This window comes from Psychrobacter sp. 72-O-c, from assembly GCF_904846605.1.
Lineage (GTDB): Bacteria > Pseudomonadota > Gammaproteobacteria > Pseudomonadales > Moraxellaceae > Psychrobacter.
On record NZ_CAJHBI010000021.1, the window covers coordinates 1 to 57671 of the forward strand.

41 protein-coding genes and 1 pseudogene (1 of these 42 running past the window's edge) are annotated in these 57671 nt (G+C 43.1%); 18 read left to right on the top strand and 24 right to left on the bottom strand.

The features are described from left to right. Nucleotides 1–235: 235 nt before the first annotated feature. A pseudogene (locus JMX97_RS14020) lies at nucleotides 236–421 on the bottom strand (transposase family protein); the annotation flags it as partial. A 377-nt stretch (nucleotides 422–798) separates the two neighbouring features. Next, nucleotides 799–2544, bottom strand: coding sequence for a hypothetical protein (locus JMX97_RS08910; RefSeq protein WP_201557134.1), 1746 nt, complete (start codon nucleotides 2542–2544; stop codon nucleotides 799–801). A 414-nt stretch (nucleotides 2545–2958) separates the two neighbouring features. Here JMX97_RS08910 and JMX97_RS08915 point away from each other — a divergent pair, with 414 nt between their 5' ends. After that, complete coding sequence (locus JMX97_RS08915; RefSeq protein ID WP_201557136.1) at nucleotides 2959–3120, top strand: hypothetical protein; 162 nt, start codon at nucleotides 2959–2961, stop codon at nucleotides 3118–3120. 115 nt (nucleotides 3121–3235) lie between these two features. Here JMX97_RS08915 and fdxA read toward each other — a convergent pair whose 3' ends face one another. Both fdxA and mutS read right to left on the bottom strand, forming a co-directional pair. After that, nucleotides 3236–3559 carry a ferredoxin FdxA gene (fdxA, locus tag JMX97_RS08920; protein ID WP_201557138.1) on the bottom strand — a complete coding sequence of 108 codons (324 nt, stop codon included), beginning with the start codon at nucleotides 3557–3559 and terminating at the stop codon, nucleotides 3236–3238. A gap of 98 nt (nucleotides 3560–3657) precedes the next feature. Continuing rightward, nucleotides 3658–6936 carry a DNA mismatch repair protein MutS gene (gene mutS, locus JMX97_RS08925; RefSeq protein WP_201557140.1) on the bottom strand — a complete coding sequence of 1093 codons (3279 nt, stop codon included), beginning with the start codon at nucleotides 6934–6936 and terminating at the stop codon, nucleotides 3658–3660. A 319-nt stretch (nucleotides 6937–7255) separates the two neighbouring features. On the opposite strand from mutS, the gene secA reads away from it, so the two are divergent. Beyond that, nucleotides 7256–10072 carry a preprotein translocase subunit SecA gene (secA, locus tag JMX97_RS08930; protein WP_201557148.1) on the top strand — a complete coding sequence of 939 codons (2817 nt, stop codon included), beginning with the start codon at nucleotides 7256–7258 and terminating at the stop codon, nucleotides 10070–10072. Nucleotides 10073–10215: 143 nt separating this feature from the next. After that, nucleotides 10216–10746, top strand: coding sequence for a hypothetical protein (locus JMX97_RS08935; RefSeq protein ID WP_201557150.1), 531 nt, complete (start codon nucleotides 10216–10218; stop codon nucleotides 10744–10746). Nucleotides 10747–10901: 155 nt separating this feature from the next. On the opposite strand, the gene JMX97_RS08940 is transcribed toward JMX97_RS08935, so the two are convergent. The 5 genes from JMX97_RS08940 to JMX97_RS08960 form a co-directional block, all read right to left on the bottom strand. Next, nucleotides 10902–11549, bottom strand: coding sequence for a YsnF/AvaK domain-containing protein (locus JMX97_RS08940; protein WP_201557152.1), 648 nt, complete (start codon nucleotides 11547–11549; stop codon nucleotides 10902–10904). A gap of 268 nt (nucleotides 11550–11817) precedes the next feature. After that, nucleotides 11818–12666 carry a DUF2382 domain-containing protein gene (locus JMX97_RS08945; RefSeq protein ID WP_201557154.1) on the bottom strand — a complete coding sequence of 283 codons (849 nt, stop codon included), beginning with the start codon at nucleotides 12664–12666 and terminating at the stop codon, nucleotides 11818–11820. 498 nt (nucleotides 12667–13164) lie between these two features. After that, nucleotides 13165–14346 (bottom strand): thiolase family protein, encoded by a 1182-nt coding sequence (locus JMX97_RS08950; RefSeq protein WP_201557156.1) that lies wholly within the window; start codon nucleotides 14344–14346, stop codon nucleotides 13165–13167. Between the two features lie 301 nt (nucleotides 14347–14647). Then, on the bottom strand, nucleotides 14648–15994 hold the full coding sequence (locus tag JMX97_RS08955; RefSeq protein ID WP_201557158.1) for a homoserine dehydrogenase: 1347 nt from the start codon (nucleotides 15992–15994) through the stop codon (nucleotides 14648–14650). Nucleotides 15995–16172: 178 nt separating this feature from the next. Further along, entirely contained in the window at nucleotides 16173–17072 is a 900-nt protein-coding gene (locus tag JMX97_RS08960) for a DsbC family protein (protein WP_201557160.1), read from the bottom strand. 430 nt (nucleotides 17073–17502) lie between these two features. On the opposite strand from JMX97_RS08960, the gene JMX97_RS08965 reads away from it, so the two are divergent. Next, nucleotides 17503–18444, top strand: coding sequence for a DUF808 domain-containing protein (locus JMX97_RS08965; RefSeq protein WP_201557162.1), 942 nt, complete (start codon nucleotides 17503–17505; stop codon nucleotides 18442–18444). A gap of 118 nt (nucleotides 18445–18562) precedes the next feature. Here the strand turns inward: JMX97_RS08965 and JMX97_RS08970 are convergent, their stop codons facing one another. Continuing rightward, the gene (locus tag JMX97_RS08970) at nucleotides 18563–23059 is read right to left on the bottom strand and encodes an Rne/Rng family ribonuclease (RefSeq protein ID WP_201557164.1); all 4497 of its coding nucleotides are present in this window, start codon (nucleotides 23057–23059) and stop codon (nucleotides 18563–18565) included. Between the two features lie 1056 nt (nucleotides 23060–24115). Here JMX97_RS08970 and JMX97_RS08975 point away from each other — a divergent pair. Then, entirely contained in the window at nucleotides 24116–25129 is a 1014-nt protein-coding gene (locus JMX97_RS08975) for an RluA family pseudouridine synthase (protein WP_201557166.1), read from the top strand. A gap of 86 nt (nucleotides 25130–25215) precedes the next feature. Continuing rightward, the gene (locus tag JMX97_RS08980) at nucleotides 25216–25956 is read left to right on the top strand and encodes an HAD-IA family hydrolase (RefSeq protein WP_201557168.1); all 741 of its coding nucleotides are present in this window, start codon (nucleotides 25216–25218) and stop codon (nucleotides 25954–25956) included. Nucleotides 25957–26063: 107 nt separating this feature from the next. Here JMX97_RS08980 and yihA read toward each other — a convergent pair whose 3' ends face one another. Continuing rightward, nucleotides 26064–26819, bottom strand: a complete 756-nt coding sequence (yihA, locus tag JMX97_RS08985) for a ribosome biogenesis GTP-binding protein YihA/YsxC (RefSeq protein ID WP_201557170.1) — start codon at nucleotides 26817–26819, stop codon at nucleotides 26064–26066. A 533-nt stretch (nucleotides 26820–27352) separates the two neighbouring features. Here yihA and JMX97_RS08990 point away from each other — a divergent pair. The 4 genes from JMX97_RS08990 (at nucleotide 27353) to JMX97_RS09005 (ending at nucleotide 30519) form a co-directional block, all read left to right on the top strand. Then, nucleotides 27353–27685: a c-type cytochrome gene (locus JMX97_RS08990; RefSeq protein WP_201557172.1), complete on the top strand. Its 333-nt coding sequence runs from the start codon at nucleotides 27353–27355 to the stop codon at nucleotides 27683–27685. A gap of 385 nt (nucleotides 27686–28070) precedes the next feature. Continuing rightward, nucleotides 28071–28739 (top strand): c-type cytochrome, encoded by a 669-nt coding sequence (locus tag JMX97_RS08995; RefSeq protein ID WP_201557174.1) that lies wholly within the window; start codon nucleotides 28071–28073, stop codon nucleotides 28737–28739. Between the two features lie 233 nt (nucleotides 28740–28972). Beyond that, the gene (locus tag JMX97_RS09000) at nucleotides 28973–30115 is read left to right on the top strand and encodes a hypothetical protein (RefSeq protein WP_201557176.1); all 1143 of its coding nucleotides are present in this window, start codon (nucleotides 28973–28975) and stop codon (nucleotides 30113–30115) included. Continuing rightward, the gene (locus JMX97_RS09005) at nucleotides 30115–30519 is read left to right on the top strand and encodes an RnfH family protein (protein ID WP_201557178.1); all 405 of its coding nucleotides are present in this window, start codon (nucleotides 30115–30117) and stop codon (nucleotides 30517–30519) included. The genes JMX97_RS09000 and JMX97_RS09005 overlap by 1 nt, the downstream gene beginning before the upstream one ends. A 54-nt stretch (nucleotides 30520–30573) precedes the next feature. Here JMX97_RS09005 and JMX97_RS09010 read toward each other — a convergent pair whose 3' ends face one another. Further along, nucleotides 30574–31038: an outer membrane protein assembly factor BamE gene (locus tag JMX97_RS09010; protein ID WP_413786400.1), complete on the bottom strand. Its 465-nt coding sequence runs from the start codon at nucleotides 31036–31038 to the stop codon at nucleotides 30574–30576. A 326-nt stretch (nucleotides 31039–31364) separates the two neighbouring features. Between JMX97_RS09010 and fur the strand changes: the two genes are divergently transcribed. Further along, nucleotides 31365–31799: a ferric iron uptake transcriptional regulator gene (gene fur, locus JMX97_RS09015; protein ID WP_201557188.1), complete on the top strand. Its 435-nt coding sequence runs from the start codon at nucleotides 31365–31367 to the stop codon at nucleotides 31797–31799. Nucleotides 31800–31986: 187 nt separating this feature from the next. On the opposite strand, the gene JMX97_RS09020 is transcribed toward fur, so the two are convergent. Both JMX97_RS09020 and JMX97_RS09025 read right to left on the bottom strand, forming a co-directional pair. Then, nucleotides 31987–33108 carry a PilT/PilU family type 4a pilus ATPase gene (locus tag JMX97_RS09020; RefSeq protein ID WP_201557190.1) on the bottom strand — a complete coding sequence of 374 codons (1122 nt, stop codon included), beginning with the start codon at nucleotides 33106–33108 and terminating at the stop codon, nucleotides 31987–31989. Nucleotides 33109–33283: 175 nt separating this feature from the next. Next, on the bottom strand, nucleotides 33284–34339 hold the full coding sequence (locus JMX97_RS09025) for a type IV pilus twitching motility protein PilT (RefSeq protein ID WP_201557192.1): 1056 nt from the start codon (nucleotides 34337–34339) through the stop codon (nucleotides 33284–33286). A 434-nt stretch (nucleotides 34340–34773) separates the two neighbouring features. Between JMX97_RS09025 and JMX97_RS09030 the strand changes: the two genes are divergently transcribed. Beyond that, the gene (locus JMX97_RS09030; protein ID WP_201557259.1) at nucleotides 34774–35490 is read left to right on the top strand and encodes a YggS family pyridoxal phosphate-dependent enzyme; all 717 of its coding nucleotides are present in this window, start codon (nucleotides 34774–34776) and stop codon (nucleotides 35488–35490) included. A 42-nt stretch (nucleotides 35491–35532) separates the two neighbouring features. Here the strand turns inward: JMX97_RS09030 and JMX97_RS09035 are convergent, their stop codons facing one another. Beyond that, nucleotides 35533–36807 carry a hemolysin family protein gene (locus JMX97_RS09035; protein WP_201557194.1) on the bottom strand — a complete coding sequence of 425 codons (1275 nt, stop codon included), beginning with the start codon at nucleotides 36805–36807 and terminating at the stop codon, nucleotides 35533–35535. A 227-nt stretch (nucleotides 36808–37034) separates the two neighbouring features. Continuing rightward, entirely contained in the window at nucleotides 37035–38726 is a 1692-nt protein-coding gene (locus tag JMX97_RS09040) for an NAD+ synthase (protein ID WP_201557196.1), read from the bottom strand. A gap of 882 nt (nucleotides 38727–39608) precedes the next feature. Here JMX97_RS09040 and JMX97_RS09045 point away from each other — a divergent pair. From JMX97_RS09045 to epmA, 3 genes are all read left to right on the top strand, one after another. Next, on the top strand, nucleotides 39609–40745 hold the full coding sequence (locus tag JMX97_RS09045; RefSeq protein ID WP_201557198.1) for an AI-2E family transporter: 1137 nt from the start codon (nucleotides 39609–39611) through the stop codon (nucleotides 40743–40745). Between the two features lie 32 nt (nucleotides 40746–40777). Beyond that, the gene (locus JMX97_RS09050) at nucleotides 40778–41944 is read left to right on the top strand and encodes a 4-phosphoerythronate dehydrogenase (RefSeq protein WP_201557200.1); all 1167 of its coding nucleotides are present in this window, start codon (nucleotides 40778–40780) and stop codon (nucleotides 41942–41944) included. 98 nt (nucleotides 41945–42042) lie between these two features. Next, nucleotides 42043–43050 (top strand): EF-P lysine aminoacylase EpmA, encoded by a 1008-nt coding sequence (gene epmA, locus JMX97_RS09055; protein ID WP_227671543.1) that lies wholly within the window; start codon nucleotides 42043–42045, stop codon nucleotides 43048–43050. Between the two features lie 201 nt (nucleotides 43051–43251). On the opposite strand, the gene JMX97_RS09060 is transcribed toward epmA, so the two are convergent. From JMX97_RS09060 to JMX97_RS09085, 6 genes are all read right to left on the bottom strand, one after another. Beyond that, nucleotides 43252–43890 carry an NAD(P)H-binding protein gene (locus JMX97_RS09060; RefSeq protein WP_201557202.1) on the bottom strand — a complete coding sequence of 213 codons (639 nt, stop codon included), beginning with the start codon at nucleotides 43888–43890 and terminating at the stop codon, nucleotides 43252–43254. A 512-nt stretch (nucleotides 43891–44402) separates the two neighbouring features. Next, the gene (locus JMX97_RS09065) at nucleotides 44403–44855 is read right to left on the bottom strand and encodes a YaiI/YqxD family protein (protein ID WP_201557204.1); all 453 of its coding nucleotides are present in this window, start codon (nucleotides 44853–44855) and stop codon (nucleotides 44403–44405) included. After that, nucleotides 44855–46246, bottom strand: a complete 1392-nt coding sequence (locus tag JMX97_RS09070) for a 5-(carboxyamino)imidazole ribonucleotide synthase (protein ID WP_201557206.1) — start codon at nucleotides 46244–46246, stop codon at nucleotides 44855–44857. Before JMX97_RS09070 ends, JMX97_RS09065 begins: the two co-directional genes overlap by 1 nt. Before the next feature lie 341 nt (nucleotides 46247–46587). Continuing rightward, nucleotides 46588–47148 carry a 5-(carboxyamino)imidazole ribonucleotide mutase gene (gene purE / locus JMX97_RS09075; RefSeq protein ID WP_201557222.1) on the bottom strand — a complete coding sequence of 187 codons (561 nt, stop codon included), beginning with the start codon at nucleotides 47146–47148 and terminating at the stop codon, nucleotides 46588–46590. Between the two features lie 126 nt (nucleotides 47149–47274). Next, nucleotides 47275–48231: a metallophosphoesterase gene (locus JMX97_RS09080; RefSeq protein ID WP_201557230.1), complete on the bottom strand. Its 957-nt coding sequence runs from the start codon at nucleotides 48229–48231 to the stop codon at nucleotides 47275–47277. A gap of 43 nt (nucleotides 48232–48274) precedes the next feature. Then, nucleotides 48275–48883, bottom strand: a complete 609-nt coding sequence (locus JMX97_RS09085) for a rhomboid family intramembrane serine protease (RefSeq protein ID WP_201557240.1) — start codon at nucleotides 48881–48883, stop codon at nucleotides 48275–48277. Nucleotides 48884–49320: 437 nt separating this feature from the next. Here JMX97_RS09085 and JMX97_RS09090 point away from each other — a divergent pair, with 437 nt between their 5' ends. Both JMX97_RS09090 and JMX97_RS09095 read left to right on the top strand, forming a co-directional pair. Beyond that, a complete protein-coding gene (locus JMX97_RS09090) occupies nucleotides 49321–50895 on the top strand; it encodes a hypothetical protein (RefSeq protein ID WP_201557242.1) in 1575 nt (524 codons plus the stop codon). 669 nt (nucleotides 50896–51564) lie between these two features. Beyond that, a complete protein-coding gene (locus JMX97_RS09095; protein WP_227675426.1) occupies nucleotides 51565–52923 on the top strand; it encodes an OmpA family protein in 1359 nt (452 codons plus the stop codon). A 91-nt stretch (nucleotides 52924–53014) separates the two neighbouring features. Here JMX97_RS09095 and nagZ read toward each other — a convergent pair whose 3' ends face one another. Beyond that, nucleotides 53015–54100, bottom strand: coding sequence for a beta-N-acetylhexosaminidase (nagZ, locus tag JMX97_RS09100; protein ID WP_201557244.1), 1086 nt, complete (start codon nucleotides 54098–54100; stop codon nucleotides 53015–53017). A gap of 707 nt (nucleotides 54101–54807) precedes the next feature. On the opposite strand from nagZ, the gene JMX97_RS09105 reads away from it, so the two are divergent. Next, the gene (locus JMX97_RS09105) at nucleotides 54808–57021 is read left to right on the top strand and encodes a carboxy terminal-processing peptidase (protein ID WP_201557246.1); all 2214 of its coding nucleotides are present in this window, start codon (nucleotides 54808–54810) and stop codon (nucleotides 57019–57021) included. Between the two features lie 525 nt (nucleotides 57022–57546). Here JMX97_RS09105 and JMX97_RS09110 read toward each other — a convergent pair. Then, nucleotides 57547–57671, bottom strand: partial view of an FKBP-type peptidyl-prolyl cis-trans isomerase gene (locus tag JMX97_RS09110; protein ID WP_201557248.1) — the end only. It continues 361 nt past the right edge of the window; 125 of the gene's 486 nt are visible here — the last part of the coding sequence; its start codon lies beyond the right edge, outside the window; it ends in the stop codon at nucleotides 57547–57549.

Genomic DNA, 57671 nt, shown 5'->3' on the forward strand with positions numbered 1-57671 from the left:
GTTTATTTGACTCACCATTAGATATTGGCAATAATCTAGTCGGGTTACTCTGGGCTTTTTCATGACTTTATGCTACTACGTTATTCTCTAGATTAGCAATATCTGTTAGTTTCTGCGTAAGTCCTAATTATGATAAATAGACTTCTTGCAAAAGTCATCGCTTAAGCTCGAAATCAATCACACCTGCAAATAGCTTCATTCTCAAATCAGAACGCTGACGACGATTGCGATATCGTTAGGCTACGATTTTAAACAACTTAATCAAACCTATTTTGTGCTCAACCAAAATACAGAGTTTAGCTAAATACTGATTCACTTGTTTGCAATAGTATAATAACTCACCACCTTTGGGCTTTTTAAAGGGAGGGAAAGTCTGCTTATGAAGTTTGGCTATACCTTGATATCCGCTGTCTGCTAAGTAGCTGGTATTTTCAGGTAACCAATCAGCACAAGTTTATTTGTAAGGGCTAAAAAAGCGTTCGGTATTCACGCCAATAAGTCAGTGTAAGCAATATCTGATCCTCCAATCTAAACTCGCTTGGACGACCTGATTTAGTCTTTGCTGCATCGTTTTACTCAAGTAGTTTATTTATGTCAGGCATGACGATCATCTGATTGTGAGTGATACATTCGTTCTAAATCATGACGCTACTTTTGCAAGAGGTCCAATACATGAGCCTGCAGATATGTTGATTGACGATAAATCTTAGATTGTACCAACAGTCAGGTTTGGGACTTTCCCAAACCTGGAGCCCATCGAAAAAACAGCTTAAGAGAGAACTTAAATAGTTATCGAGGTCAGCTTTTATATTCTATATGCCATAGTTGATTCGCTTCAAAAATATTATGGTTTACCACCTGTCTTATGGATTCGATATCAAATTCTCTTTTGTCTTCAGATAGTCGTAATACCCTTGGTAGACGGCTGATGCCTAGTTGTCCATCTGCTAATGCATAATGCCTATAGTTTTTATTTATAATTTCATCACATTCGAATTCTATGTATACCATACCTTTGTTTTGAGATTTAGCCATGCGCACAATCGATCTAAAAACTTCTTTTTTAAGGAGTAACTTCTCTTTAGCGATTTCCTCCAGCGTGTAATTAGGCTCTCTTCCCAATGCAATTTTTTTCCAAAAGCTTCCTTGTTCTTTGATTGTAAAGTAATTATCGAGATTGTTTTTTAGGTCTTCAAGTTCTCTTATAGATATTTTAGTCTCATTTAATTTTTCTTTAACCATGAAGAGCGGCATACCCATAACTTCTGAACGCTCCTCTATGCTTGACTTCTGAGAGAGAATAAAATCGTGGGATTTTGTCAGTAACTTTCTTAGTGCCATTAATTTAATTAACAAAATTTCACTACTGTTAGAATACATGACTAAAGGTTGTAATCTAAAATCCTGAACACTCTCTATCATTTGCTTAAATAATTTATCCAAATGATAGGATAGATAGTCTTGATCATCTTTGTTATGAAGTATGGTTTGAATTCTGGGTATTTTTTGAAGTATTAATACCGAAACTTGCTTTTCGTAAGTTATCATTCGTTCTTTTATAATAGCTTCTGTAGAGCCACCAACTTGTTCTAGACGTTCTTTTAGTAAGGGTTTTAAATATCTCTTACGCATATTTTGGATTTCATTAATGAAACTCAGAAGTGTATCGGGTGTCCCTCGATCAAGCGTGTAAAACCGACTCATAGCATGAGAAGCATGGGATAGATATTGTGAATCATGCATATCCTCTTTTTTGAGAACAACATGTGTCAAATAGATATATTTTTCATCATTAATTCCACTGCTATCTTCATGAAGAAACCGTCGAAAAGAATAGGGGTTCTTGCCAAGTTGATCTGTACCTCCAATTAAAAACCAGTATTTCTGTCCTTCCACAACAAAAAATCTTCTATCTTCTCCCTCATTTCTGATAAAAGGGGGTAGATAAGTAAATTCTTGAAAACTTACGTCTGATGAATCCCACTTCCGGAAGTCTTGACCTTGTATTTTCTGCTTGATAAAGACCTCTTTTAGGTATGATTTAACCATGTGAGAGTCCAGCTTGCGGAATCCAGGGGCAACTTTTAATTTAACAGTGTCTATCCATTGTGCTAAGTCATATAAAAAAGCTATTTGTATTCTTTTACGATTTTTACGCTCATATAGCATATTTCGCATGTCTAAGTTATCTAAGCAACCAAATATTGCTTCAATTTCATCAGCAAGTTGTATAGCATCATAATACTCAAAGCGTGAATCAATGATTTTGGACATGTCTGATGCTATGGCAATTAGATCATTATTATGAGTTTGAATATCTTCCCTAGTTTTTTTTAAAGTAGTAGGACGTTTGTATATTAATCCTTTGTTAATATCAAAGTAGATACCTCGAGGTTCTAGTATGTTTTTGTGCACACTATCTTGACTCTCTTTATCTAACTCTGGAAGGATATTTTGTATTACTTCACGCCAATCTTGACTTAGGCTGGGATCCAGAGATTTTAATTTATAAAGCTGATATTCAGAAAGGTCATGAATATTCATTATGTTTATTCCTTCAGAAATCTTTTATCTCGTGGATGGTATACTAATACTGATGCTAATAGTAGACAAAAGTAATATAATTAAAGAAGAGGGAAGGACATTGCTCTTAGACCTCTTGCAAAAGTCATGGATTAAGTTCGAAATTAACCACACCTGCAAATAGCTTCATTCTCAAATCATAACACTGACGACGATTGCGATAGCGCTGGGCAACGATTTCAAAGAGCTTAATCAAACCTATTTTGTGCTCAACCAAAATACGGAGCTTAGTTAAATTGTGAGTGATACATTCATTCTAAATCATGACGCTACTTTTGCAAAAGGTCTATTGGAAATGCTGAGAGTAGCGCCTATCTGTCAGAAGTTAAAGGTTATAGTAATACTTATATACTCAACGATCAAAATGACAGATCCTTGCCAAAAGTACCCAATATCAGCGCTTGTCAGTCCATCACAGATGCTACTGATTGGACGTTAACAACCCAACAGAAAATACTTGCTGTTGCCAAAGCTCCTTCTAATGCTCGTATTGAATATGATAGTCCGAATGATGCCCCTTGCCAAGTGCTGTCTTAACTTTTGTATAGAATTTTTAAGTATGTAGATAAAAAAACCACCTATCAGCATATCGCCGTTAGGTGGTTTTTTATTATCTCTTAGATTAATTTCTTAAGTGGTTTTAATTATTTAACTACTTCTCAAGATACTGAATCTTACCCTCAACACCATCCCACTTTTCAGAATCCGGCAAGCTTTCTTTCATCTCAGTGATGTTTGGCCACTTTTGCGCCAGCTCTTCATTCAGCTGAGTGAATATCTCCTGTCCCTTAGGCACTTCATCTTCAGAAAATATCGCATTGGCAGGGCATTCGGGCTCGCATAGCGCGCAGTCGATGCACTCGTCAGGATCGATGACTAAGAAGTTTGGCCCTTCATAAAAGCAGTCCACAGGGCAGACTTCCACACAGTCGGTGTGTTTGCAAAGGATGCAGTTATCTGTAACGACAAAGGTCATGGCGATGGCTACCTGTTATTGGTTCGGCGTATGAATAAATAAAATAGATTGAAAATAAGGCGTATTTTAGCGCTTTTACGTCCATTTAACAAACCTCTTTAACGATTAATGAGTTGCTTAAGGTTGTAGAGTAAATCATGGGCTTGCTTGGGCGATAAGCTGTCAGGATCAATCTCGTTAAGTTTATCATACAAGCTAAGCATTTGTTTTTGTTGTAGATTATCAACCCGTTCATTTGCTTGGGTGCTGTCATTAATAGTTGTTTCGCGTGCATCGTTGGTATAAGCGTGCTGGCGTTCATCCGTTGTTGACTTAGCTAAGTCATTTTTGTCATCAGTCTTGTCATTCTTAATAGCTACTTTATCCGTTGCCTTATCACTATCTAGCTGATCAATCAGATAGCGTTTGGCATCATTAAGCACTTGGGTGGGGATACCGGCCATTTTTGCCACATGGAGTCCAAAGCTAGAGCTTGCTGCGCCTTCGCGAATTTGATGGAGTAGTAATAGTTGCCCATCGATATCACTAGCTGCCACGTGTACGTTACGGATGCCGTTATCGTTGTTATTGTTATTGTTATTGTTATTGTTGTTGCCATCATTTTTACCCTGACGATTATTATCAAGATTCTGGGTCAGTTGCGTCAGCTCAAAGTAATGGGTGGCAAATAAGGTCAGGCAGCCGATTTCTAATAACCGATTGACACAAGCATGGGCAATAGCTAATCCGTCAGTGGTAGAAGTGCCGCGTCCAACCTCATCCATCAGCACCAATGATTTATCGGTTGCCTGATTAAGAATATTGGCGGTCTCAATCATCTCCACCATAAAAGTCGATTTGCCACCGGCTAAATCATCCGCTGAGCCAATACGAGTAAAAATACGGTCAATATCACCTATATGCGCACGTGCTGCTGGCACAAAGCTACCGCAATGAGCGAGTAGCACGATTAGCGCGGTTTGGCGCATATAGGTCGACTTGCCACCCATGTTAGGGCCGGTAATCATCAGTAATCGTTCAGGATGGTTGCTGCTACCGATTTGGCAGTCATTGGCAACAAACTGGCTGGCGTGTTCAGGATTGCTATTATTTGTTGGATTTAGAGCGGCTTCAACGACGACGTGGCGACCTGCGCTAATATCGATGCTGGTTTGGCTATGAGACTGGCTTTGCAATGGACTCTGCAATTGGTTTTGCGATTGGTTTTGAAAGTCAAATTGAGTTTGCTGGGCGTTATGGTCTTCATTGGTGTCTGCATTATTTAAGATATTTATATTTATATTTTCATTTGATAAGTCACTGTTTTCTAAATTATTGCTCATGACCGGACGCTGCCATTGATAAGTAATGGCGAGCTGGGCCCAATTGCTAAGGACATCTATCTGCGCGATAGCGGCGCTCAGTTGTTGTAGCTCAGCTAAGTGAGTGCTCAAATAAGTGAGCAATTCTTGATACAGTTGCTTTTCACGAGCCAGCGCTAAGGTTTGCGCGCTCAGATATTCGGTTTCGACGTCTTTTAACTCATCAGTGATAAAGCGTTCGCTACTCTTAAGCGTTTGCCGTCGGATAAAATGGTTGGGCGCATTCTTGGCCTGCATCTTAGGTAACTCAAAATAAAAACCACTTACTTTATTAAAGCCCACTTTTAGACTTGGCAATTGATGTGCTTGCCGCGTACGCTCTACCATCTCATCCAGCGTTGCTTGGATATTGTCATGCAAATGGGTGAGGCGATCTAAATCATCGTCATAACCTGCTGCTAACATACCACCATCACGAATATGGGCGGGTGGTTCCAGAATAATAGCGCGTTCAATCAAGTCAGCCACTGCTTGTACGCTCGGTAACTGCGCGGGTAGTTGCTGCATTAGCATTGGTAATAAGCCAGCATGTTCAGGCTGAATACCGGATTCGGTAAGTAAGGTAGTGAGGTGTGCGCTACTGGCAATTCCATCGGCAAGCTTGCGTAAGTCGCGCGGCTTAGCGCTCATCAGACCGATACGACTGCTGATACGTTCAATATCACCGATAGTATGTAGGGTCTCGCGCAGATTTGTTACTAAGACAGCCCTTTTCTGATCCGTAGTATTGTCCGCTACTAATAAACTCGCTATCGCATCTAAGCGTTGATTGATACGCGTATGTTGACGTAATGGCCGCTTCATTTGCTGCACTAATAGCCGCCGCCCCATCGGGGTCTTACAATGGTTCAGCACCGATATCAACGAGGTACCGTTAACGCTGACCGGCGTGAACAGCTCAAGGTTCTGCTGACTGTTGGCATCAATGATCAGATAGTCGTCACTATTTTCGACAATAAGCTGATTTACTTGCGGTACTTGGCGTTGCTGAGTTTGGCGCGCATAGTGAATAAGCGCTGCACAGCTAGATTGAGCCAGTGGTGCATCGGCAATACCTAAGCCATCAAGGCGCTGCACCCCAAACTGTTGGCATAGCGTTGCGGTCGCATGGTCACGGTGAAAGTCGGTTGCTGCTACTTCGATAATCGGACAGTCGAGACGACTTCTTAGCCACAGTAGCCATTCCTCACCGCTGTGGTCATTAAGGGCTTCGCTGACGATACATTCACTAGGCGCAAAGCGTGCCAATATGGTCAGCATTTGCGCTTGCAGCTCATCCATATTATCAGAACTGACATTGCTATCGGCACTGATATCGGTACTTAGCGTTTGGGTGATCAAGGTCCCTGCTGCTAAGTCCATTTGACTAATTGCAGCCTGTAATGGTTGATTGCTGTTGGCTTTAGGAATTGAAATATCAATAGCAACCACAGTGGGTGTATGATTGGGCGCGATGAGTGCATCATCGGTAATGGTACCTGCGGTAAGAGTTTTGACGACTTCGCGGCGCATGATAGTGGTAGGTTTGGCTTTGCTTCCTTTAGCCTTGTTATCATTATTAGCATTACTATTTTTCTTACTTTTCTCGCCCATGACTGGCGTATTAGTACTGCCATCAGCAGATTCATCAATTTGCTCACAGACCACGACCGTTTGCCCAGCGGCAATCAGTCGCGCCATATAGCTGTCTGCCGCATGAAACGGTACGCCTGCCATCGCAATGGTATTACCCGCTTTGTCCGTACCACGGCGAGTAAGAGTAATGTCTAATAGTTGCGCGGCACGCTTAGCATCATCGAAAAACAACTCATAAAAGTCGCCCATCCGATATAGCAGTAACGCCTGCGGATAGTTGGCCTTCATAGTCAGATATTGCACCATCATCGGGGTGTGGTCAGCCAAATAATAGATGGCATCGCCTATAGTCAGTTTTTCAGATTCGGTATTGGCTGACGCATTGATTGACGAGCTATTATTGGATAAAGAGTTATTCTGAACAGAAGGTTTAGCAGTCATGCAAGGTCTCTTATTTTACTTGGCTTAATAGGGGTCTTAAAATTAATTTGGCTTGGATAAAGATTTGGTCTATATAGTCATCAAATTGATAAGATAATTATATAAAAATAATGACAGAATAAGCTCTATTTTAACATGTCTAATCACGTTTTGACGTCGGCAAATATCTGCCTTTTACCCTTGTATCCATCAGCGTCATAACCATATATAATGACGACACACTTAATTGGGTGATACTTAGTCGAGTGATAAAAAGGCGGTAGGCTGGCCTTTAATGACTTTGTGCTGATTATCGAATATTTCCATAGGTTAAAAAATTATGTTATCAAAGATTGTAGGCAGTGTAGTTGGCACCAAAAATGATCGAGAACTCAAGCGCATGCGCAAGGTGGTCACTAAGATCAACGCACAAGAGGCTGGCGTACAAGCCCTGTCTGATGAGCAGTTGCAACAAAAAACGGTAGAGTTTAAAGAGCGTTTCCTAAAAGGCGAGAGCTTAGATGCGCTGTTGCCTGAAGCGTTTGCCGTCTGCCGCGAGGCATCGCTACGTATCACAGGTATGCGTCATTATGACGTGCAGCTAATCGGTGGTATCACTTTGCACGAAGGAAAAATCGCTGAAATGAAGACCGGTGAGGGTAAAACCTTAATGGCGACCTTGGCTATTTATCTGAATGGTATTAGCGGTAAAGGCGTTCATCTGGTGACCGTCAACGATTATTTGGCCGCCCGTGATGCGGATTTGAACCGTCCGCTATTTAACTTTTTAGGCCTGACGGTTGGGGTTATTTACTCGCAGCAGCCGCCGCAAGAAAAAGTCGACGCGTATCAGGCTGATATTACTTACGGTACCAACAACGAATATGGCTTTGATTATCTGCGCGATAATATGGTCTTTAGCTTAGCTGAGAAAAAGCAGCGCCCGCTAAACTTTTGTATTATTGATGAGATTGACTCCATCCTTATTGATGAAGCACGAACGCCATTGATTATCTCAGGGCAAGCCGAAGATTCGTCACGGATGTATGCGCTGATTAATACTATTATTCCCGTGCTGATTCGCTCAAAAGATGAAGAAGCCAATAAGAATAACGAAGAAGAAGACTTTTGGATCGATGAAAAAAACCGCCAAATTGAGATTAGTGAAAAAGGTTATGAGAAAATCGAGCGCTTTTTAATCGAAGTCGGTGAGCTGGGTGAGAACGAAAGTTTATATAGCCCCAGTCGTCTGCCATTATTGGCACACGTACAAGCGGCCATTCGTGCCCATCATGTGTTTGTCAAAAACGTTCACTATATTGTCGATGAAGGTGAAGTGGTTATCGTTGATGAAAACACCGGACGTACTATGCCTGGTCGCCGCTGGTCAGAAGGGCTACATCAAGCGGTAGAAGCCAAAGAAAACGCTGAGATTCAAGCAGAGAATCAAACCCTAGCGACCACAACTTTTCAGAACTTCTTCCGTCTTTACAATAAGCTATCAGGCATGACCGGTACGGCGGATACTGAAGCAGCAGAATTTAAATCTACTTATGATTTAGATGTCATCGTGATTCCGACCCATGAGCCGATTGCTCGGGTTGATATGGATGATCAGATATTCTTAACCAAGCTAGGTAAGTATAAAGGTATCATCCGCGAGATTAAAGAGATTCAGGCTAAAGGCGCGCCAGTACTGGTCGGTACGGCAACCATTGAAGCCAGCGAAGAGTTGTCTTATTTGCTGGATCAAGAAGGCGTTAAGCATAACGTTCTAAATGCTAAGCAGCATGAACGCGAAGCAGAAATCATCGCCCAGGCTGGTAGCCCAAAATCGGTTACTATCGCAACTAACATGGCAGGCCGGGGTACAGATATTATCCTTGGTGGTAACTGGCAGTCATTTATTGAAGATCCGGAATCGGTCGGTCCGGAAGAAATGCAGCATTTACGAGCCCAATGGAAAGTGAAGCATGACCAAGTGGTTGATGCGGGTGGACTACATATTGTGGGTTCTGAGCGTCACGAATCCCGCCGTATTGATAACCAGTTACGGGGTCGTGCTGGACGTCAAGGCGATCCAGGTATGTCACGCTTCTTCTTATCGCTAGAAGATGACTTGATGCGTATCTTCGCTGGTGACCGCGTGGTCAATATGATGCGCGCTATGGGTCTCACAGAAGATGAAGCCATTGAGCATAAAATGGTCTCAAAATCGATCGAAAACGCTCAAGGTAAAGTTGAGAGCCGCGACTTTGATGCCCGTAAAAACCTGCTAAAATATGATGACGTGGCCAATGATCAACGTAAAGTTATTTATGGTCAGCGTGATGATTTGCTAGATGATATGGATTTGCTAGAGGCCATTAAAGTCATGCATCATGAAGTCTATAACGCCATGATTAGTCAGTTTATCCCGCCAGGTTCTGTCGATGATCAGTGGAATGTTGATGGACTGGAAGATGAGCTCGAAAATGAATTTAAAGTAGCGATGCCAATCAATGATTGGCTCGATGAAGACCGTCGTCTAGATGAAGAAGGACTGCGCGCTAAAGTTATTGAGACCGCGCTTGAACATTATCATGGACGACGTGAGCAAATGGGGGAGCAAAATGCTGCTCAGCTTGAACGTCACTTTATGCTACAAAGTCTCGATAAGCACTGGAAAGATCACTTAACGCAAATGGATCAACTGCGTAAAGGCATTCACTTGCGCGGCTATGCTCAAAAGAACCCTGAGCAAGAATACAAGCGCGAGTCGTTTGAGCTGTTCCAAATGATGCTCGGGGCGATTAAGTCAGAGACTGTCCAAGACTTATCACGTGTCCATATTCCGACCAAAGAAGAGTTAGAAGCGTTGGAAGCGCAGCAACGCTCGGATGCTGCACAGATGCAAATGCAATTTGAGCACAATGACGTTGACAACCTAGCTGGTGAATCGCAACCAGAACCGCGCAATCAAAACTCAAGCGCTCAAAGTCAGGCTGCACGCGCTAATGGCCAAATGCGGGTCAATGTTGCTGGCGGCGTGGCAGCAGCGGGCTTGAATGGGGCTGATGCTGAACCCAATCCTTATGCCAGTATGAATATTAGCCGTAACGCCCCTTGTCCTTGTGGTTCTGCGCTTAAATATAAGCAGTGCCACGGCAAAATCTAACGGTTAGCCCTTCGTAAGATATAAAAAAGTCCCTTTCTATTTGTAGAGAGGGACTTTTTTTGTAGTCCTTGCTTACAAATTCAACATAGGCGTAAATATGTGGACACGCTATAGTATTTAGCATCTTAACATAGGAGAAGAATATGAAACTAGGACCATTAAAACAACTACGAGCTTCTGTCTTAGTCACCGGTCTACTGGCCAGTGCCATTAGTCTTAGCGCTTGCCAACAGCAGCAAGAGCCGGAGCCAAGTCTAGAGGACAGCATTAGTGCAGAACAGTCCGTTCCTATGTCAGCTGAACCTGCTGAGCCTAATGATATAGCAGTGACTACCGAAGATGCCTCGTTGAATGAAGTGCAAGACGATACCGTTGCTACGGTAAATACCGGCGTGACCCAGTTAACGTATTTGTGCGCACCTGAGCTGAAGATTGAAGCGACTTATAAAGACGAAGCCAACCAAGTTGTTTTGGCCACTGGCCAAGGAACTTTGACTTTGACCAAAACCAATGAAGGCAGTAATCCTGAAGTGTTCGAAGCAGCAACCGCGCTTGATGGCGGTGAAGGCTTTGCCCAGTGGCGTGTTGCTCATGAAGACCGTGCAACTGGCGTGATGCGTATGGCGGGTGCCGACGAAACTAACGTCAACACTTACGAGTGTAACAAGACCTAATAGGGCGAATTACATATCTTATAAAGGCAGCTTTTTATAGTTCTTACTTTATGATTTATATAGTACCGTCCAATTTTTATTAACAGTCACAAAAAAAGCAACGTTCGCGTTGCTTTTTTTTGCATCTATTTTTAATACCGTTGTTTTAAACCTATTTATTTTTCATCAGTGCGTCCGGCTTCATGGTCTAAAAAACCTTCTTCTGTTACATCAAGCTCTTCGTGTTTGAGCTCGACTGTAATACTATCAGTGTGAGTATGCGTGGTTTTGTTGACTTCGACTTCTTGGACCACATAAGTATCTTTGGTAATGGTAGCCACTTGCCGCGACAATATAATCTCAACTGGCTCATCGCCAATCTCAACTTGTTTACCATTAATCGTAACGACTGCCTTACTGTCTAATGAGGGCTCAACGTGGCGCAATATGTCCTTATCATCATAATTACCCGATAATAAATCCTGACTCTCAGTATCATGATAGTCAGTTCGAACGGTGATATATTCTTCTACCAGCTCAATAGGTACTTCAATCGTCTTGGTACGGGAGTGCTTAGTAACAGTCACTTTACCAACATCCAAGCGCTCTTTATTAACAACGGGGCGTTCTTCTAATAGCTCTAGGCGGCCGATATTACCGACGTTACCTTGTTTATCGAGTGATGTATCTCTAGCTGCCACATCCTCAGGTGCAGGTAGTTTATTCTCACTACTAAGGTCAGAAATTTTGGCAGCTTTAGTGTTAGCAATATCAGTAGGAGACAGGGAAGGGTCGGCATTATTGTTATTATAATCAGTAGTCATGATTTTATTCCTTATTATTAAGAGTGAAGATTATTAAGAGTGAAGAAGCTAAAAAAGGCTATTTAAAAAAGGCTATTTAAAAAAGGGTGCTTAAAAAAGCAGGACAGATCAGAGGTTTAATAGCATATTTCACATTCATGTCCATGCTGACATAAAAAAAGACCAGAGACGGGCTCTGGCCTTAATTTACTGAGCCGAGAGACTCAGCAGCTTGTTACTATCACCTTCATACTTATCTATTTGCATAAGTTAGTGACAGATTAGCTTATTACATACCACGAGCGCGGCGTACATCATCGGCAGTGATATCATCACGGTCTACACGTTCGCCTTTACTGTCAACAACGTTACCGTCACGGTCAATATCTAACTCTTCGCGCTGGATAGTTTCAACGATAGTTTCAGTATGACGTTCAGTAGTCTTACCAACGTTTACCTCTTCCTTAACATAGGTCTCTTTAGCAACACGCGCACGTTCAGCTTCTAGCTCAACTTCGATAGTCTCATTACCATCGACGTCACCGATATGGCGATCTGTTGGACGGTCTACATTGGTACGTTCGATATGAGCGTGCTCTTCTTCTAAATCTACATCTACGTTACGCTCCTCTGTTACTACATGTTTACCGACTTTCACTAAACCGGCTACGATACGGTCTTTATTAACAGTTAGACGTTCTTCTAACAGCTCAAGCTTGTTAGGTGCATCATAGTGAGTGTCTGCGATTTCCGTACGTTCTTCAGTAGGTACAGAATCAGCAACAAATGCTTTGCGATCATTTTCGTGTTGCTCTTTATAGCTGTACTGATAGTCATGGTCGTATACTTCCATAGCATCTACTTGTGCTTCGGTTAAGCTATCGAAGAACACGTCATCACCAACGATACGAGCCAAACCTGCGGGTACTAGCACTTCTTTTGAGCTGAACCAACCGCCTGCATCTACGATTAAATAACGGATACGGCCAGTAGTGTCTTCTACCAAAGCACCATCAATCTTACCGATTTTTTCTTCGTTGACGCCGTAAGCAGTTTTACCTGTTGGGTCATAATAGTCGTCACCGATTAGGTCACGATGGGTAGCTTGGATGTCTTGTAAACGAATTAGTTGGCTCATTGTTGTCTTCCTTTTGTATGAGTAAATGGTTAAAAGTGAAACTCAAAACAATAGCGCTAAACACTAACGCTAATTGTAAACATGTCGTTGATTGCCTGGTTTTAAAAGCTCGATGTTGAAAGCTTGTTCAACACTTAGCAGTAGTTTGGTATTCTGATATTTCTTACTATTACAGTTAGGAAAAATATAATTGTTAGGATATTTAATAACTATAATTAGCCGCTGCTGCATCAACTTGTAATTATCGTAACACCTGATTTTTGAATGAGATATATAAGGGAGGTAGCAAAGTGTGCATCTGACGTAAATGCGTGTAATGGACTGTAAGTAGCCCAACATCGTCTGGGTATAAGTTAACGCTTTCTTACGTTCATAAATGTTTCTTACACATTTTTAATCTACAGACACAAAAAAACCGCATTGTATGCTGACAATGCGGTTATGTTTACTTCTGATGAAGAAAGACTTATGTATTAAGCCTTACATTAAGTAAAAGTACTAAGTCAGCTCAATAGCCACTGCAACGGCTTCACCGCCACCGATACATAAGGTTGCGATGCCTTTTTTGCCGCCAGTACGTTTTAGCGAGTTAATCAAGGTTACTAAAATACGTGCGCCTGAGCAACCTACTGGATGACCAAGGGCACAAGCGCCGCCTTCGATATTAACTTTTGCGTGATCAATTTTTAGTTCGTCCATGGCAATCATAGTGACCATCGCAAAGGCTTCATTAATCTCCCACAGATCCACATCTTCAACTGACCAGCCAGCATTGGCTAAGACTTTTTCAATGGCACCAACTGGAGCGATAGTAAATTCGCTTGGATGACGTGAGTTTGAAGCGGTCGCAATGATGCGTGCTTGGTACTCTAAACCTTCAGATTTTGCTTGGGATTCTTTCATCATAACGACGGCAGCAGCGCCATCTGAGATTGAGCTGGCATTGGCCGCTGTGATAGTACCGTCTTTGGCAAAGGCTGGACGTAAGGTTGGAATACGTTCAGCATTAGCAAGACCCGGCTCTTCATCAGTCTCAACTGTTTTTTCGCCTTTACGGGTGCTAAAAGTAACTGGCTCAATCTCATTTTCGAAATGGCCGTCTTTGATAGCGGTTAGAGCACGGTTGAGCGACTCAATAGCGAAGTCATCCATTTGTTCGCGAGTATAACCTCTCTCGTTTGCTAAATCTTGAGCAAACTGGCCCATCAACTTGCCGGTTTCGGCATCTTCTAGACCGTCTAGGAACATATGGTCTTTGACTTCTTTATGACCCATACGATAACCCTCGCGTGCACCTGGCATGAGATAGGGCGCATTGGTCATAGATTCCATACCACCAGCAACTGCGACATTGAAGCTACCGGCTTTGATACCATCATGTGCTTGCATGACTGCTTTGAGTCCTGAGCCGCATAGCTTATTGATAGTAACCGCGCCAGTGGCATCTGGCAAACCTGCTTTACGCATGGCTTGGCGTGCAGGACCTTGACCGAGTCCAGCGGTCAGAATACAACCCATAATCACTTCATCAACGTTATCCGCGCTGACACCAGAGCGTGCTACCGCAGCTTTAATAGCAGCTGCGCCTAAGTCTGTGGCGCTAACATCTTTTAGAGCGCCTTGAAAGCCACCCATTGGCGTACGCGCACCATTAATAATTACAATCGCATCATTTGACATCGTTATTCTTCCTTGTTTGCATGTTTTAAATTAAAAGCTCAGCGCTTATTAAGCTAAATTGATATAAATTTAAGCTGACACCTTGTCGCTCTAGCTAGTAATGAGCACTAAATAGTCGTAAGGCTAAGTAGTAACACTAAATAATAGTGAAAGCTAATAGTATTGAAGGCTAATAGTATTGAAGACTAAGTATTATAATGCGCACGGGTTAATCAAAAATCAAGTCGCCCACCTTACAAATCGCTCAACTTAGTATTTAACAAGACAGTTATCAATTGAGCGCGCTGGTTAAGCTAAGTGGTTAAGCCAGCTCATCCAAACGAATACGAACCACTTTATCGGTAATAGTCTCTAGCTTTTCAATTTTTTCAATCGCTAGGTTCATTTGGCTTTCAACTACCGGTAACGTTAGAATAATTACGGGTACTTGTCCCAATTTATGGGCAGGCTTTTGTAAAATCGCATCAATATTGATGCCCGCATCACTCAAAATACGAGTGATGTCTGCTAATACACCAGGATTGTCATAAGCATGAACGCGCAAATAATAGCCCGTTATCATCTGTTCTGCGCGTAGTATCGGCGTGTCAGAGAGCTGTTCAGGAACAAAAGCCAGATGCGGCACATGGTGGCCATTATTGCCCGGATTATTAGGGTCGTTAGTATTCAAAACCCGTACCAAATCCATGACATCAGCCATTACCGCAGAAGCCGTTGCGCCTGCACCTGCGCCATCACCATAATAGAGTGTTTGTCCAAGTGGGTGCGAGTTAACCAATACCGCGTTTTTTACACCGTTGACGTTCGCCAGCAAGGCATCTTGCGGAATCAAGGTAGGGTGTACGCGTAGCTCAATACCAGCGCTTTCATCATTACCTTCATTAGCATCGCGACGCACCGCAAAGCCAACGTGCTTGATACGGTAGCCAAGCTCTTCAGCATAACTAACATCTTGCAAGGTGATGTTCCTGATACCTTCGCAGTAGACTTTATCGAACTGTAAAGGAATACCAAAAGCAATAGAAGCGAGTAGCGCCAGCTTGTGCGCTGCATCAATCCCTTCAACATCAAAGGTAGGGTCCGCTTCTGCGTAACCAAGCTCCTGAGCCTCGAGGAGCACATCTGCAAACGGACGACCTTTATCACGCATTTCAGTCATAATGAAGTTGCCAGTACCGTTAATGATACCTGCTAACCAGTCAACTCTATTAGCAGCAAGCGCTTCACGCATGACTTTTATAATAGGAATGCCGCCAGCAACGGCTGCTTCATAAGCGACGTGAACGTTGTTTGCTTCGGCTAATGCAAAAATCTCATTACCATGTTCAGCCAGTAACGCTTTGTTAGCCGTGACCACATGTTTGCCATGTTTGATGGCATGCATGATGAGCTCTTTGGCGAGGGTAGTGCCACCAATCAATTCGATGACAATATCAGCGTTATCGCTGGCAGCGGTGGCCATTAGATCACTGTTTTGGATAATATTGGGATCGATATCGTCGCGCTGACGGCGCGTGCCGACTTCGGTGATGACAATATCGCGTCCGCTGCGCCGTTTGAGTTCGTCTAAGTTATCGTTTATTAGATTGACCACGCCAGTACCGACGGTACCTAGGCCAAGTATCGCTAGTTTGATGGATTTACTCACAGTATCCTCAAGAGATTAAATGGGTGGATAAAAAAATAGATAAAAAATGTGCTGCTGATCTTGCATAGCGCTTTATCGTATCATACCGACATGCGCTTGTTGCGTCTACTCAATGTCGCCAACGTCGGTAATGTAAACCATGCCGCCTGCAGACAATTGGTTCGCGTTACGGCTACTGTTAGTCAGCGCCTACGGCTTGTGCCAATTGCGCTGCTGGCAGATAACCACCGACTTGCTGTCCGGACTCAGTAAAGATAGCAGGCGTACCGCGCACACCTAGGCTGGCACCCAAGGCCATTTGTTCTTGAACGGGGTTACTACAGCTAGGCGCTTGCACGTTAGCGCCTATTTTGGCTTGATCCATCGCCGCGTTGCGATCTTCACTACACCAGATGGCTTCCATCTTAGGAATGGTCTCTTGGCTACGTGGCCATGCCAAATAGCGCACTTCAATACCGCGCGCATTGATATCATCCATCTCTGCATGTAGTTTACGGCAATAGCCACAATCGGCATCCGTAAAGGCGTAAACCACTGATTTGGTCACGCCTTTTGCAGGGTAGATAACCATGTCTTTTTTATCGACCGCTTTTAAGGCCTCTTGTGCGGTATTGGCGACCAATGCGCCACTGATATCGACTGGTTCACCTTGTCCAACAGCAATGATTTGCCCTTGAATAATATGCTTGCCCGACTTATCGGTAAAAAACGACGGTAAACCTTCAGCAGTCACCCAATAAATACCGTCCATGTCCGTTGGTACAGCAGAAATGATACTTTCTTCAATACCCGATATTTTCAAATTGGCTTGCAGTGCTTTAACTACCGCGGCATCGCTACCCGCTGAGGCAGTATTTGTAGCAGTACTAGAGCTAGTTTTGGCTTGGGCGCTATTAACGATGCTGGTATTATTGGTAGCATCAGCGGCATTGTTAGAACAGCCAGCGGCAACCACCACTAGCAATGCACTCATCATGACATGAGACAGCTTATTGCGAGCAAACTTGTTTTTAGCAGGCTTATTCTTAGAAAGCTTAGCGGTAGACGTTCTAAGGCTAAAAAATGGAGATAAGGGCATATGACGTTTCCTATAGGCAGGCGCGCCTAATCATGAGTTCGTTATAAAAAAGTGCGTTATAAAGCGTTTGATATAATGTTTGACATAGTAAGTGTGAATATATGGCGTAATAAAAGTGGTGAATTTCTATAATTTATTGATAATAAAAGACAAATGCCAATAGGCACTATATTAACATATTTTTGTAAATAGCAGCCAAAGGCTGTTCTCTAACTATTTTAAATATATCAGCTGCAAATAAACATTAACCCATGAAGAGTAAGATACATTTGTACTATTTAATATCATCCTTGGTCTAGGTAATCTACTGCTGATAACACTATTACTATGACACTTTATACAAAGTATTCTGTCGACCCTTTTTTATCGACCCTTTATAGAAATTATTTTAGATTTATTCATTTAAGCGAATTTTCGCTAAGGAGACCCCATGGCAGGTGCCAGTTTATTACTATTGCTTGATGACATTAGCCTATTGATGGATGATGTATCTGTCATGACTAAGGTGGCGGCTAAAAAAACAGCGGGTTTGGTAGGCGATGACTTAGCACTCAACGCCGAGCAAGTGACTGGTGTCAAGCCAAGCCGTGAGCTACCTGTCATTTGGGCAGTCGCCAAAGGCTCTTTTATTAATAAACTGATTTTAGTACCCGCTGCTTTATTAATAAGTACCGTCTATCCACCGTTAGTTACGTTATTGTTAATGTGCGGCGGGCTGTTTTTGGCCTATGAAGGGGCAGAGAAGGTCATTCATAAGTTTTGGCCTACCTTATTGCCGCATGATGAAGAGCAAAAGGCGCGCCGGCAAGCCAACGCCGATGAAACGGTCGATTTGGTCGCCTTTGAAAAGCAAAAAATAAAAGGGGCGATTCGTACCGATTTTATCTTATCAGCTGAAATCTTAGTCATCTCTTTAGGCGCAATAACAGCAGTCGGGGCCGGTATCTTAGAAAAAGCGGTGGTACTATCGATTGTTGCTATTGTTGTGACCGTCGGTATTTATGGCCTAGTTGCAGGTATTGTAAAAATTGATGATGCAGGACTACATTTGATCGAGAAGCCAAATGCTAGTGCTGGTACGCGTAAGCTTGGTAAATTCATGCTGGCTGCTGCCCCAAAACTAATGAAGTTTTTATCGATTGCCGGTACGCTGGCGATGTTCTTAGTCGGTGGTGGTATCTTGGTACATGGTATTGGATTCTTAGAGCATGGCGTAGAAGATTTAGCACATCTAACAGGGGTTTTTGAGAGTGCGACCACTATGTTGTTAAATGGCTTGGTTGGTCTAATTGTCGGCGCAATAGTAGTCGCTATTGTGACTGTAATCAGTAAAGTACGAAATAAAGACCAAGATGCTTCTTCTGCGCATTAAACCAGCAGGCCATTAGTCATTAGGCCGTTAAAAAAGTTCAATTAAGCATAAAAAAAAGCCCCAAAGTTGCTGACAACTTTGGGGCTTTTGCTTGTAGGCTGCTTTTAGTTTTTGGCCATTAGCTTTCGCTATCTGAATTACCCGGCTCTGTCTTTTCAGCTTGCGTGGGTTTTTTATGATCAGTCTTAGGCTTACGACTGCGCGCCTTAGGTACTTTAGGCGTGGTCAAATTAAACATGCCAGTTTGTGGCGATAGTTGCTCGGCCACATTTTCGATCATGTTCTTGTAACTGGCGATGGTCGTTTTTGACTTGCTCGCTTGACTGTCCTCTTTTGCAGAGTCCTCTACCATAGATTCAGCAGCTTGAGAGAAATCATCTTGCTCAACGTCAATCTGCTCGCCAGTCTGTTCAACCGTCACTTCTTGATCTTGATCGGCCTGTAGCATGTGCTCGCTCTCAGCACTGATACTATCGGCCTGTACTTCACTGGCTAACGCGGTTGCTTCAACATTATGGGCATCGACTTCATTAACCGTTTCAGTAGCATCTTGAGGCTGAACATGGTCTTGACTGTGCTGCTCAACCTGCTCGCTAGGTACATTATCACTAGGCGAATTCTCATTAGGGACGCTTAATGTTGCCTGCTCCTGCTCCTGTTCTTGTTCTGATTCATTATAGTCAGAATGCTGACCTCGTGGATCATTGCTAGCACGTTTGTTAATCGCACGCGGTTCAACGGCGGTTTTACCTTGCGCCGCTGCAAACTGGCTGACCGCTTGAGTCATGGTCTCAAAGCGTGCCAAATAATCCGCCGCTAGAGGCTGATAACCGTAGTTACTAAAAGTGAAGGTGCTGACATCAAAGCGGTTTGCATTAACGTCGTCCCTATTCTCTTCACTATCTGTAGTACCGGCAACTCCAGCATTTTGCGTTTGCTGAGTATGAATAGCAATGGCGTCAATAAAGCTGCGAATCACACCGTCATCTGCCAAGCGAGCTGTAGCCTCTGGTAGGATAGTATGAATAAACTCACCAACCGTACCACGTATAGTCGGTACGTTCGTCACTGCTTGCTCACTTGCTGGTACGACTGGTGCCACCGTTGATTGAGCCTGCTGACGACGGACAATGCGCGGGTCATTACTGGCTTGACCAAACTTATTGGCAGTCACATAGTGTTCAGCAAATAACGCATCATGAGTAAGCTCGAGCGCAACATTACTACTAGAGTTACTATCAGCGCTATTGTTCAAGGCGCTGTCGTTAGCAGCCGCAGCCACATTCTCATTACTCGTTTGCTGAGTTTCAAGAACCGTTTGTACGGTATCTGACTCAGCCTCAGCTGCTACTGGCTTTTGGCTGTCAGTACTAGGCTTAGATGTTGGCTGCTCATCTACAGACGGTTTACGGTCATTAGTCTGGCGGTCGTTGTTCTGATCGCCGTTGACTTTATCGTCTTTAGGAGCATCAGACTGTGCCTGTTCCTCACTAGTATTGGCCTGATTAGCACTAACTTCAGTAGTATGAGTCTCAGTAGCACCAGCCTCATCAACATTAGGCCTAGTGGTATCTGCTTGCGTGCTGCTTACAGATTTACTATCCGTATCCTCTGTCTGTTTATCAGCGCTTTGTTCATCAGTACTTTGTTCATCAGTACTTTGTTCATCAGTGCTTTGTTTACTAGTACTTTGCTGAGCAGCGTTATCGTTTTTACTATTTTTAGAAGTATCTTCTTTAGTAACGTCACGTTCAGCGCTTGGTTGATCAGTAGACTGGCGTGTCGCTTGCTCAGGCTTACTATCATCTAAAGATAGATGTACCACTTCTGGTGATTTTGCCTTAGCTGTGGTTTCGTTGACTTGTAATACCACTTCATTGGGGTCTTGATTGCGGCGAGCGCTTGGTTGGCTATTTTGCTTGGTGTTAGCATTGCCGTCCGCGGTTAAGGTCTCGCCACGTTCAAGCTTGCCGCGTGAGCTACGCTGACTGTGCGGCTTACGTTTAGCACGAGTTTGCTCATCGCTTGAGGTGCTGTCTTGCTGAGCCGTGTCATTGCGACTACTATTATTACGTTCAGTGGCACTACGTTCAGTAGTATTACGCTCGCTATCGTTACGTTCGTTATTATTGCGTCCATTATCTTGACGATTGTTACGGTTACGATCGCTACTGCGTCTATTGTCATGCTGACGTTTGTCTTGGCTATCAGACTGTTTGTCTTCACTACTATTAGTGTCATTACTGTTAGCAGCACGGCTATCTAGACTACTGTCTGTAGTGCTGCTATCACTATCGACCGTCTCATTACGCTGATCTTTTCTTTGATGCGGTTTTGAAGACCTTGACTTACGTGGCTTGCGTCTTCTTCTATCGTCCGCATTGCTATTGTCATCATCATCGCTATTCGTACTGGCATTGGTACTGCTGTCAGTATTGCGACGGGGTTGCTGACGATTGGTATTGCTATCTAATTGTTGACCCGACTGTTGATTGTCATTTGGCTGGCTAGTTTGTGGCGCTGATGAACTCTGGGCGCTATTCAAGGCATTGTTATCGACTTGTCCAAACGAGCCTAAGCTTTGCCCGCCATTGTTTACTAGCGCTTCGATGGCCTCAGCCGCATCGCGACTACTGACGCTGTTCGACGTTTGTGCTTGCGGAGCTTGAGCGAACAAGTTGGACAACCAAGCGACTGCTTGCGGTTGAGCCGCAGTGACTTCGCCCGTAGACTGAGCAGCTACAGGAGCAGAAGGAGCATTTTTAGCATGGCTGCTTGAAGCATTGCTATTTTGCGCTGCACGAGTAGTAGAGGCTGGTTCGTTAGTACTATGATTACCACTATTATTACTGCTATTACTACGTTGGTCGTTGCTATTATTGGCGGTGGTGCTTCGTTGACTGGTATTTTGGCTATTAGCGCTTTGGCTATTGTGGTTCTGATCGCTATTTTTCTGCGGCGCACGGCTGCTCTGTTGACTGCTTTGCTGACTACTTGAACGGCTATTTTCAGTATCCGATACTTGACGCGGCTGGCGAGTTGGCTGCTGTTCAGGACGTTCTTTTTCAGCGGTTTGCCAGTCAACATTATAGCCAAGATCGCTGTGTTCTTGTTGCTGAGTGTCGGTAATGCGCTCATAGCTTGTTGGGGCAAAACCATCACGGTTAAAATGTAATTTAAAGTTAGGTGATTCTAAATGCGCATGCGGCAAGATAGTAATGCGGGTACCACTGTCTTGTTCAAGATAAACCAAGCTGTCGCGTTTTTCATTTAATAAGAACGCTGCAATATCAGTCGGTACTTCTGCTTGGACTTCACCTTGGCGCTCTTTTAAGGCGATTTGTTCGATTTGACGCATAATCGATAGCGATAATGAACGCAAATCACGAATCATGCCGTTGCCATGGCAGCGCGGACAAATATAACCAGTCGACTCTTCTAATGACGGGCGTAGACGCTGACGGCTCATTTCCATCAAACCAAACTTAGAGATATCACCAAACTGGACACGAGCACGATCATATTTAGTCGCATCGATTAGACGCTTTTCAACTTCTTTTTGGTGCTTATTGTCATTCATGTCAATAAAGTCAATAACAATCAAACCGCCCATATCACGTAGACGTAATTGGCGGGCAATTTCATCAGCCGCTTCTAAGTTGGTATGGTAGGCGGTCTCGGCAACGTCTGAGCCTTTCGTCGACTTAGCAGAGTTAATATCGATTGAGACTAGCGCTTCGGTTTGGTCGATGACGATTGAGCCACCTGATGGCAAACGAACTTCGCGCTGATAAGCGGTTTCGATTTGTTTTTCAATATTAAAACGGGAAAACATGGGTTCATAGTCGGTATATTTACGCAGTTTTTCCGCTTGTTTGGGCATCACCGCATCGATAAAGCCAGCCGCTTCTATATAAGCGTTTTCGTTATCGATCCAAATCTCAGCAATATCGTCACGCAGATAATCGCGTACGGCGCGCGTGACGACGCCCGCTTCTTGATGAACCAAACGCGGTGAAGGATATTTTTGATTCTGTTCTTGAATCGCCTGCCAGATATTAAGCAGATGGTTAAGGTCGTGCTGTAATTCGTCTTGGTTCTTACCGATACCGGCAGTACGAATGATGACACTCATGCCTTTAGGTAAATCAAGATTGCCCAGCATGCGCTTCATATCTTCGCGCAACTTACCTGAGATTTGACGTGAGATACCGCCGCCACGAGGGTTATTAGGCATTAATACCAAATAACGGCCGGCTAACGATACGTAAGTTGATAAGGCAGCGCCTTTATTACCGCGCTCTTCTTTTTCAACTTGGACGATAAGCTCATCGCCTTCTTTAATTAGTTTTTTGATGTTTTCGTCGCGTGGATTGCCGCTGAGATATTCAGCAGAAATTTCACGAATAGGAAGGAAGCCTTGACGTTGTGAGCCATACTCGACAAACACCGCTTCAAGCGAGGGCTCAACACGGGTGACGTGGCCTTTATAAATATTGGACTTTTTTTGCTCGCGAGTACGATTTTCTAAGTCGAAATCGTACAGATGATTGCCATTACATAAGGCAACACGAATTTCTTCGTTTTGGGTGGCGTTGATTAAAATGCGTTTCATATTAGTATCCTATGAGTACGCATGACAACGACGAGAGTGTTTTTATGGTGGCAGGAGCAAGTACAGCTAATTTAAGATCAGCTGCAGATATTAAGGGACATTTAAAAAATAATAAATAAATAAGCTAGAATTGTTAACCACTAGCGGCTGGTTTTTATAGCCGCTAGTGGTTAACTTCAACCTAAAACTGTCAACCGGAATTCGTTATCAAGAACCAGAATAAATGAGACAGGTTGTAAGTCTGTCATCATTCACTTTATAGCTTCATAAAAGAAGTTATGGCTATCAAGTATCAATATTTAAGCACTGATATGCTAGTACGTTAGCGTTGTGCCAAGCTGTCAGTTGAATGTATGTCAGCTTCTTGCTATCTATATAAGTTGTAAGCCTATATCTAAGGCCTGGCATACTTCTTCTCTAAGGTTTATATTTTAGATCAAATTCTTTTATTTATGAGTTTATCTTTCAAATATTATCAATATCAGCGTGAGCTTTCGTTAAGATGTTGCTGCGCTGTCATTCAGCGGGGCGTACTTGGCAAACAGAATAGTGACCGGATCATCAGCACGGTATCGTTGTGTCTTTTGTTGGTGTCGCTTAAAGATCATTATCTATTTGACCGCCAATAATCAGGCAGCGGTACCTTCTTTACGTCAAGCTACTATCACTTGTTCTACTGCGCGTGCCAGTTAACCTTGCAAGAAAAATTGCAAATCAAATCGTGGTCATGCATTAAATGAGTAAATTGTGTGCTGTTATCGCTCAATAAATTGGATTTTTTGCCAATATTATCAATGCAGTTATATATGGTATTAATACCACTAATTGGGCGCGATGCTATAGATTATCAAGCACTTCACCCTAAAAATTAGATCAAACGTCCAACGGTATCGCGGTATATAGCGTGCACCTCGTTATTAACCAGTAATAAAGATGGCGATTGGCTGTTTACAACAATAACGATTATTGCCGTAACCTATGCTCAATTGGCGTTCAACATGTTAAACTATAGCAAATCTTTGTGTAAATACCTAACTAAAAATGACAAACTCTAAAATGACTGACGACGCACAGACCCATGAAGCCCCTGGCATCTTTAACAGCAAAACCCGTCCGCAAAGCGCCGATGATGAGATTAGCAACTTCGAAAAGGTAAATTACCTCGAAGTGACGCGCCATCAGCACGATCAGCGCTTGGATAACTTCTTGCTTAACCGTCTAAAAGGCTTGCCGAAACCCCACATCTATAAGATGATTCGCTCGGATGAGGTTCGCGTTAATAATAAGCGCTGTAAACCGCATGATAGAGTACATCGCGAAGACGTTGTGCGTATCGCGCCGGTACAGCTTGCGACCCGTGAAAAACCAATTATCAGTACTGAATTTGCCAACAGCTTACTGGCTCGTGTGGTCTATGAAGACGAAGGTATGCTGGTGCTGAATAAGCCATCAGGTATCGCGGTACATGGCGGTAGCGGGTTGAATTTTGGCGTGATTGAAGCCATGCGTGAAGTGACCGGTAAAAAGTACCTAGAGCTAATTCATCGCATCGATAAAGACACTTCAGGGCTGCTGATGATCTCTAAGAAACGCTCAGCGCTCAAAGCGTTGCAGCAACACTTAATAGATAAAACCATCCAAAAGCATTATTTATGCCTAGTAAAAGGGCAACCTGCGATCAACACGCAGCGTATTGATGCGCCCTTGCTACGTTACACCGTTGCTAGCGGTGAGCGCCGCGTCAAAGTGGATACCCAAGACCCACAATCTAAAGAAAGCCAAACGGATATTATCGTACATGGCCGTTTTATGATTAATAATTTGCCGGTAAGTCTGCTGGAAGCCAAACCACTAACAGGTCGAACTCATCAAATCCGTGTGCATTTAGCGCATATCGGTCATGCTATCTTGGGTGATGATAAATATAATGTGCATGACAAAACAGGCGTAAACCGTCTTTGCCTACATGCATGGCGCTTAGACATTCCGGGTTATGAGCCGATTATCGCGCCGTTACCAGACGATATCGCTGCCTTATTAACAGAAGATGTTGAGTTGCCGTCAGTATAGCCAGCTGTGTTGAACCCATCCGATTTACTCAGTAACGGCTACTGTTTAGATGCTAATCTTTAAACTTTAGTCGTTAAGGTCAATCTATGAGTCAGTCAAACGTTAATCACGCTACTCAGTCTACATCGCTCCATCTTCATACTCAGACTGACGGGGCTGACAAGACTTTGACTACACATGACTTAGCGACCAAAACGTTGATTATCTTTGATTGGGATGGCACGCTGATGGACTCAATCGGTTTAATCGTCGAGTCTATGCACGTGGCTGGCGAGGCGCACGGTTTTCATACTACTGATCAAGCGGTAAAAGATATTATCGGTCTGAGTCTGCTTACAGGGATCGAAATTTTATATCCTGAAGCAACGGATGTGCAAAAACTGGCCATCCAGCAAAGCTATGCTGATTATTACATTCCTAACAGCCACCGTACGCCGTTCTTTAGCCCTATAGAAAATATGTTGCAAACCTTGCAACAACAAGGCAAACAGTTGGCCGTAGCAACCGGTAAAAAACGTCGGGGCCTTGATCGAGTATTAGAGGCATCTGGCAGTCACGATTATTTTGAGATCACGCGCTGCGCGGATGAGTCTGGTTCTAAACCTGATCCGCAGATGCTTACCGATATCTTAAATTATACACAACAGCAAATATCCGATGCCGTATTTATCGGTGACAGTATTTATGATATTCAAATGGCAAATAAGCTAGGCATGACCAGCATTGCGGTCAATTATGGCACGGCAGCTAGTAATGAGCTCGCCGCGCAGCAGCCAACTTATCAAGTGGATACCCCGCAAGTTTTGGCTGAGCTGTTATGTGAATAGTTCGTTATGCAGATAGGGTAAAACATCACAAGTAAAATACAATAACAAAAAAAAGGGATTTATCGTTAATAGCGATAAATCCCTTTTTTGTTTATTACCAGTTAGGTTTATTTTGCGTCTTTCGGCTCATCTTCTGTTTGAGCAATACCGTCTTGTTCAGTGAGAGCTTGTTCATCGAAAGATGTTTTATCAAATTTCTCATCGTCAAGTTTGTACTCGTACCAATTTCCCATCACTCCCGCTAATTCATCAAGGCCTTCTTTCCTAAGCGCTGAAAACAGCTGAATAGTACAGTCTAACCCTAATTTTTTCAGGGCTTGGCGGGTATTAAGTAGGGCGTTTTTAGAAGCGCCATATTTGAGCTTGTCTGCTTTAGTCAGCAAAATATGGACAGGTAATTCGCCTGCTTTTGCCCAAAACAGCATTTGCTCATCGAAAAACTTTAGGGGATGACGAATATCGGTCATCAACACCAAACCTGCTAGGCTTGAGCGTGATACTAGATATTCCTCTAGCTCCACTTGCCATTCTTTTTTCATCTCAAGCGGCACGGCAGCGTAACCATAGCCCGGCAAATCAACCAACCGCCTATCGGTATCGCCAATGTTAAAAAAGTTAATCATCTGCGTGCGACCGGGCGTTTTAGAAGAACGAGCCAATTGCCGCTGATTGGTCAGCGCATTAATGGCTGAGGATTTACCGGCGTTTGAGCGACCTGCAAAGGCCACTTCTAGCCCTGCATCAGGGGGACAAAGACGAAAAGTAGGCGCTGAGGTCATAAACTCAGTTTGCTGTATGCGCTGACGGGCTTTGGTATTGAAAGCCGCATGCTCGGCGGCAACATCTTTAAACGGGGTACTCATAAATGACTCGTTAACATTCAAAAATTAAAAATAAAGTGGGATACAGTAGTCAAAGGTTTTAGATATAGTCAGAACTTAATAAAACGGGTACACACATAGTTTAGTATAACTGGCAGAAATTTTTCTAGCTTGCTGTGTGACTGCGTCACTCCAGAGGCTGCGAAAATTTCTACCAGTTATTCTGTACATATTTTAAAGCGGCTTAACTATAGTTAGGTATTAAAGCATAGCTTTTAGTGGATATAGTATGAGAGACTGTTATTCGTATACAACTAGTTGTATGTAGTAACAAAAACGGTCGTTTTGAGTTACTGATCTTTATATACTATTACCCAACTGATCTACTGAAATACCTGCTACAAGCATCATATTGGTGACAGCATAACACTAAAATGTGTAGGCGCTTAGCAAAAGTTATCGGCATAATTAGCACCATTTACTAAAGTTAAACCTGATTTATCTATATTAAGTCGACATATATTGTTACAATATTTACTTGAACAGTCGGTTAAACGGATTAAAAGAGGTGTCTCATGTATGAAATCACCACGCTTTTCTCTAAAATAAGTCGTACTTTAGTTAGAGGTATCACTGCGCTTGCCATTAGTACTGTAATGATAAGCACTGCTGCCGCTGATATTCCGACCACCTATAATAACTCATGTGCTGCCTGTCACGATAGTGGCGCGCTAGGTGCCATCAAAAAAGGCGATAGCACCGGATGGCAACAGATTATAAAACAAAAAGGTATGCCAGCATTAGTCAAATCTGTTAAAGGCGGTATGATTCAAATGCCAGCGGGCGGGCTATGTGACAATTGTAGCGATGATGATTATCGCAAACTGATTGATTATATGAGCAAATAATGGCTCAAGTGGACAATATAAAGCGCAGGTTTAACCACCTTTATGCGCTTTTTGCTTTTTTAATCTGTACGCTGCTGCAGTGTAGATAGAAAAACCGCTAGATGCTACGATTAAGTAGGCAAATACTATAAAGTCTTGCTATAATAATTGAAAATAAACCCTGATATTATTAAGTGCTTTCGGGCTGTTTGTGATAAAGACCTCAAGATGTATGGGTTACCTTGCTAAATAATAGATTGGCGCAGGGCTTGTACCAAATGTCTTATTAGTATAATTACTCTAAGTGGCTATGATTATTATAAGTTACTATTACTCTGAGTTACTATTACTTTAAGTTACAATCACTCTAAACTATACTTACATCGAGTTAGTAGGATTTGTATCAATGAAAAAGTTAATCGCTGCCGCCAGCTTATGCGTTGCAAGTTTCAGCGTACAAGCTGCTATCACTGTTCCTGAATATGACATTAGTGCCGGTAAACAAATCGCAGAAACGCAATGTGCCGCCTGTCACGGTGTTGATGGAGTGAGCGTTGTTCCTACCCAGCCCAATCTGGGCGGTCAAAACATTAAGTATTTATATAAACAACTGGTCAACTTTAAGGCAGGCTACCGAAAAAACGGTATTATGCAGTCGCAAGTGGCTAACTTGTCACAGCAAGACTTAGCCAATGTGGCAGGTTATTATTCTAGCCAAGCACCTTGGGGTGTTGGTTTTGGTAATCCTGCAACCACGCAAGAAGCCTCTAAGATATTCTTAGGTGGTGACAAGTCACGCGATGTGATTGGTTGCGCAGGCTGTCATGGTCCAGATGCGGCGGGTAACGCTTGGGCTGCATTTCCGCGATTAGGCGGTCAGCATGCTCAATATATTGCTACTCAGTTGAAACTGTTCCGTGCTGCTGGCCGTAACGATGACATCGATAGTGAAGATCAGAAAAGGGTCAATGACGCCGGCAAAGAAGGCGAAATGGGTATGATGCAAACAGTAGCTTCTAGGCTATCAGATCGCGACATACGTATTTTATCCGATTATGTGAGCGCTATTCATTAATTGATAATTATCTAGTAATTACTAAATTAACTATGGTCTAAAAGCTTTTGATTTTAGAGCAAGTATTATTTAGTCATTAAACCCCGATTTCGGGGTTTTTTTATAGCTGTATCTCCTTATAGTATAGATAGGTATATGAGTTTTAGCCGATAGGTCTGCTATGAATCGCTATTACTATCTTCTGCCACTTCTATTATTTACATTATTCATTTTTGGTTGTTTGGATTGAAATTATGATGATCCGCTATGCTTCGTATTTTGTCGCTGCACTACTGCCATTATTGCTATTTAGGTGGTTTGCACCTGCCTCAATTGGTGAAATTGATTTTTGGTTACTCTGGCTATTAGCTATGGTTTTGGTGTCGTTACCAGTCGTTTATGCTGAGATAGCATTGGCCTATCGTAGTGTGGATGCGCCTATGGCAGGAATGCAAAAGCTAACACGTGAGGCCGATGCCAGTCCATTATGGCGCAGTTTTGGTTGGTTGGCTGCGCTAGTAGCGATTGTTATTGCCGCGCTAGTGATATCAGGCGCCAGTAGCGGAATACTAGCTGCTTTGACTGAGCTTAATAGTGCTCCTACCGTGCCAAGCTTTGCCGTTGCGGGTGGCTTGATGGTCATTGTTTTATTGTTAAGCTTGCTGGGTATTGCGCCGTTGCCGATTGGCTTAGGGTTGATGCTCTTAGGGTTGGTACTGGGGGTCGCAAACGGTCTGCCAGACATTAACTTTGCCGTGACTAATATCAGCTTGAGTGAATGGGCGCGTGCGGTCGCCTTAGCTCTAGTCAGTGTTGGCGCGGGTACGGGGCTGTATTGGTTTGGTCAGAATTTGGTGACCAAGCAGACAACAACAGCGGTAGAAGAGGACCACTATAATACCTCGAAATCTCGTGCACCAAAGGGACCTAGTGTCTATCGGGCTACTAAACTGGTGTTACCCATTTGGCTATTACAATTGGTTATTGGCGTTATTGCCTTATTCATTAGTGGTTTGAGTCTGCCCCCGATTGGCCAGTTACTATATTGGGTTGGGGTATTATTTGTCGCCAGCTATTTGTTACATTATAGCACCCAGCAGTTAGCGCATAAATTTGGTTTAGTGGTCAGCTTGTTGATGACTTTAGCGATAGGTTTGGTATTGGTGATAGCGATACCAACTACTTGGCTGGTTGGGCTTTTGGTAGTTGTCAGCAGCATAGCGGTATTGTTATTATCTGTCTTTGCTGGCTGGCGGATGAAAATCAGCCATTTGCGTAAGTCTTTAAACTTCGGCAATGAAGCGTTCTATAATTTATGGCGGATAGCGATTCGTTTGATTGTACCAATAGCGCTAATCTTGGCATTGATAGGTTGGATAATTCAGTGGTTAAGCTAATGTCTAGTAGTACTGATAACGATGCTGATACTAATAATAATACTGATATTAACGGCCTCATTGAGCCGCAATTTCAGCAATCAAATTTGATAACAGTATATTTAGCTTATGCTGAGGATGCGCAGCGCCAACATTATCTGACCCTACAAGTTAGTAAGGGCGCGACATTATATGAGACGTTGGCGCAAGCGGGTTGGTTGGAACAATTTGCAGAGTTAGCAATATGGTGTGAGCAAGTAGCAAACATTATTACGCCCGCTGCTAAGCTGTGGCATGTAGGCATCTATGCGCAGAAGCAGCCACTCAGCTATCAGTTGCAGCCTTTTGATCGTATTGAGGTTTATCGTAGCTTAAACGCTGATCCGATGTCTCAGCGCAAAAGCAAAGTATCCGCTAAACAGTAAAATTGGTAATCAGTATTTAAGCTTACTTTATCTGAAGAGCCATAGTTTTTGCAACTATGAAGCAGGTAGAGACTCAAGGCCTTCTATGCGAGTGACCACCCCATTAGCATCAAAGTAAACGATTAAATGTTGGCTGGCGTTTTTGACATCGGCGATACCTTTACGTTGACCTTCTGTCCCTGCTTGGTAATCGTAGATATAATCCCAACGATTAGGCTCAAGGGTATCTCTAATCGCAGGGCTACCCAAGATATAAAGTACTTGGTTTTGGTTCATGCCTACTTTTAGCTTTTGCGCTTGTGTTTGAGTAATGGGCGTACCTTGTGGCAAATCAATCTTATAAACACTAAGCAATGAGCAGCCAGACATGGCAACAGTTGCGCTAAGCATACCAGTAATAACAAGCTTGCGTAATGCGCTTGAACGGCTCAGCGGACGAAGATTAAGCGGACGAAGATTAAGCGGACGAAGATTAAGCGGACGAAAAGTTAACGGCTTTATCATGATAAGATGACTCATAAAAAATGGGTTGGGCGCGGCTAAGTGCATTTGATGCTAGGCTTACCGGCAATCACCGATAAATGATACGTCATTTACTTGCAATTGCCTACCACTTACGACATTATTTACTAAATCCTACTTAATGTACTCGGCCGTTTATAGTTTAAATTCATAGACTTGCGGTAGGATTTATAGAGAAGGATACGCTAACAAAGGGCTTAGGATAAGCCGGTTGGACCTCATTTTAATTCCTAATCGCCAGTAAATGACAACCATCAACGATTATTTATCTTATATTTTTTAAGTTTTTATTTGCTAAGACTTTAACAGTCAGAAGGGATATTATGGCTTCTTTTACCAATCAAGATTTACGTAAAGCGGGATTAAAAGTAACGTTGCCGCGCATCAAAATTTTAGAATTGCTTGAGAGTGCAGAACTGCATCATATGAGTGCAGAAGAAGTTTATAAAGCGCTGATCGCACAAGGTGAGGATGTGGGCTTAGCGACTGTCTATCGAGTGCTGACGCAGTTTGAGCAAGCGGGTATTGTCGAACGCCATAACTTTGAAAATAATCTATCAGTATTTGAGATTACCCAAGATGAACATCACGATCATCTGGTTTGTGACATTTGTGGCAAGATTATCGAGTTTCATAATGAGACTATCGAAGAACAGCAGGTTAAAGTGGCAAACGAGCATGGCTTTAAACTTTCAGGACATTCATTGGTTCTCTATGGTATTTGTAATAACCAAGAATGCCAAGACAGTGCGAGATAGTTAGTTTAGATTTATAAATCTGTAGGTTTTTAAAAACGCAGGTTTATAAAAGCTTAGCATGAACAACAGACAAAAAACGGCTCTCACATGGGGCCGTTTTTTTATTGTACCAATAATATCCATTTATGAGTAAGACTCAGCTATGGGTAAGACTTAGCTACGATTAAGGCTTACCCATGAACAATACCTAGGTGATATCTAAGGATAACTTATCGGCACCTTCATTTAAGTTATGAGTGTTATTTTTACTGCTAAGTTTGATTTTTAAGCGTAAATCGTTAGGAGAGTCAGCATGCTTAATCGCCTCTTGATAAGTGATTTCGCCGTTTTCGTATAAATCAAACAGCGCCTGATCAAAGGTTTGCATACCGCTATCACGTGAGCGGGTCATAACTTCTTTAAGTTCATGAACCTCGCCTTTGCGGATGTAGTCACTGATCAGCTGTGAGTTTAGTAAAATCTCAATAGCAGCGCGGCGCCCTTTGCCGTCAGGGGTTGGAATAAGCTGCTGTGCGATAATCGCCTGTAGGTTAAGCGATAAATCCATAAACAACTGATTGTGTCGTTCGGTCTCAAAAAAGTGAATGATACGGTCGATAGCCTGGTTGGCATTGTTGGCGTGTAAGGTTGCAAACACTAAATGTCCTGTTTCTGCATATTGAATGGCGTAGCTCATCACCTCACGATTACGAATCTCACCGATTAAGATGACATCCGGTGCTTGGCGCAAAGTATTTTTTAAACCGGCTTCAAAGGATAAAGTATCAATACCTACTTCACGCTGGGTAATAATACAGCCACGGTGTTGATGTACAAACTCAATAGGGTCTTCTATAGTGATGATATGGCCATGAGAATTCTGATTGCGGTGTCCTATCATTGAAGCAAGCGTGGTGGACTTACCGGTACCTGTTGCGCCGACTAATAAAATAATACCGCGTTTTTTCATTGCCAGTTCTTTCAATTCCGGTGGCAGCCGTAGCTCCTCAACAGTAGGTATTTTATTTTCAATTTTCCGTAAAATCATCCCAGCCATATCTCGCTGCATAAAAGCACTGACTCGAAATCGGGCGTTTTTTGCTTCATCGGTGATAGCAAATTGGCACTCGTTGGTCTCGTCGAACTCTTGTTGCTGAGTTTCTGACATGACACTTTTAACCAAATTCATGGTTTGCTCAGCATTGAGGGGTGTTTTACCGACCGCCAAAATCTGTCCATTTATTTTCATGGAAGGTGCCACATCAGCGGTAATGAATAAATCAGAACCGTTTTTATTGATCATTAACTGTAGCAGTTTATCAAAGTCCATACCGTACCTGTCTTCAGAATAAATGGAGTAAAAATGATCTCAAATAACTTTTTAACAGTAACAGTTATTCAAGCTAATTATCAAAAACTGAAATCAATAAAGAGTAAGATTAGTAAAGAGTAAGATCAGCGAGCATAAAACTCGTTAAAAAGTTAATAGTTATGCACTATTGATATTATAAAAATGCTTCTGGCTGCTTGGCATAAGGACGGGCAACGTCTTTACTAATCGTGCCTTTGGCCACTAAGTTCTTAAGCGTTTGATCAAGCGTAATCATGCCATCGCCTGCACCGGTTTGGATAGAGGAATACATTTGCGCGATTTTGTTTTCACGTATCAAGTTACGAATAGCGGGGGTGCCCAGCATTATCTCATGAGCGGCGATACGGCCGCCTGTTTGACGAGGTAAGAGCGTTTGTGAAATAACGGCTTGTAGCGATTCCGATAACATCGCGCGAATCATATCTTTTTCAGCCGCAGGGAACACGTCAATCACCCGGTCAATGGTTTTAGCCGCTGAGCTGGTGTGCAAGGTACCAAAAACCAAGTGACCGGTCTCAGCTGCTGTCAATGCCAGACGAATGGTCTCAAGGTCACGTAGCTCCCCAACCAAGATAATGTCTGGATCCTCTCGCAAAGCGGAACGTAGGGCCGCATCAAAACCTAAGGTATCGCGGTGCACCTCACGTTGGTTAATCAAGCTTTTTTTGGATTCGTGAACAAATTCAATCGGATCTTCAATCGTTAATATATGCTCTTTACGGGTCTCATTAATATAGTCAATCATTGCCGCCAGCGTGGTTGATTTTCCCGAGCCAGTAGGACCTGTCACTAGCACCACGCCACGCTTAAAGTCTGAGACCCGTTTAAACACGTCGCCCATGCCTAAGTCTTCCATCGTTAGAACTTTAGAAGGAATGGTACGAAATACTGCGCCAGCACCGCGATTTTGATTAAAAGCATTTACCCGAAAGCGTGCTAAATTAGGGATTTCAAAAGAAAAATCAGTCTCAAAAAACTCTTCGAAGTCGGCGCGTTGCCTATCATTCATAATGTCATAAATCAATTGATGCACGACTTTATGGGTCATCGTTGGCATATTGATACGTGTCATCTCGCCATCGACCCGAATCATCGCCGGCATCCCTGCTGAAATGTGTAAATCTGATGCCTTATGCTTGACAGTGAAGCGCAGCAAATCTTCGATACTTAAAGTGCTTTTTTCAGCCATAATCGGACATTCCTATCAATTAATAAGGGTAAAATAAAAGAACCACAGAAGAGAGTTGTAATATGATTATAAGATCTCAGCGTATGATCTTATATTGAGTTGCTTTTATTACCCGCGCTATTGTATTTAGCCGCATACGTTAAATCATGTAACAATATCATAACAAGACTGTTGGCATTTAACCATCTGCTACGCCAATAAAATGCAAAAATAGCAGCTTACGAGTTTGTTTTATCGAACTTTATTCAACACTAAGCTCCTCTAATAAAAATGGCCCAACAATATTCAAACAACAGTCGAATAACAATCAAACGTCTTATCTATGTGAGCCCTTTATGAATGCTACTTCTAATCATCACGATACTAATAGCTCCGCCACCAATACTTCAACTAACATTAAAGAGACTAAGAGTGATTTTGATGCAGCTCTTGATATGCACGGTTTTGACAAACATAGCCTAATTGATAGTTGGCAACAAGTTTGTCAGCAAGTCGACGAAGCATGCGCGCAAGCAAAGAGTACGGCCACTGATAGCGTAACTGCGGTGACATTACTTGCCGTCTCTAAAACCAAGCCTGCCGAAATGATAGCCACTCTAGCCCGTCAAGGACAGCGTCACTTTGGCGAAAACTATTTGCAAGAAGCTATTGAAAAAATGGCGACTCTAAAAGATCAGCCTGAATGTGAAGAGATAGTTTGGCACTATATTGGTAGTATTCAGCGTAATAAAACCCGCGATATCGCTGAGCATTTTGACTGGGTACAAACACTTGAGCGCGACATCATTGCCAAACGGTTAAACGATCAACGTCCAGATGATATGCCGCCGCTTAATGTACTGATTCAACTCAATATCGATGATGAGGACAGTAAGTCAGGTTGCCTCCCTGAGCAGTTGCCAGATCTGATAGCAGCTATTAAAGGATATGAGCGCTTGCAGCTACGGGGTCTGATGATTATCCCTGCTAAAGCCGATAATAATAGTTTTACTCGAACCAAAAAGCTATTTGAAGAAGTGAAAAACACCCATTTAGAACTGAGTGGGTGGGATACGCTGAGTATGGGTATGAGTGCCGACATGGCAGATGCTGTTACCAACGGCTCTACTATGGTGCGGGTTGGTACAGCAATATTTGGCGCGCGTGCTTAGTAATATTCAGCTGATAAAAGAGAGTGTATCTTTTGGTTACTACTAAATAACCTCTTCAAACTTAGTGACTAGCAGCTGAGTAATTTTAAGGTGATCTGTGGCAATAATTTCAAATCGAAAATTGGCATATTCGATTGTATCGGTTTTTTTAGGAATTTTACGCAGCATATACATCATAAAGCCGCTAATAGTTTCGTAGTTTTGACTATTCGGCAGATTAACGATTCCCAATGAGCGAATCACATCTTCAATCGGTGTCATACCGTCGATTAGCCACGAGTTATCGGTACGTTGGACAATAGGCTGCTCCTCCAGCGTTACCAGTTCACCCATGACGATACTCATCACGTCCTTTAGAGTAATTACCCCGACGACCAGCGCATATTCGTTAACGATGACCGCAAAGTCAGCGCCCGTAGACTTAAACATCTCTAATACTTCAAATAGCGATAAGGTATTAGGAATAAATAACGCCGGTTTTAATAGCGCCTTATCCGTTAAGGAAACCTCTTGTTGCTCCAGCACTAAGGCCAAAAAACTACGCGACTCCACATAGCCAGTAATATGCTCTAAATCATCATCATGACAGACCAAAAACTTATTATGTGGCTGCTCAATCATTACCTTGACCACTTGCTCAGTGCTAGCCTGAGTATCAAAGTAAACAATATGCTCGCGCGGATTCATTACAGAAGTTACCGTACGCTCTTGCATCTCAAAAATATTTTCAATCAAATGATGCTCTTGATGCTTAATGACGCCCGCTTCAGCACCAGCGTCCATGACCGCGTAAATATCTTCTGAAGTCATATCGTCGTTGCGTACGGTTGAGATGCCTATTAGCTTAAATATAAAGTTCGCCGCGCCATTAAATACCCAGATAATAGGCTTTAAGATAAAGATTAAAAAGATCATCGGCCGTACTAATTTTACGGCCATAATTTCAGTGTTTGACATAGCAAGGCGTCTTGGCATCAAATCAGCAAACAAGGAAAATATGCTAGTGATTAGGACAAACGACACAACAGATGCTAACGCTTCGTTATTAAACAAAAGCCCCAAATAAGGACTGATTGCTGACTCACCTATAGCACCCGCTAAGATAGCTACGGCGTTCAGAACCACTTGTACAACAGTGATAAAGCTGCCGGGATGCTCTTGCATATTCAGGACGACAAGCGCTCGTACATCACCTTCTTTTGCTAAGATTTGCAGCTTAACCTTACGAGCAGCCGCGATTGCAATCTCAGCGCCAGAAACGAAAGCACTTAGCGCAATTAATAAAAGAATAAACACACTAGCAGTTAGCAAGCTCATGAAGTACTCGAATAAAAACAGGTAGGATTAAACATAACAATAGACAGACAGAGTCTGTTAACCAGTTGGAATAAATAGGAAGGGTTTTATATATAGATAATAAAAAAGCTGGGCAAGCACCCAGCTGATTATAAAAAATGACGATTGTTTCTTGTAAAAAACTAAAGCTATCTCAGTATTAAGGTCTCAATATGACAGACATAAAACGATAAAATAATGATGAGCTTTTAACCTTTTACTGACCATTTGTTAACCAAGGGATAACGGCGTTCACGACCAAAGGCTTTGTGGCTAATCTTAGTACCAATGGGTGCCTGACTACGTTTGTATTCGCTATTATCGACCATAGTGATGATTTTGGCGATTACCTCCGCGTCAAAACCCTTATCAATAATGTCTTGATAGCCCATATCTTCATCGACATATAATTTTAGAATACCGTCTAAGACCTCATAATCTGGTAGGCTGTCTTGGTCCTTTTGATCGGGACGCAGCTCAGCTGACGGTGGACGGGTTATAACGCGCTCAGGAATGACTGGCGTGTCCTCAAGGCGGTTGCGATAGCTTGCCAAGTCATAGACTTGGGTTTTATAAACGTCTTTTAGCACATCAAAACCACCCGCCATATCACCGTATAAGGTAGAGTAGCCAACGGCTAGCTCTGACTTGTTACCAGTGGTAATGACCAAATGCCCAAACTTGTTAGACAAGGCCATTAAGATGACGCCACGCGCGCGCGCTTGGATATTTTCTTCGGTAGTGTCTGCAGGCGACTTGTTAAATAACGGCGCAAGCGTATGACGAATACCTTCAACCGCATCAAAAATAGGACAAACCGTATAAGAAACGTTTAAGCGACGGGCTTGGGCTTGCGCGTCTTCTAAGCTGATTTTTGAAGTGTATTCGTACGGCATCATTACCGCATAGACCTTGTCTGCGCCCAGTGCATCGACCGCGATACATAAGGTCAACGCCGAATCAATACCGCCAGACAAACCGATGATCACCCCGGTAAATCCTGAATTATTGACATAATCACGCAAGCCTACGACCAGTGCTTGGTACATTTCTGACTCGCGGCTCAACGATAGTGGCGCTTTGACTTGAGTATTGAACTTGAGGGTATTGACGTTCAAGCTGGCTAGCATAAGCTGATTCATAAAGCGTGGTGCTTCATGAGCGATAGTGCCATCAGCTTGTACCGCCATCGAGCCACCATCAAACACTAAGTCATCTTGACCGCCAACGGCATTGACATAAATAATCGGCAGCTTGTGCTCGCGACTGCGCTTGGCCAGCATAGTCTTGCGCGCGTCTTGTTTTTTCAATTCAAACGGCGAGGCATTTAGGCTGACAATAAGGTCGGCGCCTTGTTGCTTCAGCTCAGCAGTGAGGTTCTTTTCCCATAAATCTTCACAGATAAGTAGGCCAATGGTAATACCTTTATAGTCAAATAAAACTTGATTGCGCCCTTTATCAAAGTAACGGCGCTCATCAAAGACCCCATAGTTGGGTAAGAACTGTTTATGATAAAAGCCTTTTTGATGGCCATTGTGAAGGATGGCAGCGGAGTTAAACGTGCCATGATGGTCGACATGGGGATAGCCGACAATCATCACGATATCTTCAATATCACTTAAGGTAGATAGAGCACTTTTGATGCGACCGGATAAACTAGGGCGCAACAGTAAGTCTTGTGGGGGATAGCCTAGTAACGCCAGCTCTGGAAAGATGATAACATCAGCACCTTGCTTGCGCGCTTGTAATGCTAGCGTGCGCATTTTTTCGGCATTGGTAGTGATATCGCCGACCAAAAAGTGCGATTGAGCTAAGGCAAAAGTGACGGTATCTTGGGTCATAGTAGTCTTACTATCCTCATTCGAGGGAGTAAGGTTAGGGGTATCAGTGTCTTTTGACATTGTTATTGTTCCTATCAATATATTGTTTAAAATTTGGTGAAGCATTATTAGTTTGAAATAGCGGGTAGTTCAAAATAGCCAGTTCAAAAGTATTAACTCAAAATAAAAACAGCTCAAAATGAATCCGAAATTATCCAAAACATTACTCTTAATTTTGAATCCGAATTCCGAATTCGCGTTATGAGTTTAAAACGTGGTGCAGACGCTAATGTATCGCTCGTGGACAATGCCCACATGCCTAAGGTATTAAACCCACATGCTTAAGGTATTAGGCATAGTTTAAAAAGTAGCCATTGAAATGGTTCGGTAGCTACTGAATTTGTTCTAAAGGTTATTGTTAGAAGTAGTTCTAAAAAAATAGTCTTGAAAATATGTTAAGTACTAAAAATGTTGAAAATAGACCGCGTAAAATTGACTTAACTTCATTTTAAAAACTTAAAAAGAGTTTCTTTAGTATAACATTAATTGTTCGCCCTACGAGAACGCAGCAGTGATTTACCCTGACTGGTGTCTGCTCATAGCGTTTAGGTAAAAGGGGCTTAACGGCTGTCGTTTTTAGAGCCTAAGTTTTGGGCGTTAAAGTTAGCGTTCAGTTGGACGCCACAAAGAAAATTGTAAGTAAAAATTACAACATATCATTATTTATTTGTTATACCTTACTGCATAATAGGGAGTTATGTAAAAAGGAATGGCAGTCAGTTTAAGTCACGTAATTTTTCATGCCTTTTTATACAGAAATACTTTGTCCTTATACTTATTATTAACTACTATCGCCAATGGATGCCGCTTATGGATATGGTCCATAAGCTGATGTTCGCATATTCATAAATTTTGCAGCAAAAGCGCGCTAGGTTTTTGCTGTTCGTTGTTGGTTTATACCCTATGATTGAAAACTGGACAAAAGAATTTATTATTCAGCGCTTGCTGTCCATCACCTTATTAGTGGTGCTTTTTATACTATGTTTTCAGGTAGTACAGTTTTTTATTGTGCCGGCATTGTGGGCGGCTATATTAGCTTATGTAACCTTTCCAATTTATAATTTTTTCCATGAAAAAGTAAGGCTTAGCTCGAACTTTAGCGCGGCTATAATGACGGTCAGTATCTCTTTGATAATTGGCGTACCGTTAGTTATTGGTATATTTATCTTGCAACAAGAAGCACTAAGCATAATCAGTAACTTGATTTATCGGGTTAGAGTAGGCTATGTAGATGTGCCTGATTCTATTAAAGACCTTCCTATTCTTGGTCAGCAAGTTAAAGATATTCTGTGGAGAATCAACAAAAACCCTGAAGGCACGCTTGAAGCGTTTCGCCTTTGGGTACAGTCGCATCTGTACTATGGCAAAGTAGCGCTTGATGTGGTGTTTAGTAGTCTTGCTAAGCTTGGTATGGCGTTGATGACTCTGTTCTTCTTTTATCGCGATGGTACCAGCCTCATACGTCAAATTCGCCAAGCATTGCGCAATATTATCGGTAATCGTATTGATGGTTATATTGACTCTGTGGGTTCCACCACGCGTGCGGTGGTATATGGCATTGGTCTGACCGCGTTAGCGCAGGCAATACTTGCAGGTATCGGCTATTATTTCTCAGGGTCGCCAAGTCCGATTCTATTGACTATTTTGACCTTTGTGGTGGCGCTGATACCGTTTGGTACGCCATTTGCATGGGGTGCGGTGTCGATTTGGTTGTTAAGCCAAGGACATACCGCAGAAGGTATTGGTTTGGCTCTCTGGGGCGTGCTGGTGATAAGCTGGGTCGACAATTTAATTCGTCCTATCGTTATTAGCGGTGCTACCAAAATTCCTTTTATCATTATTTTCATCGGTGTTTTAGGCGGTTTAACTGCTTTTGGTTTTGTCGGTTTATTTATCGGCCCCGTTGTATTGGCCATTGGACTTGCGGTATGGCGCGAGTGGATATCTCAAAATAAAAATGAAATTTTCGCGCCACAAGAAATAGTTTTAAACGACAATCAGAACCCGCTGCCTGTTGATGAGCGTACTGAAAACAACTGATAGTAAAATTTCATCAATAAAGGCGCTCAACGATGCCTAACGCTATTCCCTCTCATGTTATTAATCCTGACGTTATTAACGCTAATGCTGAAACTACGCAGACCCTCACTATTGTCGCTGATAGTAACATTGCGAGCCTTGATGCGTTTTTTAATCCGCAAACGCTGGGAAAAGGGGCTGATCAGACGGTAAATGTCGTTGCTGTGGCAGGACGGGATATCAATGCGCAACTACTCGCAGACACTCAGCCCGATGTGCTATTAATACGATCTGTGACACCGATAAATGAGCGGTTATTGATAGATAATCATAGCGTGAAGTTCATCGGTTCTGCGACTATTGGTACTGACCACGTTGATGAGGCTTATTTGGCTGAGCGCAATATTACCTTTGCCAATGCCGCTGGCTGTAGCAAGCATTCGGTGGCGCAATATGTGCTGACTGCTATCTTAACTCTACGTCCGCAATATTGGCAGCAGCCAATGACCCCATTAACATTGGGCATCATTGGTCTTGGCAATATTGGTAGCACGCTGGCACACTATGCAACTGATTTGGGCTGGCAAGTGCTCGGTTATGATCCGTTATTACCTGAATCAACGTTTAACAACGCCAGCTTCGCTCAGGTACTGAGCAAAAGTGATGTGGTAAGTTTGCATGTGCCGCTAACGGATGCAGAAGGCATTAATAGCAGTAACTATCCAACACGGCATTTAATTGATACGGCTGTTCTTGAGGCGCTGCCAGTAGATACTCTACTAATTAATAGCGCGCGCGGACCCGTGATTAAGGCCGATGACCTCGAGGCGGATATAGACCGTACAGGACGGCAGGTCGTGCTTGATGTGTTTGAACATGAGCCGGAGATTACTGAGCGTTTGTTGTCGAAGCTGGCTATCGCCACAACGCATATCGCTGGCTACACCTTAGAAGGTAAGCTACGCGGCACGCAAATAATCTATGACGCGTTATGTGAAAAATTTACCGTGGTACCTGCTCAGTCCATGCATAAACTGCTACCAGTCAATATGTTCTTATGGTCTGAGCTAAGAGCGCATCCGGACAGACTTATTAAGTTTTATAACATTATGCAAGACGATGCGTTATTACGGAGCAAGGTAGCTGACGGCCAAGTTAACGGGGCCAGTTTTGACCAGCTTAGACGGGATTATCACTTGCGTCGCGAATGGCAATTTTAAATAACCTCTATAAGTTAAATAGCCTCTATATAAACAGTCCCTATAAACTTTGATCGATGTTAAAATCTTCACGGTTTTAAGAATAGTAGTAAACAGCGATGACCTTAGACAGTAAGCAAACCTTAATGCCCACGCCATCATACGCGCCAACGATGACTTTGACTACGGCGCGTAAGCTCGCAAAAATGCTGCACGATATTCGGCAGTTTTTTATAGCACGCCAAGTGCTTGAGGTACAAACGCCGTTACTATCGCAGGCCGGAAATACCGATACTTTTCTACAATCAGTCACTGCTCACGTGACCTATCAAGACCAACAACGCCCCTATTATCTGCATACTTCACCTGAATTTGCGATGAAGCGTTTACTTGCCAGTTGGCAGGTGGCTATTTATCAGATTTGTCCGGTTTTTCGTGATAACGAGATAGGGACACGGCATAATATTGAGTTCACCATGCTTGAGTGGTATCAGCCGCACTATAGCTTAAATGACCTTGCTACCGAGCTTAGTGAGCTGTTATCAGTGCTGTACGGCTATCCAGTAGTGATGAATCATTACCGCTATGTTGACGCGTTTATGGACTTTGTCGGTATTCACCCCCTAACGGCTAGCATCGACGCGCTACAAGCGGTCGCAGAAGATAAAGGCTTAACAGGCTTTGATTTTAATAATGAAGAAGACAGTCACCAAAGCTGGCTAGATTTGTTGTTCAGCCATGCGGTAGAACCAAACCTAGGGCATGATTTGCCCACGTTGATTATAGAATATCCACCTGCGACTGCCGCATTAGCAAAAACGGCCCTTGATAGGGACGGTAATATGGTGGCCAAACGCTTTGAGTTATATATCAATGGTATTGAGATTGCTAACGCCTATGATGAACTGGCGGATGGGCAGGCGTTAAGACAACGCTTTGAGCAAGACAATCAATTGCGCCGTCGTCATAACTTACCGCCGGTCCCCATTGATGAGCATTTGCTAGCCGCTTGCGATGATTTGCCACCATGTAGCGGCATTGCTGTTGGTATCGACAGACTATTGATGGTGCTAACGGGAGCAACTTGCCTACAAGAAGTAATCCCTTTCCCTAGTGGTTTGGCATAAGGCGCTTATAAGCTTTAGCACACGAATAGCCTCAATTCATATACGCCAACAACAAACATACCGACAATAAAAAACATACCGACAATAAAAAACATGTCATCAATCGCCCCATTCTAGATACTGTTTCTAGAAGCTATGAGCCAATTGGTGACATGTTTTGAAGGTTGTTACTTTGATATTTGCTAATGGTTAGCAGATTCGTTATAAACTTGCGATAGCTTCATTTATTGGCGTATCACCATTCTGCATGCTAAAGACCTTTTTGCTCGCGCTGTCAGCATTTAACACCGCTGTTAGCGTAGCAGCGACATCTTCGATGGCATTCTCGCCAGCATCAGTACCGTTGACTGTAATTTTACCGGTACCGGCACGTTCTTTTAGGGCAGCGGCTTGAACGATAGTGTAATCAAGGGTGCTGTCGTTGACTAACCATTGGTCAGCGTAATGTTTGGCAATGTAATATTCTTTTAAACTTTCAATCGCAGAGCTTGTCCATTTGCTAGTGTCTAATGAAAACACTGTGCTGAGCATGATATAACGCTTAATACCTTTGTCTTGTGCTGCTTGCATGGTTTTCACTGCACCATGTAAATCCACCTCTAATAAGTCTTTATTTCCAGAACCCGCTACGAAATATATGGCTTCAACATCATCATCAATTTGATTTTGAATGTCGTTTTTGTTTGCTAGTAGATCTAAATCTAATTGTGAGTAATTATCTGCATCGAATAATTTCTTTTTATCACGTGTGGTGCCGACCACTTGATGCTTATCGGCTAATAGTTGCTTAACCAAATCACTACCCACTCGACCGCTTGCGCCAATTACTAAAATTTTCATAATTTTTCCTATTATTTATAATGGATTTACTGTTTTAAATATTTACCATTAAGCGTCACATATGAAAAATAATACATGACAGTTATCGTTATAAAGTTCTTAACGGTAAAAGCTGAATACACAGTAACAAACAAAAGGTATTTACTTCGTTATGAAGCGTGCCTATTGCATGATGTTTAGTTGCAGAATGTATAAGGTTTGCAATAAGGAAAAGAAATGAATTGTGCTATTTATTAAGACGGTAAAAGAATAGTGAGAGATATAATAAAAGCGGTATAGGTAAAAAACGGTTATTAGCTTATTCATACTATAGTTGAGCCACTTTAAAACGAACACAGTATGGCTGGGAGAAATTTTCGAAGCATCGAAAAGTGATGCAGTCACACAGCAAGCTAGAAAAATTTCTCCCAGCCATACGAAATAATATGTGTATCCATTTTATTTGGTACTGACTGTACTAAATTTATCGTATCCGTTTAATCTATTCATGCATTAGGTTGTTTGCACATAAATCAACCACGAACGAGACTATTAAGCCCATCAGCAAAAGCTTTTTTATCGCGGTCGCCATACGGTTTTTGGCCGCTCATTTGTTGCAACTCTAACACTCCAGTACCACGCATAGTATCCATAAAATCGCGCATATTCAGCTTTTGCTTGATGTTGTTTTTATCATAAATGACTCCGCGCGTGGTTAGAACCTTGCCGCCTTTATCAAGAATATCGTTGGCCAATGGAATGTCACTAGTGATGGCCAAATCGCCTGCTTGTATGTGCTCAACGATATAATCATCGGCTTTGTCGAACCCTTGTGGCACTACTGTCATCGTTATCAATGGCGATTTTCGAACCTTAATCGGCTGATTGGCAACGAATATCGCCATCGTTTGTGTGCGTTCAGCAGTTTTGATAATCAACTCTTTGGCAATCAGCGGCACTGCATCGGCATCCACCCAAATCTGCATTATTTTTTTGCCTCATCATTGGCGTCTTTTGGCGTTTTATAATTTGCAGTTATAGTAGACGCTTCTTTTGCAGCGTTAAGGTCAGCTTCTTGGCCTTCAGGATCATCTTGGCGTTCAACATCGCTTGCGCTATTAAGCTCAGCATGGCTTATCGCCGCGCTTGTTTTATCTAGACCGACTTTATTGGGTAGTACCGCAACCAGCTTGGCCAATGCTGGTTCTAAATCGGTAACGTCGTTGGGCATTAAGGTAATGTGGGCAATTTTGCGGTCTTCGCGTTCAGACTTATGATAGCTGTGATAGTGAGCGCCATCTATATTTAGAACGGCGCTAATATCAGGATACTGTCCCAATACGTTGACCATAATCGCCGGATGGACGTTGTCGGTATCACCTAAAGGCAGACCCACCACAGCTCGAATATGGTTTTCAAATTGACTGGTGACAGCCCCTTCGATACTCCAGTGACCAGAGTTGTGGACGCGCGGTGCAATCTCATTAGCAAGTAGAGAATCATGGCCGCGGGCGTCTTTAGTGACGAATAGCTCAAGCGCCATAACACCAACATAGCCGAGATGATTCATCACCGTCGTAATCGCCTCTTTTGCTTGTTTAAATAAATGACTGGTACCCACTGCTGGCGCTTGAGTCTTGGCTAGTACACCATTGTGATGATGGTTTTCGACTAAGTCATAACAGCGAACCGTACCGTCTTGCGCGCGTGCAGCAATGATGGAGACCTCACGGCTAAAGTTAATAAAACCCTCAGCTATTAATGGAGCAGGTGTCGGCGTCAATGCCCCTTTGCCGCTTACTGCCTCTTTGAGGTCTTGCCAAGCCAGCTTGATATCACTGTCTTGCTTGATAACATATTGGCCTTTGCCATCATAACCACCGCGGCTGGTTTTAAGCACGATAGGTAATCCTAAGGTATCGCAAGCCTGTTTTAATTCGGCTTGTGAACTAACCACCATAAAGGGCACAGTGGCGATATCAAGTGTATTGAACATTTGCTTTTCTTTTAAGCGGTCTTGAGCGATATCAAGGGCAATCGGCGGCGGAAACATACCTTGTTTTGTACTGGTACTTTTTGTGCCTGTACTTTTTACGTTTGACTGGGACAACTTCGCCAGCTGCTCGACGGTTACTGTTGGGGTGTTTTCAAACTCTAAGGTAAACACGTCTGCTGCGGCAATAAAATCTTCTAACTGTTCGCTGCTAAAGACGCGGCCATAAAGGCTGGCAGGGCAGTCGACATTGTCTTCTAAAAACACACACTGATAACCCAACGGCAGTGCCGCTTGTGCGAGCATCATGCCGAGCTGACCACCGCCTAAAATACCGATAGTACGAATGGTTTGGGTGACAGGATAAGCGTTGGCTGTGGTCATGGAGGGCTCTTTATATTGAAAATGGGTTAAGTCGTTCAGTACGGTAAAAGGCGCGTAAAAATAGGAAAAGGTGCACGATATGCACCTTGTATTCAGTAAAACCTATCTAAAAATAAATATCAAGTTAACAATATTTAAGTTAAATTTATCTAAGCTAAAAAGCCATGTTGTCGTCAGTTAAGAATAAAATAGGCGCAGATATTATAACGCGCTACTGGTACAAATTTTACTCGCTTGCTGTGTGGCTGCGCCACTCCAGAGGCTTAGAAAAATTTATCCTAGTAGCACTGTATTCTTTCTAAAGCGAATCAACTATAAGCGCGATGCTTCGTGGTTAATTATTAGCTGTTGATGATACCAGGCGTTGGGCTGGCTAGAATAGTTTCGGTTTGCGCTTTGCGTAGATTGTGCAGCTTAGTAGCAATTAAATTATCATGCAATGCTAATATTTGAATGGCAAGCAGGGCGGCATTATAAGCGCCAGCGCTACCGATAGCTAATGTCCCGACTGCCACACCTTTGGGCATTTGCACGATAGAGAGTAAGCTGTCCCAACCGCTGAGCATTGAGGACTTCACCGGCACGCCTAAGACCGGCAAGGGCGTTTGGCTGGCACACATACCAGGTAGATGCGCCGCGCCGCCTGCACCTGCGATAATGACTTGTAAGCCATTGTCTTTAGCGCACTTAGCATAATCAAACAATCTGTCCGGCGTTCGATGCGCCGATACCACCTCACATTCAAAAGCGATATCAAAATCCGCTAACAGTTGAGCGGCAGCACTCATGGTTGCCCAGTCGGACTGCGAGCCCATAATGATGCCAACTTTTGGTAGGCCGGCAGGGGACGTAACAGGGCTGTGTTGATCAGTAGAATGGGCAGTAGCCGATGCAGTACTCATGATGCGATATCCTCAAAAAGACCATCATACAAAAGTTTTGCCCCAGCCGTAAAGCCAAGTTTTATTATTGGTAGCCCTGTACCGTTTTCAAATTGGATTAACTAGAGTTACTCTAATGCTGGTTGTTCAATCATGACGATATTGCACGAAGTTATCAGCTTTGAGAGGTAGAGGTTGTTCAGTATCCAGCTGATAGCAAGTTAGGTAGCCGCTATCGACCGCTGCTGAATAATCAGTACAAACCACTTGAATGCTGAGTGGTTCAGGCTCACCAGTTAACCAGTAATGGCCAACGAACACGGGCTTATGGGTTTTCAAAGCAAAGTTAATGTTTTCAGCCATGGCATCAACTGGGATCTGTGCCATTCCTGAATTGGGGGCGCGTGCAATTTGGTGAATGGTTTGAAAATTTAGCTCATCAAGCCACCAACGTACTCGAACTTGCGTGCGCTCAGCGCCGTCTTTGTCGACCATGACTAGGCCATCTGGTAGCGCTGTTTCTACGCCTTTTAACACACGCTCAAGCGCTTCATAGGGCAAGGTATGCTTTTGCGCCGTCATTAATAGCGCCTCAGGCGTCAGACAGTTATCGGTGGTGAGTAAAGGTTTGAGTACCGCCATACTGTCCACATCCCAGCAGGCATGGACAAAACAGGCGTATTCGGTCTCAAGCCATAACGGAATCTCATAAAACCTTTGTAGCCAATATTGATGACACTCTGAGCCAAAGGGTACTTCGGCTAGGAACGCTTCATGCTGATGATTATGGACGTCATTATGAGAGCGTAAATAGCGCTGAGGATTGCTGTTGTTGTGACTGGGTTCAAGGGTAGCAAAGGTGAGTGCGTTGTATTCATGATTGCCCATTACCGCGTCAGCAACGCCCGCGTCTAACATCGCAAAGACAATCTCAAGCGTCGCTACCTGCTGTGTTCCGCGATCGATCAAATCACCAATAAATAACGCGCGATGACCATCTGGCGGTATAAAACACTCCCCATTATGGCTATAGCCCAATTGCTTAAGTAAGCCAATCAGCTTATCCGCATAACCATGAATGTCACCAATAATATCTATAATCATAAGTCGTTATCAAATTCAAAGTTCTCAAAAATTAAAATCATCTCTAAAAAATGGGCGAGAGTAGCGCATTAATAAAGTGGGGCAGCACTTGCGGCTCCAGTATAATGGTCGCTATCACCCCAAATGCACCGCCCCATAGATGCGCCATATGATTGATATTGGACCCACCGCGCTTATTGGCGTAGATGCTATAAGCCACATAAGCGACAGCAAATAATATCGCTGGAATAGGAACAATGGCAAACAGGTAGATAGTCTCCCATGGCGCTAATAAAATAAAGGCAAACAGTACCGCTGAAACCCCGCCCGATGCCCCAAGGCTCAAATAGCTGGCATTATTTTTATTCTTAATATAGCTGGGAATCATCGCAATGATGATAGCTACTATGTAAAATACTATAAAGCCATAACCACCCAAAAAGGGCTCATACAGACCCTCAATAGCGCGACCAAAAAAGTATAAGGTAAACATATTAAACAGCAGATGCATGCTGTCGGCATGAATAAAGCCATGTGTTACAAAACGGTCCCACTGACCATCACTCACTGCCGGTGGATAAAAAATCAGCCGGTTAAACAGCGCTTTATTTTGCCACGCTAATAAACTGACAACAACGGTAATAATAATGATAAGAGTTGTGTGGTTAAACAAAGAGTAATCCTTAGACTAAGACTGACAATCAAAGACTATTAAAGTCTAATGGTTATCGCTGAGTAGCAGCTGAATAGCAGTGAAGTAATAATGTGAACGCGAGCATTGCGACTACCGATTTTCTTTTATTTCATTTTCTTTTATCTTAAATACTTTGAAGCCAAACCACAATCATGCTCCGATAGAATTTACATACGCATACAAATCAAAAGCAATTAAAGCGGAACTCATCGCATTAACCTTATATACCCTAAGCCCTTTTTATGGTTGACTTAATATCTGCTTTCATTACTACATAATATCATTAAGCGGCAAAAATTTCCCCCAGCCACACTGTATCTATTTTAAAGTAAACTGACTATAGATCCCTTATCTTTATTTTGAACGATTTTTGCGATGTTTCTACCTTAAAACTAACGCCGGTAAAGGCCGTATTTATGAATATTATTGACCAATTAGAACAAACCGTTACCTCTGCGGTATTAGGGGGAAATGGTAGTGTGGCCCATCTCAGCTTGCTTGAGCAGTTTTATGCGATTTTAGTCAGCCGTCTTGCTGTTCCAGAAGTATATACTCAGCTACAACGTACCGATAATTTGTTAGACCCAGTAGCGAGCAGCACATTATTTGAGCAGCTGTGGCAGCAGTCAAGCCAGCGCCATCTACTAATTCAAGAACTGGCAGCTACCCACCATGTCGATGAGAGGACGACAGAGCAGCTGATTACAAATGCAGCGCATTTGGCCTATCAAGAGCTCAAACAATTGGCAGAGGGGCAGTTTTTGCCCGCATTTTTGCAAGGACAGCAGCCTACTATCCGTCAGTATTTACCCGTTTGGGCATCATCAGTCATCGCTCCCGTGGCGGAAGCAACAGAAGAGCCGGCGTTAGCAGCAGAGGCGCTGATTTATGATAACAATCAAGTGACCGAAGCAGCAATTGCAGCTGAGCAAGCGCTTGCTACTGATAACGTGGCTGTAGTTATTGAAGCTAACGACGACTCTGTCCTTATTGCCACTGATGCTATTCATGCCAATCCTTCCACCTATCATACGTTAGATACCCGCGCAGAAGTACGCAGCCGTAATCAGCGCAATGACTTGTTAGTGCGTTTATTGTTATTGGGTAGCGCATTGCTGGCTATTGGGTTGGTTTGGGCACTATTTTTTAGAAATGATAATGCTGAGCCTGTGCAACCAGTAGTGGTCGCGCCTGTGATAACCACGCCCGAGGTGACACCGCCGCAAGTATTAATACCTGCGCAATTGATGGTTGGCGTCGATGATAGCGGTAACTTATATACCTGTTCGGCGACCGTTGGTGATATTAATTTGCAAGCCTCGATCAGACAGGCCTTAATGACCAGCTTTGGTGAGCAAGCCAGCATTTGTGATGTGACCGTGCAAGAAGGAGTAGCGACTACGCTTGCAAGTATGAATATAGCCACACTGCCCAATGTCTTAACTTTAATGAGAGCCGCGCCATTTTCACGGCTACAACTGCAAAATGACAGTATCAGCTTAGAAGCACCAGATGATCTTCTATTACAGCGCTTGCTCATCGATGTGCGCACGTTAATACCAGCGATGACGATCACCACTGCTACGCCGATAGCTATTGCACAGCCTCCCGCCAACACCTATGACGAAACTTATAATAATAGCAATTTTAATAACGGCAACTACAATGACGGAAATTATAGTAATAATACTATGTCAAACAATGGTAGCGCTCCCATTACTACCAATAATAATATGATAACCAATCAGTCGAACCAGCAGCCTGCTAGCAGTAACAGTAATAACATCGACAATAACATCGAATCTGCGCCCCCACCACCTCCGAGAAGTATCAATAGTAACCGCAATAATCTACCGCAAAATAATCAGCCTGTTCAATCTTCAGGGCCAATGTCACAGGCCGAGGTCGACGCTATTGCCAATAACACTATTATCGCTGAGCCTGCGCAAGGGGGTCGTCCAGTTGATAAAAACGCCATTTCTAATCAATGAATTCAGTAAATTGAGATAAGTACTTAAAATAGTGTGGCTGGCTAATTCATTAATATTGTTTAAGTTTTTAACTAAAATTGCTCACTACCTCAGTATTCTGTGTAACTACCTATCGTTGTCATGTTAATGATATGTAATACGTAGTAGTTGTAGTTACGTGTAACACCTGAAAGATTACTTAAAGTATCATTTTCACAACAGCGCATTTATTGTGTGAGCTTAGCTAACACTTCTATAATGAACGCAACCAAACAAATCAATCAGTGCTAAATTAATTAGTAAGTACACTTACTAATTAATTAGTATCAGAATAAACGTGTTTGTTAGCTGTTTTGAATAAGAGTGATTTTTGGATCACACGAACAACAATTAATGGAGAAAATATATTATGGATATTATCAATCATTTGACAAGAACAGTCAGTCCAGCCGTGCTTGGCGATGATCAGAGCCCAGCTAAGAAAGGTCTTCTTGAGCAATTTATGCTATTTTTGCAGCTCGTTTAGCGGATAAAGACACTTACGGGCGTTTTTCAAACGAAAACGTAGCGCGTGATGATCAAGGATTCTATGACCGAGTATGGACCGATGATGCGCATCGTGACCGTATATCACGCGAGCTTGCAGGAGCACATAATGTTGATGCGACTGCAGCTCGTGGTTTAGTCGCTATGGCCGCCCCGCTGGCATACCACGAAATCAAAAGTCTAGCTGGCACAACTCCTGTACCTCAGTTTTTAAACGACAATCTTGATAATTATCAGCATCATATCCCAGCTTGGGCAAGTGCTGTCGTACCGGCTGGTATGGTAGCTGCTGCGCCTGCTGGCGAACGCATTTCTGATACTACCAGTATGGCACCACTAGTACGAGAAGAAGAGAAAAGTGGTAGCTTTATGAAAGCGCTACTGCCAATTATTGGTTTGATTATTCTAGCTGCGCTAGCTTGGGCGCTACTCAGAGGTTGCCAAGAGAATCCTGAGCCGGTTGCCACACCGATAGTTACTGAAGAAGTGGTTGGGGAAGAGACTACGCCAATTACGGTAATGGCAGCAGCTGAGGATATCGAGCCTGCATCACTTCGCATTGCTACCGGTGAAGGCAACATGCTATATGCTTGCCGCATCAATGCTGGTGACGAAGCACTTAACTCTCAAATCATGAGCGCGGTGCAAAACGCCTTTGGTGACGAAGCGGCTAAGTGTCGCTCAGACGTTGATGACGGTTTTGCTACAGATATGCCAGCCGCTTCAGTGCTATCAGCGATTCTACCAATCATTCAAAACTCGCCCAATGCTAGCATGATTATCAAAGGTGATGAGATCGTTGTGAACTCACCAGATGCTGCGTCACTTGAGCAATTGGTATCTGATATTCAAGCAGCTGCACCTGCTATGATGGTAAGAGCAGAAGGCCCATTAGATATACAAAATGAGATTGATAATAGTTTAGTTGCTGCAGACGCTGCTGTTGACAAGCTGGGTGAAAATCCAGACCCACGTGATGTTGCCCGTGCGCTCAGTCTTCAAGTGATTAACTTTGAGCTTGATAAAGCCTTTATTCCAGATGCTAATAAGCCGTTCCTTAACCGCTCTGCTAATATTATCACTGAAGTACGTGATATGAAGCTTATGATTATTGGTCATACTGATAGCTTAGCGTCAGATGCGTATAACATGGATCTGTCTCGTGATCGCGCTGAATCTGTAAAAGAGTATTTGGTATCTCAAGGTATTGATGCAAGTAAGCTAGTGACTAAAGGGATGGGCGAGTCTGAACCAATCGCTGATAACTCAACTGAAAAAGGTCGCTTTCTTAACCGCCGTATCGAATTTACTGTTTATGATGAAAGCATGGCAGTAGATGATAATGGTATCGCGATAACTTCTGGTGATGGTGGCGATATGGGTGTAAACACGACTATAGACCCAGATCTAAACCCATTAGATGGCAACAATGACGACGTACTGCCAGATGGCGATGATCCAAGCCAAGGTACTGAGCTTGACCCTACAGCCAACACTCAATAAAGATCTCATTGAGCAACGCGTAGACCAGTCATACTGAATGAAAAACCGCATCTATATAGATGCGGTTTTTTTGTGGTTGTTATAACAAAGTCTACTTATAGGCTGTTGGGTCTTTTGTTTCAGCAGTATTCTCGGATGCTGGGATAGCAGACTGAATGGCAAAAAAAGTCTGTAGCACCGTATCTTTGGCTTGTTGCCAATGGTCAAACTGCTGGCAAGTGGAATCTAAGTCACCTTGCCATACTGGTATCTGTCCGCGCATGGTTTTGATACGTTTTTGATTGGGATAGGGCAAGTCTTGAGCAGCCTCGGCAGCTTCATGTGCAGCGACCCGGTCATTACATACCAGTGCAATATCGCAGCCCGCTTTGATAGCGGCTTGCACGCGGGCGCTAACATTGCCAGCCGCTTGTGCTCCTGCCATAGACAAATCATCAGAGAACACAACTCCATTGAAATTTAGCTGCTTTCTCAAAATATCTTGTAGCCAAATTTTAGAGAATCCGGCTGGCTTAGTATCAACTTGCGAGAATATGACATGCGCTGGCATCAAGGCATCGAGCCATGGCAGCGTTTGAGTAAAGGGCTGCATATCACTGGCCATAATCTCATCAAAGCTACGATCATCAATGGCTTCTGAGACGTGCGAATCAGGAGCGATAGCACCATGACCGGGGAAGTGCTTGCCTGTGGTCGCCATGCCTGCCGCTTTCATTCCGCGCATAAATTGAGTGGCCAAGGCTACGATCACTTGCGGCTCTTGATGGAAGCTACGGTCACCGATCACTTGGCTGATACCATCTCTATCGAGCACCGGTGCAAAGCTGAGATCAATCCCTGCCGCCAACACTTCCGCTGCCATCAGGTAACCACAATCATAAGCACAACTGAGAGCGCGGTTAGGGTCTTGGTCAAATAAATCACCAAGTTTGCCCATGGGCGGTAATGGGGTAAAGCCTTTACGTAAACGCGCCACACGTCCACCTTCTTGATCGACGCCAATTAGAATATCAGGATTGTGATAACGAATATCGTCGCACAGCGCACGCACTTGAGCGGCATCTGCCACGTTGCGGGCAAATAATATGACCCCGCCAACTTGTGCTTGTTTGATTAAGCTGACATCCTCAGCCGTCAGCACTGTGTTATCAATATCAATCATTAATACACCATACATTGCATGATCCTTAAAGTGTTATACACTGTTATTTTGTGGGCTTATTTTTTAAACGATGCTAGTAACTAGAATTAATTAAATAAAATCAATCGACCTCGATTATAATCTTATTATGCCAGCTATTGGTCTTTAGGCATAACCTAGCCGATTAATCAGCTGCTGATGTCACTTGTTTGTTATTCAATATGTGTTACTTAATACTAGTTGCTTAATAGTGGACAATTAATGCTAAGTCAGGCGCTCATAAGCGCGCAATAAATATGACAGAAAGTTTGGTAAGTGCCAGTCTAGCGTGTAATATTGTTCATACAGTTTAAGACAGTCCAGCGGCTATGTGCATGCTAGTATTGATTACTTTTTAACTGTGTATAATCAATTAAAAACAATAGATTCAATCTAACGTTAGACTTTAAAATCAGTTTACGCATTCAATTTAGATATACAGTGAGAATGCCTGTTTAATTAAATTGATGAAATAGCTACTTTCTAAAGCCTTTGACACGTAATGGTAAAAAATAAGTATGGTGCGTTTATTGGCATTTAATGCTAGCTTAATTGATAATTCAATTGTAAAAATAATCTAGTAGAAATGGCCAAATAGTAGAAACAGCCAAATTTGATGGACAGTGATAGATTAAGCGGCTTTTTTTGTGATAAAACAGATAATATTTAAAATACTTCTAACTTGAGACAACTAGGTACATATAATGAAAAAACAACCAGCACAGTGGTTACTCAGTGCAGCGTCAGTGGGTATCGCTGGTCTTATTCTTACCCAGAGCTACGGCACGGCAGTCGCAAACACCGAAACTGAAGGCTTCGTACCGACGCCTGAACAGAAAATAACCACCCGCCAAGTAGCGGCATTACTGGATCGCAGTCATTATCTTAATCAGCCTCTTGATAGCGAAATGGGCAGCGAGATTCTGTCTATGTATCTTGATAGCCTAGATCCGAACCACACCCTATTCTTACAATCTGATGTCGATGAATTTAATAAAAAATATGCGGGTGATTTTGGTAATCGGCTTAAGCGCGGTGATTTGTCCGCAGGCGTAGAGATCTTTGAGCGCTATCGTAAACGTTCTAATGAATATTTTGAGATAGCCACAAAAATGCTCAAGACCGATCTTGATTTAACCAGTGATCAGACCATCATTTTGGATCGTGAAAAACTGGGACATTTTAAGACCAAAAAAGCCCAGCGCGATTATTGGGCGCGTCAGCTAAAGTTCCAGCTGATGAGTATCACTTTAGGCCAAGAAGACGAAAAAGCCAAAGAGCAGGTGTTTTTAAATAATCCTGATATTACCCGTGGGCAAGACTTGGTACGTGATGATCAGCGGACCCCAAGTGAGATTTTACTCAATCGCTTGTCACGTCAACAAGGGCAGATGGGACGTCTTAATGACAATGAGGTCATGGAAACGGTATTAAATACCGCCATGCTCACCTACGATCCACACAGCAACTACTATGCGCCGATTCAAGCGACTGAGTTGCAGATTCAGTCCAATCTGCAATTAGAAGGCATTGGGGTCTCTATCCGCCCTGATCGTAAAAACCCAAACTATACTCGTATCGTGACCTTAGTCGATGGCGGACCGGCGGCCAAAACTGGTCAAATTAAGCCCAATGACTTGATTGTCGGTATTGCTGAAGATGGCAAAACCATGACCGATGTGGTGGGCTGGTCAACGCGTGAGATTGTCGGACTGATTCGCGGTAAGCGCGGCACTTCAGTCACGCTCAAGCTGCGGCAACCAAATACCCCTGAAGCTGGCGCCCGAACGGTGACGGTCGTGCGTGATATTATCGAGCAAGAAGAATCTGGTGTTACCCAGCGGGTGGTTGAGATTCAGAGTCCTAATGTTGTTGATGCCACGCCGAAACGCATTGGCGTTCTTGAAATACCCAGCTTTTATTTGAATTACCGCGCTCGTCGTAATGGTGAGGACTATCGTAGCGTCAGTATCGATACCGAGAACGCTCTTAAAGAATTGAATAAACAAAACATTGATGGTTTGGTGGTGGATCTACGCAACAATCCTGGCGGGTCTCTAGATGAAGTGGCAAAAATGCTAGGTCTATTTATTAAAGGTGGGCCTTTAGTACAGATCCGCGATAATCGCGGCAATGTTCAAGTCTACCGTGATGATGATGGTGGCGAGCAACTGTACGACGGCAAGATGGTAGTATTGACCAACTTGGCCTCTGCTTCTGCCAGTGAAATCTTTGCCGCTGCTATTCAAGATTATGGCCGTGGACTGGTGGTGGGTAATACCACAACGGGTAAAGGTTCAGCGCAAATTCAACTCGATAATTTAGCTTTGGGCTCTGCAACCTTAACCCAGCGTAAATTTTATCGTATTACCGGTGGCAGTACCCAAAATAAGGGTGTGGTCCCTGATGTCGAGCTGGTCAATATCTATGATGATGCTACCTTTGGTGAGCGTGCACAGAAAAAGGCGTTACCTTGGGATACTATCAAAACGGCAGCTTATAAGCCTGAAGCGAAGTTTAGCGATAATACGTTGGCAACCCTGAATCAGCAGTCTAAAATTCGTCAGCAGAAAAATCCGCAATTTGTTTACTTAACGGCGCTAAATGACATTCGTGATATGGACGATGGAAAAAAACCAATCAATCTTGATATTAATAGCCGCCGCGCTAAGATGAAACTGATTGAGACCCGTTCAGTAGAAGCTGAGAATAAGCGGTTAATAGCAACCGGTGAGAGCCCGTATGCCAATTGGAATACTTATCAGGCTGCAATGGATGCAAAATTTGAAGAACGAAGCCAAATGAAAGAGGCTGAACGGCCGCAGTTGCCAGAGGACGAAGCTTATATTACTGAAGCTGCTTATCTGATGTTGAGCGCTGAGCCGAAAATTAGTGTCAGTCCTGAAGATAAGTTATAGATTATAAGTCGCCATAAAGTCGATGTAAGCATATGCTTACGTGCAATGACGCCTTGGCCACTTACTAACAACAGTCTAATCTGCGATTATACAGTCACAGCACGATTTAAATGATACTGTTTATTTATACTAGGGATTGGTATTTGTAGGTGGTTTATAGATTGGGTCAGGGATGGCTTGCTGAGTAAGGATGATAGGGTAGGATGCCCGTTGGTTGCCTCGTACTTGGGATTGAGTATGGCGTAACGTTAACAAGGATGGTTAGTAATTAAGACCGTGTAGCGCTTGTCGTTATACGGTCTTATTACGTTTGTCAGATCAAAACTGTCAGTCTATAAGCTGACAATGTAAAACATTTTTAGCATTATACAATTATCTTATTTACATAAATTAATTGCATAAAAAAGCCAGTAGACATTGCTACTGGCTTTTTTTGCTTCGAGCGACTGAGTTTTAAGCAACAATTAATTTAATTAAACGGCCACCTAAAATTCAGTAATAATGCTCTATACGTTTGCTATAAGCTTAGTGCTCAACGCCGCCAGCACCATGTACATGGCCATGGCCTAGTTCTTCTTCAGTAGCAGCACGAACTTCTTGGATTTCAACGTCAAAAGTTAAACGCTTGCCCGCTAACGGATGGTTAGCAT

What these genes read in the sequence shown, in the direction of transcription:
- JMX97_RS08910 (WP_201557134.1), bottom strand. Translation starts at nt 2,544, where the DNA reads ATGAATATTCATGACCTTTCTGAATATCAGCTTTATAAATTAAAATCT.
- fdxA (WP_201557138.1), bottom strand. Translation starts at nt 3,559, where the DNA reads ATGACCTTTGTCGTTACAGATAACTGCATCCTTTGCAAACACACCGAC.
- mutS (WP_201557140.1), bottom strand. Translation starts at nt 6,936, where the DNA reads ATGACTGCTAAACCTTCTGTTCAGAATAACTCTTTATCCAATAATAGC.
- secA (WP_201557148.1), top strand. Translation starts at nt 7,256, where the DNA reads ATGTTATCAAAGATTGTAGGCAGTGTAGTTGGCACCAAAAATGATCGA.
- JMX97_RS08935 (WP_201557150.1), top strand. Translation starts at nt 10,216, where the DNA reads ATGAAACTAGGACCATTAAAACAACTACGAGCTTCTGTCTTAGTCACC.
- JMX97_RS08940 (WP_201557152.1), bottom strand. Translation starts at nt 11,549, where the DNA reads ATGACTACTGATTATAATAACAATAATGCCGACCCTTCCCTGTCTCCT.
- JMX97_RS08945 (WP_201557154.1), bottom strand. Translation starts at nt 12,666, where the DNA reads ATGAGCCAACTAATTCGTTTACAAGACATCCAAGCTACCCATCGTGAC.
- JMX97_RS08950 (WP_201557156.1), bottom strand. Translation starts at nt 14,346, where the DNA reads ATGTCAAATGATGCGATTGTAATTATTAATGGTGCGCGTACGCCAATG.
- JMX97_RS08960 (WP_201557160.1), bottom strand. Translation starts at nt 17,072, where the DNA reads ATGCCCTTATCTCCATTTTTTAGCCTTAGAACGTCTACCGCTAAGCTT.
- JMX97_RS08965 (WP_201557162.1), top strand. Translation starts at nt 17,503, where the DNA reads ATGGCAGGTGCCAGTTTATTACTATTGCTTGATGACATTAGCCTATTG.
- JMX97_RS08970 (WP_201557164.1), bottom strand. Translation starts at nt 23,059, where the DNA reads ATGAAACGCATTTTAATCAACGCCACCCAAAACGAAGAAATTCGTGTT.
- JMX97_RS08975 (WP_201557166.1), top strand. Translation starts at nt 24,116, where the DNA reads ATGACTGACGACGCACAGACCCATGAAGCCCCTGGCATCTTTAACAGC.
- JMX97_RS08980 (WP_201557168.1), top strand. Translation starts at nt 25,216, where the DNA reads ATGAGTCAGTCAAACGTTAATCACGCTACTCAGTCTACATCGCTCCAT.
- yihA (WP_201557170.1), bottom strand. Translation starts at nt 26,819, where the DNA reads ATGAGTACCCCGTTTAAAGATGTTGCCGCCGAGCATGCGGCTTTCAAT.
- JMX97_RS08990 (WP_201557172.1), top strand. Translation starts at nt 27,353, where the DNA reads ATGTATGAAATCACCACGCTTTTCTCTAAAATAAGTCGTACTTTAGTT.
- JMX97_RS08995 (WP_201557174.1), top strand. Translation starts at nt 28,071, where the DNA reads ATGAAAAAGTTAATCGCTGCCGCCAGCTTATGCGTTGCAAGTTTCAGC.
- JMX97_RS09000 (WP_201557176.1), top strand. Translation starts at nt 28,973, where the DNA reads ATGATGATCCGCTATGCTTCGTATTTTGTCGCTGCACTACTGCCATTA.
- JMX97_RS09005 (WP_201557178.1), top strand. Translation starts at nt 30,115, where the DNA reads ATGTCTAGTAGTACTGATAACGATGCTGATACTAATAATAATACTGAT.
- JMX97_RS09010 (WP_413786400.1), bottom strand. Translation starts at nt 31,038, where the DNA reads ATGAGTCATCTTATCATGATAAAGCCGTTAACTTTTCGTCCGCTTAAT.
- fur (WP_201557188.1), top strand. Translation starts at nt 31,365, where the DNA reads ATGGCTTCTTTTACCAATCAAGATTTACGTAAAGCGGGATTAAAAGTA.
- JMX97_RS09020 (WP_201557190.1), bottom strand. Translation starts at nt 33,108, where the DNA reads ATGGACTTTGATAAACTGCTACAGTTAATGATCAATAAAAACGGTTCT.
- JMX97_RS09025 (WP_201557192.1), bottom strand. Translation starts at nt 34,339, where the DNA reads ATGGCTGAAAAAAGCACTTTAAGTATCGAAGATTTGCTGCGCTTCACT.
- JMX97_RS09030 (WP_201557259.1), top strand. Translation starts at nt 34,774, where the DNA reads ATGCACGGTTTTGACAAACATAGCCTAATTGATAGTTGGCAACAAGTT.
- JMX97_RS09035 (WP_201557194.1), bottom strand. Translation starts at nt 36,807, where the DNA reads ATGAGCTTGCTAACTGCTAGTGTGTTTATTCTTTTATTAATTGCGCTA.
- JMX97_RS09040 (WP_201557196.1), bottom strand. Translation starts at nt 38,726, where the DNA reads ATGTCAAAAGACACTGATACCCCTAACCTTACTCCCTCGAATGAGGAT.
- JMX97_RS09045 (WP_201557198.1), top strand. Translation starts at nt 39,609, where the DNA reads ATGATTGAAAACTGGACAAAAGAATTTATTATTCAGCGCTTGCTGTCC.
- JMX97_RS09050 (WP_201557200.1), top strand. Translation starts at nt 40,778, where the DNA reads ATGCCTAACGCTATTCCCTCTCATGTTATTAATCCTGACGTTATTAAC.
- epmA (WP_227671543.1), top strand. Translation starts at nt 42,043, where the DNA reads ATGACCTTAGACAGTAAGCAAACCTTAATGCCCACGCCATCATACGCG.
- JMX97_RS09060 (WP_201557202.1), bottom strand. Translation starts at nt 43,890, where the DNA reads ATGAAAATTTTAGTAATTGGCGCAAGCGGTCGAGTGGGTAGTGATTTG.
- JMX97_RS09065 (WP_201557204.1), bottom strand. Translation starts at nt 44,855, where the DNA reads ATGCAGATTTGGGTGGATGCCGATGCAGTGCCGCTGATTGCCAAAGAG.
- JMX97_RS09070 (WP_201557206.1), bottom strand. Translation starts at nt 46,246, where the DNA reads ATGACCACAGCCAACGCTTATCCTGTCACCCAAACCATTCGTACTATC.
- purE (WP_201557222.1), bottom strand. Translation starts at nt 47,148, where the DNA reads ATGAGTACTGCATCGGCTACTGCCCATTCTACTGATCAACACAGCCCT.
- JMX97_RS09080 (WP_201557230.1), bottom strand. Translation starts at nt 48,231, where the DNA reads ATGATTATAGATATTATTGGTGACATTCATGGTTATGCGGATAAGCTG.
- JMX97_RS09090 (WP_201557242.1), top strand. Translation starts at nt 49,321, where the DNA reads ATGAATATTATTGACCAATTAGAACAAACCGTTACCTCTGCGGTATTA.
- JMX97_RS09095 (WP_227675426.1), top strand. Translation starts at nt 51,565, where the DNA reads ATGGCCGCCCCGCTGGCATACCACGAAATCAAAAGTCTAGCTGGCACA.
- nagZ (WP_201557244.1), bottom strand. Translation starts at nt 54,100, where the DNA reads ATGTATGGTGTATTAATGATTGATATTGATAACACAGTGCTGACGGCT.
- JMX97_RS09105 (WP_201557246.1), top strand. Translation starts at nt 54,808, where the DNA reads ATGAAAAAACAACCAGCACAGTGGTTACTCAGTGCAGCGTCAGTGGGT.